The 57,671-nt window shown below is 26.6% G+C and carries 60 protein-coding genes (1 of these 60 running past the window's edge); 6 read left to right on the forward strand and 54 right to left on the reverse strand.

Features of this window, described 5'->3' with window-relative positions:
* Positions 1 to 445 precede the first annotated feature (445 nt).
* The 13 genes from efp to ACYUE0_RS06065 all read right to left on the reverse strand — a co-directional run bounded on the left by efp (position 446) and on the right by ACYUE0_RS06065 (position 9,420).
* Positions 446 to 1,003: an elongation factor P gene (efp, locus tag ACYUE0_RS06005; protein WP_061994837.1), complete on the reverse strand. Its 558-nt coding sequence runs from the start codon at positions 1,001 to 1,003 to the stop codon at positions 446 to 448.
* An 85-nt stretch (positions 1,004 to 1,088) separates the two neighbouring features.
* Complete coding sequence (locus tag ACYUE0_RS06010) at positions 1,089 to 2,156, reverse strand: M24 family metallopeptidase (RefSeq protein ID WP_199868886.1); 1,068 nt, start codon at positions 2,154 to 2,156, stop codon at positions 1,089 to 1,091.
* 70 nt (positions 2,157 to 2,226) lie between these two features.
* A complete protein-coding gene (aroQ, locus tag ACYUE0_RS06015; protein ID WP_061994839.1) occupies positions 2,227 to 2,676 on the reverse strand; it encodes a type II 3-dehydroquinate dehydratase in 450 nt (149 codons plus the stop codon).
* A gap of 142 nt (positions 2,677 to 2,818) precedes the next feature.
* Positions 2,819 to 3,319: a shikimate kinase gene (locus tag ACYUE0_RS06020; protein ID WP_460269872.1), complete on the reverse strand. Its 501-nt coding sequence runs from the start codon at positions 3,317 to 3,319 to the stop codon at positions 2,819 to 2,821.
* Positions 3,320 to 3,384: 65 nt separating this feature from the next.
* Positions 3,385 to 3,759 carry a hypothetical protein gene (locus tag ACYUE0_RS06025; RefSeq protein WP_199868884.1) on the reverse strand — a complete coding sequence of 125 codons (375 nt, stop codon included), beginning with the start codon at positions 3,757 to 3,759 and terminating at the stop codon, positions 3,385 to 3,387.
* Positions 3,759 to 4,196, reverse strand: coding sequence for a hypothetical protein (locus ACYUE0_RS06030; protein ID WP_460269873.1), 438 nt, complete (start codon positions 4,194 to 4,196; stop codon positions 3,759 to 3,761). Before ACYUE0_RS06030 ends, ACYUE0_RS06025 begins: the two co-directional genes overlap by 1 nt.
* A gap of 9 nt (positions 4,197 to 4,205) precedes the next feature.
* Positions 4,206 to 4,901, reverse strand: coding sequence for a hypothetical protein (locus ACYUE0_RS06035; protein WP_061994843.1), 696 nt, complete (start codon positions 4,899 to 4,901; stop codon positions 4,206 to 4,208).
* Between the two features lie 5 nt (positions 4,902 to 4,906).
* Positions 4,907 to 5,314 carry a hypothetical protein gene (locus tag ACYUE0_RS06040; protein ID WP_061994844.1) on the reverse strand — a complete coding sequence of 136 codons (408 nt, stop codon included), beginning with the start codon at positions 5,312 to 5,314 and terminating at the stop codon, positions 4,907 to 4,909.
* Positions 5,293 to 5,748, reverse strand: a complete 456-nt coding sequence (locus ACYUE0_RS06045) for a type II secretion system protein (protein WP_162266734.1) — start codon at positions 5,746 to 5,748, stop codon at positions 5,293 to 5,295. Before ACYUE0_RS06045 ends, ACYUE0_RS06040 begins: the two co-directional genes overlap by 22 nt.
* On the reverse strand, positions 5,738 to 6,154 hold the full coding sequence (locus ACYUE0_RS06050; protein ID WP_061994846.1) for a type II secretion system protein: 417 nt from the start codon (positions 6,152 to 6,154) through the stop codon (positions 5,738 to 5,740). The genes ACYUE0_RS06045 and ACYUE0_RS06050 overlap by 11 nt, the downstream gene beginning before the upstream one ends.
* On the reverse strand, positions 6,135 to 6,563 hold the full coding sequence (locus tag ACYUE0_RS06055; protein WP_460269874.1) for a pilus assembly FimT family protein: 429 nt from the start codon (positions 6,561 to 6,563) through the stop codon (positions 6,135 to 6,137). Before ACYUE0_RS06055 ends, ACYUE0_RS06050 begins: the two co-directional genes overlap by 20 nt.
* Before the next feature lie 147 nt (positions 6,564 to 6,710).
* Positions 6,711 to 7,910, reverse strand: coding sequence for a type II secretion system F family protein (locus ACYUE0_RS06060; RefSeq protein ID WP_460269875.1), 1,200 nt, complete (start codon positions 7,908 to 7,910; stop codon positions 6,711 to 6,713).
* Entirely contained in the window at positions 7,900 to 9,420 is a 1,521-nt protein-coding gene (locus ACYUE0_RS06065) for a GspE/PulE family protein (RefSeq protein WP_460269877.1), read from the reverse strand. Before ACYUE0_RS06065 ends, ACYUE0_RS06060 begins: the two co-directional genes overlap by 11 nt.
* 225 nt (positions 9,421 to 9,645) lie before the next feature.
* On the opposite strand from ACYUE0_RS06065, the gene ACYUE0_RS06070 reads away from it, so the two are divergent.
* The gene (locus ACYUE0_RS06070; protein WP_061994850.1) at positions 9,646 to 9,918 is read left to right on the forward strand and encodes an autorepressor SdpR family transcription factor; all 273 of its coding nucleotides are present in this window, start codon (positions 9,646 to 9,648) and stop codon (positions 9,916 to 9,918) included.
* Positions 9,919 to 9,920: 2 nt separating this feature from the next.
* Entirely contained in the window at positions 9,921 to 10,565 is a 645-nt protein-coding gene (locus tag ACYUE0_RS06075) for an SdpI family protein (RefSeq protein ID WP_061994851.1), read from the forward strand.
* A gap of 26 nt (positions 10,566 to 10,591) precedes the next feature.
* Here the strand turns inward: ACYUE0_RS06075 and dapF are convergent, their stop codons facing one another.
* Entirely contained in the window at positions 10,592 to 11,413 is an 822-nt protein-coding gene (dapF, locus tag ACYUE0_RS06080; RefSeq protein WP_061995079.1) for a diaminopimelate epimerase, read from the reverse strand.
* A gap of 456 nt (positions 11,414 to 11,869) precedes the next feature.
* Between dapF and ACYUE0_RS06085 the strand changes: the two genes are divergently transcribed.
* Positions 11,870 to 13,609: an Rqc2 family fibronectin-binding protein gene (locus ACYUE0_RS06085; protein WP_460269878.1), complete on the forward strand. Its 1,740-nt coding sequence runs from the start codon at positions 11,870 to 11,872 to the stop codon at positions 13,607 to 13,609.
* A 48-nt stretch (positions 13,610 to 13,657) separates the two neighbouring features.
* Here ACYUE0_RS06085 and ACYUE0_RS06090 read toward each other — a convergent pair whose 3' ends face one another.
* The 26 genes from ACYUE0_RS06090 to ACYUE0_RS06215 all read right to left on the reverse strand — a co-directional run bounded on the left by ACYUE0_RS06090 (position 13,658) and on the right by ACYUE0_RS06215 (position 37,927).
* A complete protein-coding gene (locus tag ACYUE0_RS06090) occupies positions 13,658 to 14,776 on the reverse strand; it encodes a THUMP domain-containing class I SAM-dependent RNA methyltransferase (RefSeq protein ID WP_460269879.1) in 1,119 nt (372 codons plus the stop codon).
* A gap of 22 nt (positions 14,777 to 14,798) precedes the next feature.
* A complete protein-coding gene (gene pyrR, locus ACYUE0_RS06095; RefSeq protein ID WP_061994854.1) occupies positions 14,799 to 15,335 on the reverse strand; it encodes a bifunctional pyr operon transcriptional regulator/uracil phosphoribosyltransferase PyrR in 537 nt (178 codons plus the stop codon).
* Positions 15,336 to 15,348: 13 nt separating this feature from the next.
* Positions 15,349 to 16,269, reverse strand: a complete 921-nt coding sequence (locus tag ACYUE0_RS06100) for an RluA family pseudouridine synthase (protein ID WP_061994855.1) — start codon at positions 16,267 to 16,269, stop codon at positions 15,349 to 15,351.
* A complete protein-coding gene (gene lspA, locus ACYUE0_RS06105) occupies positions 16,269 to 16,721 on the reverse strand; it encodes a signal peptidase II (protein ID WP_061994856.1) in 453 nt (150 codons plus the stop codon). Before lspA ends, ACYUE0_RS06100 begins: the two co-directional genes overlap by 1 nt.
* A 110-nt stretch (positions 16,722 to 16,831) precedes the next feature.
* Positions 16,832 to 17,440, reverse strand: a complete 609-nt coding sequence (locus tag ACYUE0_RS06110; protein ID WP_460269880.1) for a TraR/DksA C4-type zinc finger protein — start codon at positions 17,438 to 17,440, stop codon at positions 16,832 to 16,834.
* Positions 17,441 to 17,518: 78 nt separating this feature from the next.
* Entirely contained in the window at positions 17,519 to 18,832 is a 1,314-nt protein-coding gene (gene aroA / locus ACYUE0_RS06115) for a 3-phosphoshikimate 1-carboxyvinyltransferase (protein WP_460269882.1), read from the reverse strand.
* A gap of 12 nt (positions 18,833 to 18,844) precedes the next feature.
* Positions 18,845 to 19,639 carry a 3-deoxy-7-phosphoheptulonate synthase gene (aroF, locus tag ACYUE0_RS06120; RefSeq protein WP_061994859.1) on the reverse strand — a complete coding sequence of 265 codons (795 nt, stop codon included), beginning with the start codon at positions 19,637 to 19,639 and terminating at the stop codon, positions 18,845 to 18,847.
* 10 nt (positions 19,640 to 19,649) lie between these two features.
* On the reverse strand, positions 19,650 to 20,342 hold the full coding sequence (locus ACYUE0_RS06125) for a 5'-methylthioadenosine/adenosylhomocysteine nucleosidase (protein ID WP_460269883.1): 693 nt from the start codon (positions 20,340 to 20,342) through the stop codon (positions 19,650 to 19,652).
* Position 20,343: 1 nt separating this feature from the next.
* On the reverse strand, positions 20,344 to 21,432 hold the full coding sequence (gene aroB, locus ACYUE0_RS06130; protein ID WP_460269884.1) for a 3-dehydroquinate synthase: 1,089 nt from the start codon (positions 21,430 to 21,432) through the stop codon (positions 20,344 to 20,346).
* 179 nt (positions 21,433 to 21,611) lie between these two features.
* Positions 21,612 to 22,211, reverse strand: a complete 600-nt coding sequence (locus tag ACYUE0_RS06135; RefSeq protein ID WP_061994862.1) for a DivIVA domain-containing protein — start codon at positions 22,209 to 22,211, stop codon at positions 21,612 to 21,614.
* An 18-nt stretch (positions 22,212 to 22,229) separates the two neighbouring features.
* On the reverse strand, positions 22,230 to 23,006 hold the full coding sequence (locus tag ACYUE0_RS06140; protein WP_460269885.1) for a YlmH family RNA-binding protein: 777 nt from the start codon (positions 23,004 to 23,006) through the stop codon (positions 22,230 to 22,232).
* A 3-nt stretch (positions 23,007 to 23,009) separates the two neighbouring features.
* Positions 23,010 to 23,279 (reverse strand): YggT family protein, encoded by a 270-nt coding sequence (locus ACYUE0_RS06145; protein WP_061994864.1) that lies wholly within the window; start codon positions 23,277 to 23,279, stop codon positions 23,010 to 23,012.
* Between the two features lie 15 nt (positions 23,280 to 23,294).
* The gene (locus ACYUE0_RS06150) at positions 23,295 to 23,762 is read right to left on the reverse strand and encodes a cell division protein SepF (protein ID WP_010292327.1); all 468 of its coding nucleotides are present in this window, start codon (positions 23,760 to 23,762) and stop codon (positions 23,295 to 23,297) included.
* A 29-nt stretch (positions 23,763 to 23,791) separates the two neighbouring features.
* A complete protein-coding gene (locus tag ACYUE0_RS06155; RefSeq protein WP_460269886.1) occupies positions 23,792 to 24,457 on the reverse strand; it encodes a YggS family pyridoxal phosphate-dependent enzyme in 666 nt (221 codons plus the stop codon).
* A 380-nt stretch (positions 24,458 to 24,837) separates the two neighbouring features.
* Positions 24,838 to 25,554 (reverse strand): DUF881 domain-containing protein, encoded by a 717-nt coding sequence (locus ACYUE0_RS06160; protein ID WP_061994866.1) that lies wholly within the window; start codon positions 25,552 to 25,554, stop codon positions 24,838 to 24,840.
* 10 nt (positions 25,555 to 25,564) lie between these two features.
* Positions 25,565 to 25,906 carry a small basic family protein gene (locus ACYUE0_RS06165; RefSeq protein ID WP_061994867.1) on the reverse strand — a complete coding sequence of 114 codons (342 nt, stop codon included), beginning with the start codon at positions 25,904 to 25,906 and terminating at the stop codon, positions 25,565 to 25,567.
* A gap of 11 nt (positions 25,907 to 25,917) precedes the next feature.
* Positions 25,918 to 26,640: a DUF881 domain-containing protein gene (locus ACYUE0_RS06170; protein ID WP_460269887.1), complete on the reverse strand. Its 723-nt coding sequence runs from the start codon at positions 26,638 to 26,640 to the stop codon at positions 25,918 to 25,920.
* 15 nt (positions 26,641 to 26,655) lie between these two features.
* Positions 26,656 to 27,450, reverse strand: coding sequence for a cell division protein FtsQ/DivIB (locus ACYUE0_RS06175; protein ID WP_061994869.1), 795 nt, complete (start codon positions 27,448 to 27,450; stop codon positions 26,656 to 26,658).
* Positions 27,451 to 27,673: 223 nt separating this feature from the next.
* Positions 27,674 to 28,783, reverse strand: coding sequence for a stage V sporulation protein E (gene spoVE, locus ACYUE0_RS06180; protein ID WP_460269888.1), 1,110 nt, complete (start codon positions 28,781 to 28,783; stop codon positions 27,674 to 27,676).
* A gap of 23 nt (positions 28,784 to 28,806) precedes the next feature.
* Entirely contained in the window at positions 28,807 to 29,760 is a 954-nt protein-coding gene (mraY, locus tag ACYUE0_RS06185) for a phospho-N-acetylmuramoyl-pentapeptide-transferase (RefSeq protein ID WP_460269889.1), read from the reverse strand.
* Positions 29,761 to 31,149 carry a UDP-N-acetylmuramoyl-tripeptide--D-alanyl-D-alanine ligase gene (locus ACYUE0_RS06190; protein ID WP_460269890.1) on the reverse strand — a complete coding sequence of 463 codons (1,389 nt, stop codon included), beginning with the start codon at positions 31,147 to 31,149 and terminating at the stop codon, positions 29,761 to 29,763.
* A 3-nt stretch (positions 31,150 to 31,152) separates the two neighbouring features.
* Positions 31,153 to 32,598, reverse strand: coding sequence for a UDP-N-acetylmuramoyl-L-alanyl-D-glutamate--2,6-diaminopimelate ligase (locus ACYUE0_RS06195; protein WP_460269891.1), 1,446 nt, complete (start codon positions 32,596 to 32,598; stop codon positions 31,153 to 31,155).
* A 392-nt stretch (positions 32,599 to 32,990) separates the two neighbouring features.
* Entirely contained in the window at positions 32,991 to 35,180 is a 2,190-nt protein-coding gene (locus ACYUE0_RS06200; RefSeq protein WP_460269893.1) for a stage V sporulation protein D, read from the reverse strand.
* A 384-nt stretch (positions 35,181 to 35,564) separates the two neighbouring features.
* Positions 35,565 to 36,056 carry a septum formation initiator family protein gene (locus tag ACYUE0_RS06205; RefSeq protein ID WP_061994875.1) on the reverse strand — a complete coding sequence of 164 codons (492 nt, stop codon included), beginning with the start codon at positions 36,054 to 36,056 and terminating at the stop codon, positions 35,565 to 35,567.
* Positions 36,057 to 36,083: 27 nt separating this feature from the next.
* Positions 36,084 to 37,007 (reverse strand): 16S rRNA (cytosine(1402)-N(4))-methyltransferase RsmH, encoded by a 924-nt coding sequence (rsmH, locus tag ACYUE0_RS06210; RefSeq protein WP_061994876.1) that lies wholly within the window; start codon positions 37,005 to 37,007, stop codon positions 36,084 to 36,086.
* Between the two features lie 701 nt (positions 37,008 to 37,708).
* Positions 37,709 to 37,927, reverse strand: a complete 219-nt coding sequence (locus ACYUE0_RS06215; protein WP_460269894.1) for a hypothetical protein — start codon at positions 37,925 to 37,927, stop codon at positions 37,709 to 37,711.
* A gap of 562 nt (positions 37,928 to 38,489) precedes the next feature.
* On the opposite strand from ACYUE0_RS06215, the gene ychF reads away from it, so the two are divergent.
* Positions 38,490 to 39,587: a redox-regulated ATPase YchF gene (gene ychF, locus ACYUE0_RS06220; RefSeq protein WP_061994878.1), complete on the forward strand. Its 1,098-nt coding sequence runs from the start codon at positions 38,490 to 38,492 to the stop codon at positions 39,585 to 39,587.
* Between the two features lie 68 nt (positions 39,588 to 39,655).
* Here ychF and ACYUE0_RS06225 read toward each other — a convergent pair whose 3' ends face one another.
* Both ACYUE0_RS06225 and ACYUE0_RS06230 read right to left on the reverse strand, forming a co-directional pair.
* A complete protein-coding gene (locus ACYUE0_RS06225; RefSeq protein WP_157450845.1) occupies positions 39,656 to 39,832 on the reverse strand; it encodes a hypothetical protein in 177 nt (58 codons plus the stop codon).
* On the reverse strand, positions 39,819 to 42,113 hold the full coding sequence (locus tag ACYUE0_RS06230; RefSeq protein WP_061994879.1) for an AAA family ATPase: 2,295 nt from the start codon (positions 42,111 to 42,113) through the stop codon (positions 39,819 to 39,821). The genes ACYUE0_RS06225 and ACYUE0_RS06230 overlap by 14 nt, the downstream gene beginning before the upstream one ends.
* A 256-nt stretch (positions 42,114 to 42,369) precedes the next feature.
* Between ACYUE0_RS06230 and ACYUE0_RS06235 the strand changes: the two genes are divergently transcribed.
* Positions 42,370 to 42,798, forward strand: a complete 429-nt coding sequence (locus ACYUE0_RS06235) for a hypothetical protein (RefSeq protein ID WP_061994880.1) — start codon at positions 42,370 to 42,372, stop codon at positions 42,796 to 42,798.
* A 48-nt stretch (positions 42,799 to 42,846) separates the two neighbouring features.
* Here ACYUE0_RS06235 and ACYUE0_RS06240 read toward each other — a convergent pair whose 3' ends face one another.
* Positions 42,847 to 45,378 carry a cation-translocating P-type ATPase gene (locus ACYUE0_RS06240; protein WP_460269944.1) on the reverse strand — a complete coding sequence of 844 codons (2,532 nt, stop codon included), beginning with the start codon at positions 45,376 to 45,378 and terminating at the stop codon, positions 42,847 to 42,849.
* 729 nt (positions 45,379 to 46,107) lie between these two features.
* On the opposite strand from ACYUE0_RS06240, the gene ACYUE0_RS06245 reads away from it, so the two are divergent.
* Complete coding sequence (locus tag ACYUE0_RS06245; protein ID WP_061994881.1) at positions 46,108 to 47,748, forward strand: putative manganese-dependent inorganic diphosphatase; 1,641 nt, start codon at positions 46,108 to 46,110, stop codon at positions 47,746 to 47,748.
* 65 nt (positions 47,749 to 47,813) lie between these two features.
* Here the strand turns inward: ACYUE0_RS06245 and ACYUE0_RS06250 are convergent, their stop codons facing one another.
* From ACYUE0_RS06250 to fliQ, 11 genes are all read right to left on the reverse strand, one after another.
* Positions 47,814 to 48,599, reverse strand: a complete 786-nt coding sequence (locus ACYUE0_RS06250) for a flagellar hook-basal body complex protein (RefSeq protein WP_061994882.1) — start codon at positions 48,597 to 48,599, stop codon at positions 47,814 to 47,816.
* Between the two features lie 23 nt (positions 48,600 to 48,622).
* Complete coding sequence (locus tag ACYUE0_RS06255) at positions 48,623 to 49,396, reverse strand: flagellar hook-basal body complex protein (protein ID WP_199868865.1); 774 nt, start codon at positions 49,394 to 49,396, stop codon at positions 48,623 to 48,625.
* Positions 49,393 to 49,518: a hypothetical protein gene (locus tag ACYUE0_RS06260; protein WP_268869834.1), complete on the reverse strand. Its 126-nt coding sequence runs from the start codon at positions 49,516 to 49,518 to the stop codon at positions 49,393 to 49,395. Before ACYUE0_RS06260 ends, ACYUE0_RS06255 begins: the two co-directional genes overlap by 4 nt.
* 77 nt (positions 49,519 to 49,595) lie before the next feature.
* Positions 49,596 to 50,084, reverse strand: a complete 489-nt coding sequence (locus ACYUE0_RS06265; RefSeq protein ID WP_199868864.1) for a DUF6115 domain-containing protein — start codon at positions 50,082 to 50,084, stop codon at positions 49,596 to 49,598.
* A gap of 11 nt (positions 50,085 to 50,095) precedes the next feature.
* On the reverse strand, positions 50,096 to 50,827 hold the full coding sequence (locus tag ACYUE0_RS06270) for a FliA/WhiG family RNA polymerase sigma factor (RefSeq protein ID WP_199868863.1): 732 nt from the start codon (positions 50,825 to 50,827) through the stop codon (positions 50,096 to 50,098).
* Positions 50,811 to 51,476, reverse strand: a complete 666-nt coding sequence (locus tag ACYUE0_RS06275; protein WP_460269895.1) for a flagellar brake protein — start codon at positions 51,474 to 51,476, stop codon at positions 50,811 to 50,813. The genes ACYUE0_RS06270 and ACYUE0_RS06275 overlap by 17 nt, the downstream gene beginning before the upstream one ends.
* Before the next feature lie 10 nt (positions 51,477 to 51,486).
* The gene (locus tag ACYUE0_RS06280) at positions 51,487 to 52,356 is read right to left on the reverse strand and encodes a MinD/ParA family protein (RefSeq protein ID WP_460269896.1); all 870 of its coding nucleotides are present in this window, start codon (positions 52,354 to 52,356) and stop codon (positions 51,487 to 51,489) included.
* Positions 52,350 to 53,486, reverse strand: coding sequence for a flagellar biosynthesis protein FlhF (flhF, locus tag ACYUE0_RS06285; RefSeq protein WP_199868860.1), 1,137 nt, complete (start codon positions 53,484 to 53,486; stop codon positions 52,350 to 52,352). Before flhF ends, ACYUE0_RS06280 begins: the two co-directional genes overlap by 7 nt.
* Positions 53,486 to 55,549: a flagellar biosynthesis protein FlhA gene (gene flhA / locus ACYUE0_RS06290; RefSeq protein ID WP_460269897.1), complete on the reverse strand. Its 2,064-nt coding sequence runs from the start codon at positions 55,547 to 55,549 to the stop codon at positions 53,486 to 53,488. Before flhA ends, flhF begins: the two co-directional genes overlap by 1 nt.
* Before the next feature lie 131 nt (positions 55,550 to 55,680).
* Positions 55,681 to 57,522, reverse strand: coding sequence for a fused FliR family export protein/FlhB family type III secretion system protein (locus ACYUE0_RS06295; RefSeq protein WP_460269898.1), 1,842 nt, complete (start codon positions 57,520 to 57,522; stop codon positions 55,681 to 55,683).
* An 18-nt stretch (positions 57,523 to 57,540) separates the two neighbouring features.
* On the reverse strand, positions 57,541 to 57,671 hold the final stretch of the coding sequence (gene fliQ / locus ACYUE0_RS06300; protein WP_010292382.1) for a flagellar biosynthesis protein FliQ. It continues 133 nt past the right edge of the window; the window shows 131 of its 264 coding nt (coding positions 134–264); its start codon lies off the right edge, out of view; the stop codon is at positions 57,541 to 57,543.

Genomic DNA, 57,671 nt, shown 5'->3' on the forward strand with positions numbered 1-57,671 from the left:
AGGAACGAAGTAAATAGTAATAACCACAACTGTTCACTATTCACTCTTAACTTTTAACTAAAATAATCTGTTAGTTATTGATAAAATATTAATTTGAGTTTTCTCATTTGATAAATGAATAAATTTAAAACTTAACTTGGAACCCTATATATAGAAAAACAACCTCAAAGGTCAACTTATACATTAAAATTTAAAACTAAAATAGAATCAGGTTATAAAATTGAAAAATGTTAGTGGGAAGTTAAGGATGGATATGCTTGTTAGTTTTTAATTATATGTAATTTATTTTGCATATTTTAGTAGTATAGAATGGAATACTAACATGTATTTTGTCTAAATTAAAAAGCTATAACTTGATAAAATATAAATTAAAATTCTAGACTTTAATCTTATATTTGGACAAAGAAAAAAAACTACCCATAGCGGGTAGTTTTTAATATATGAATTAAACTCTTTCCATATATTCTCCAGATCTTGTATCTACTCTTATTGTTTCTCCTTCATTTACGAATAGAGGAACTTGAACAACTGCTCCAGTTTCAACTGTTGCTGGTTTTAATACGTTTGTAGCAGTGTTTCCTTTTACTGCTGGTTCTGTATGAGTTATAGCTAATTCAACAAAGTTTGGAGCTTCAACTGAGAAAGCCTCTCCTTTGTAAAACTTAATTACAGCAAACATATTTTCTTTTAAGAACTTTATAGCTCCTTCAACTTTTTCATAGTTTAAAGGAATTTGCTCAAAAGTTTCTTGATCCATGAAGTAGTATAACTCTCCATCAGAATATAAGTATTGCATTTCTTTTCTTTCTATAACTGCTTCTTGTAATTTAGCTGTTGGATTGTATGTTGTTTCAGTTACTCCTCCAGTTATAACGTTCCTTATTTTTGTTCTAACGAACGCAGCTCCCTTTCCAGGTTTAACGTGTAAAAACTCTATAACTGTGTAAACTTGTCCATTCTCTTCAAAAGTAGTTCCTTTTCTTAAATCTCCAGCTGATATCATTGGTGTTACCTCCTAATATATAAATGTTACATCTATAAGCATATTTATTATACCCATAGATAAATAAATTAATACTACCTAGTAACTATATGCAAATTAAGTTTTTTGGTGATTTCGATAAAACTTCACAACCATCTTCTGTAACTAATATTAAGTCTTCTATTCTAACGCCACCAAAATTAGGAACATATATTCCAGGCTCATCTGTTATTACCATTCCTGGCTCTAATATTTCATTACTTCTAAAGCTAACCATTGGTGCTTCATGAATTAATCTACCAACGCCATGACCTAATCCATGACCGAAATATTCTCCGTAGCCAGCATCTTTTATTATGTCTCTAGCTATTTTATCTAAATCAAAGCATGACATTCCTGGTTTAACAGCTTTTAATGCAGCCTCTTGTGCATTTAGTACTATGTTATATATTTCTTTCATTTTATCATTTGGTTCTCCTATAACTATAGTTCTAGTCATATCAGAACAATATCCATCATACACTGCACCAAAGTCTAATGTCAAGAAGTCTCCTCTTTCAACTACTTTTTCCGTAGCTGTACCGTGTGGTAATGAAGATCTAACTCCAGATGCAACTATTGATGGAAATGATAAGCCACTTGCACCTAATTTTCTCATATAGAATTCAAGTTCTAACCCAATTTCTTTTTCAGTCATACCAGGTTTTATGAATTCTAACATATGGTCAAAAGCAGAATCTGCTATTTGTTGAGCTTTTTTTATTGCATGTACCTCATCTTTTGATTTTATTAATCTTAATTTTTCAACCATACCATTTAATGGCACTAATTCACAGTTAACAGCATTTTTATAGGATTCATATAAATCAAAAGTTAATACATTTTCCTCAAATCCTAATTTTTTAATATTAAGTTCTTTAACCATCTTATCTAAAAACGTTTCAAATGGTCTTTGATACTCATGTATTTCATAATTTTCAACTTGCTGATTTGCTTGTTCAGTGAATCTAAAATCAGTTACGAAAATTGCTCTATCATTTGTTATTATAGAATAACTTTCATCTCCTCTAAAACCACTCATATAGTTTCTGTTAATGTCCCCTTGTAATAGTACTCCATCTAGACCATTTTCACTCATGGTCTTTCTTAAAGTTTCTAATCTTTTAGTATACATAACAAATTCACCTACCCCTTTATATTTTGAAGAATATTTTATGGATAAGTCTATTAAGACAAAAAAATATTTAGCATTTTTGTCTATTTAATAATGTATGCAATATAGACTCAATAGCTAAAATGTAACCATAATATCCTAAACCACTTATAACTCCATAACATCCTTCACTTATAACACTTTTTCTTCTATACTCTTCTCTTTTATAAATATTACTGATATGAACCTCTATAGTTATAATGTTATATGCTTTTATGGCATCTAAAATAGCAATGCTATAATGTGAATAGGCTCCAGGATTTATAACTACACCATCATATATCCCTACAGCACTATGTAATTTAGAGATTATATCCCCCTCATAATTACTTTGGTAAAAATCAATTTGTAAATCTTTTATATCTAAAAATTTTTTTGTTATAATTTCATTTATTTGGTCTAATGTCCTATCTCCATATATATTAGTTTCTCTATTTCCTAATAAATTAAGATTAGGACCATTTATAACTAAAATTTTCATATGTAAAACCACCTTACCATTTTTATAGCCTACAACAATAATATTTTATCAAAAATACCTTGCCTTTGCAATTAAATTATCCCATATATTATCTAATATTTTTTAATTTTATACATTTTTTTACATACAATTTCAATAAATTTTATCCTAATCTTAGTTTGTTTATTAATTCATTTAAATTTTCATCAATATTTTCTCCTAAATTAACTATTATGTCTGCTTTGTTATATATATTTTTTCTTTGATTATACAATTTATGCATTTTTTCTTTATAATCCCCTCTTAACAATGGTCTATCTTTTGTATGTTTTGCTCGGGATAATAACAGATCAATAGGAACATTTAGAAAAACCACTTTCCCTTTTTCCTTAAGCTTATATAAATTATTATTATATATAGGCATTCCTCCACCTGTACTTATTAATAAGCTTTGATTTTTAGGTATTTTATTTATAAACTCACTTTCTAACCTTCTAAAATAATTTTCTCCTTTTATTTTAAAAATATCTTCTATTGTCATATTTTCATTTTTTGATATAGCCTTATCAGTGTCTAAAAATCTGTAACCTATTCTTTCAGCAACTTTAAAACCTAATGTGCTTTTCCCACTTAAACTCATTCCAATTAAAATTACATTTTTCATAAAACATTCCTCTTTAAAACTTAATTTTAATTTAATTATAGTATTTTATAATTAAATTTGTACAGTTATTTGTTTTTTATTGTATTTAGTGTAAATGTAATTTTTTCGTTATCTAGTATAGTTATATCATTTAATTCCAATACTTCTTCTGAATTTATTAAATATTTTGCAATTGGCATAAACTCTTTGTAAGTTCCTAAAAACTCCACTTCATATTTTGTTCCATTATCTATTGGCTCTATTTGTTTTATTTCTAGATCTTCATAAGCAAATATTAGCTCTAATGTGTCTACAAACCCATAATTTTTTTCCACTGTTGCTAAGGTTTCTTTGCTCTCATCTTCTACACTATTATATTTTACATATGTAAAAAGATTTGCAGACGTAAAAGCTATTACAAAAATTATAAACAATTTTAATTTCCAATTATAATTTTTCATTAAATCATCACCTTTATGAATTTTTCATTATTTTCTTCTATTATTGGTGAAATCGTTTTTATACTATATATTTCTTCTATTACTCTTACTGACTCCATATATTCTTTTTTATTATTAATTAATATTGTAAGTTCTATCTCATCACTATTTATTTTTATATTTTTTATATTTAAACTTTCTAATATAAAATTTGAATCTAAATCTTCTAAATTTTCTATAGTGTCAACATTCTTTTTAGGTAAATCACTATTTTCATTAAGTTCATTAACTTCATTAATATTTATTTGATTATCTTTAAATGAACATATATTATCTTTTATTAAGAATATATTTATTAATAATACTATAATCATAAAAATTTTTAATTTTTTAAATGTAATAGATTTAATATCTTTATTTCTTTTTTTATATACACTTGGAATAAATTCATTTTTCATAATATTATTTCACCTTGCTATTGCAAATTTTATCACTTGGTCTACTGTGAGAGGCAATAGTTCTACTACATTTTTTCCTTTTGTTAATTTTTCAATATTGTTTGAATTAAAATGATATATAGTTTTATTATCCTTAATAAATTCATCTAATAATTTATTAATTTTTTCAGTATCAGTAATTTTCATCACCTTATTAAATAATAAATTTTCCTTATTAACTTTAATAAAATAAATAAAATTTTTATATTGAAAAATCATTTTATACTTTTCTTCCTGTATATATTTTGAATAGTACTTTAAAACATAATTTTGTAAAAACTCCACTTTAAGATTTCTTGAATATCCTATCCTTTTGTCATTTAACAAACTATATTTTTTTTCATGAAAACAATATAAAATAATTTTAAATATATTATCCTTCTCTTCTAATACACTATATTTAAACATAACTTTATCTCCATATCTTAAAGTTACCTCATTTTTAACGAGAGATGATATTTGGTTTTTTTTAACCTTAGGGATAGATATAACCTTAATAAATAATTCTTCCCCCTCTACAAGTACGTTTATATTTTTATTTTTTAAATTTATAGAAAATATTTTATCAAAAGAATATTCTTCTTCTACTTTAAATTTATTAAATATATTTTTCTTAATTTTTACAGCTTTCGTATCATTTTCATTACCATAAAACACTATATTCATATATCTTAGCCCCTCTCTAATTGATCCTTAACAAAAATGAACTTAACTTTATTTTTATTAAGTTGTGGTCTATAATAAGTTTTTTTAATAGTTCCTATATCATATGGTCTAATTAATACTAATAATTCTTCATCTTTATCATACTTTATACTAGCATTATCATACGTAAATTTTAGTTTTTCTAAATTTTCTTTCGAATTTAACATATATTTATTAGCTTTTCCTAATAATACCTCTCTTTGTTTTTCCTCTTGAGATTGAGTTCCTAAATATTCATTATTAACAGAATAATATTTAGATAAAAATTCATTTTCACATATCATATATGAAGCTATTGTAATTACTAATCCGGTTATTATAATAACTGATATCATTGCAAACCCATTCTTTTTCACTTTATAATTGGATGCCATTTTTCACTCCTTTTCCCGTCGTCAGTTTCAATTTTAAAATAAACTAAATTTTCAATCTTTTCCGCTTCAAACTTTTTTACTCCTTTCAAAATATAATTTTTATAACCGTAATCATTGGGAATTTCTTTATTATCGCTGTTTAAAATAAATAGATTATTATTTATACATTTTATTTTTTTGGTTTTTCCATCTTTAAATATTAAAACAATACTGTCATCAAAAACCTTAACTTCACAAGGTCTTCTTTCAAGTTCATATTCAATAAAATATATAGCTTCTTCCAATTCTTGATTTTTTCTATTAGATTTAATATTCTTAAAAAACATATTGTTACTACTTATAAAAAGAGAACATAACACAGTAAGAATTATTACTAATATAAGTGATGATGTTAAAACTTCTATCAAAGTAAATCCTTTATTCTTATTTTTCATAAATTCCCTTAACAAAGGTATATTCCTTATTTTTTTCATATTCACCAATTCCTATTATTTTAGCTTTTACAAAACCATTATCTTCAGTAAAACTAATTTTAATATCACCTTTATCAGATATAATACTACCTATCTTTTCTCCATGATATTTTTCTAAATCATCAAAAGTTATATATATTTCTTTATTTGAAATTTTTTCAAGTTCATCTATAGATGTGTTATATACAATTATTTTTTCAATAGTATCTACTGATTTATGAAACTTTTTATCTTTTTCAAGCTTATTAGCTATACTTCTATTTACAACCATACTTTGTAAAATTAAAGTAACAGCTATTAAAATTATGCTCATAGCTATAACCAACTCTAACATCATAAATCCTTTTTTATTCTTTAATATGGACATAGTTAGTACCTACCATTATACTTATTTCTTTTTTTAATCCTGATTTACTTTTTAATCTTATAGTGCAAGCATCACTTACATATCCACCATTTTTTATATTTAATACATTATTATTGAATTGAGTTATGCTTACATGTTCTGGCAACTTTAAAGTTTCAATAATTTTTGATTTATTTCCTAATATTAAAACATTCTGACCTTGTAAAAATATATAGCTTGTTGATTTAAACCTTCTACTATAACTTTTACCATAATTTATAAAATTAACTATGTCATTAGCAGCGTATTCTAATGCTATTTTTTCTTCATATTTTTCAAAGCTTCTATTTGCAAAAGAAGAAATCATTAAAATAGATAAAATTATTGAAAGAGTAACCAAAACCTCTATAAGCATTAGTCCTTTTTTCATAATTTAAATTCACTCTCCAAAGCTCTTAAATTTTATAGTGTTCTAAACTTATTTTTAAAATTATTTTTCATAATTCAGATTATTTTGCATAAAAATATTTTAAAACTATTGAATAAGTTTAAATTAGAGCTTGTTTCCCTATATAACTTACATATTAATAAATTCAATCATATTTAGCATAGGCATTAACATTGCTACTATTAGTGTAGTAATTAAAATACCTACAATTATTATTGTCAATGGTTGTGTTATAACTATTGTCTTATCTAAAAACTCTTCTAATTCTTCACCTAATATGTCTTCTAATGTTTTAAAACTTTCATTTAATGTACCCGATGCTTCACCAATAGCTATAACTTCAATAAAAAACTGTGGAAAAAAACTTGTCTCCATTAATGATTGTGCACAATTATTTCCTTGGAAAATCTTTAACATAGCCAAATTCATTTTCTCTTTCAAATATATATTTCCGATGTTATCAATCGTATATTCTAAGCTTTCTACTACATTTAAACCACTTCTCATAAGCAAATTCATGTTTGAACTAAAGTTTTCTCTAAATGTTTTCATCATTAGATTCCCTACAACAGGTATTTTGAATAAATTTTTAGAAACTTTTTTATTTACATATATTTTATTTTTTAAAATGTACATAACAAACATAATCATAAATAAAACTATTATAACTTTTACTTTATTAACCTTTAAATATTTACTTATTACTATATAAAACTTAGTTATATTAGGAAGAGACCCTTTATCTAAATTAAATTGGTTTATAAATGTAGGTAATATAGATGTCATGAAAAATATTTGTATAACCAACCCTAATGATAAAACTATTATTGGATATATTAATGAGGATACAAATTTTCTTTTCAGTTTATATTTACTTTCATAATACTTTTCCATATTTTCAAAAACTTTTTCTAAGTTTCCTGTTTCCTCACCTAGTTTTATCATATTTACTAATAATTTAGGATATAAGTTAGAAAACTTTTTCATAGCTTTGTTAAAACTTTCTCCACTTTCCACTTCATTTTTTATAATAGTTAAGCTTTTTTTTATTTGTTTATTATTTATTCTATATATAACCAAATTTATAATTTCCACAAAATTCATTCCTGATTTTAAAGATATGCTCATATACTTACAAAACATAGATATATCTTTATATGAAACTTTGCAAAATATTTTTTTTAATTTACTATCCTTAATCTTATAAAATTTTATGCAATATAAATTATTTTTCTTTAAATATTTTAATAGCTCTATACTGTTTTCTGCAGTTTCATATCCACTTATATTATTTCTGTTTTTATCTACAGCAAAATACTTATACTTCATTTACTTCATCCTTACTTATACAATTCAATTGTAAGTTTGCTATATATTCATCATAAGATGTTAATCCTAATAAAACTAAATTCTTAAGTTTTTGAGATAAAGAATTTTCTTTGTTATTAAAAGTATATTTTCTTAGTTCATTTATATCTTCATAATTCATTATTAATTGTTTATGTTTATCTTCTAAAAGCACCATTTCATAAACCATTTTTCTACCTACATATCCAGTATAATTACAACATTCACACCCATCTGGTTTAAATATGTTTTTAGGCTCATCTAAATTTAAATCTATCATCTCTTCTTTTGTTGTTGTATGGATTTTTTTACAATTATCACAAAGAGTTTTTACTAATCGTTGTGAAATAATAAGTACCAATGAATCTATAACTAGATACTTTGGAACTTTCATATCTATTAATCTTATAATTGATGATGGCGCATCATTGCAATGCATAGTAGATAATATCAAATGTCCTGTTAATGACGCTGTTATAGCTATTTGAGCAGCTTTCTCATCAATTATTTCGCCTACCATTATCACATCTGGGTCTTGTCTTAATATGCTACTTAAACTTCTTGTAAAATTTAATCCTACATTAGGGTTTATATTCACTTGATTAGCTTTTTCTATTTCATACTCAACTGGATTTTCCACAGTTACAATATTTTTTCTTTCCCTATCCATACTCATAACCATTGCATATAATGTAGTAGTTTTTCCGCTTCCTGTTGGTCCTGTTAATAAAATCATTCCATTTTGAGATTTAAGAAGCTTTTTTATTAATTTCTTATCTTGCTTTAAAAATTCTAATTCATCTAAAGAATATAAATTAGAATTAGCATATAATATTCTTATTACTATTTTCTCTCCATAAATTGTTGGAAGTGAAGATACTCTTAAATCTAACTCCTTATCCTCATATATAAATTTCATTTTTCCATCTTGTGGTTTTAATTTTTGGCTGATATCTAACGAAGATAATATTTTAATTCTATATATAATGTTTTCATATATCTCTAGTGGAAACTCCTCTACCTTTACTAAGTCTCCATTTATTCTAATTCGTATACCTACAGTATTTTTTCTAGGCTCTATGTGTATATCACTAGCTTTTTTCTCTATAGCTTCTTTTATAACAGCATCTAAAATTAATACTGCTGGAGATTTGTCTTCTTCATTTGCTGTAAGTATTTGACTCTTATCTTCTTCCTTATGTTTTTCACTTTCTAATTTCTTTATGTTATATTTTAATTTTTCTTTTTCATAATGTCTGTTTATGAGATATAATATTGTTTTCTTATCTAAGATGTTTTGCTTTACATTTCTTAGAGAAACAAATTCTATTTCTTCTACTGTCTCTTCATCTAAAAAGTTAGATACAAACAAATATATATTGTCATTATCTAATTTATAAGGCATCATTATATAATTTAATGCTGTTTCCTTGGAAATAACTTTCATTCCAGAATCTTCAACATCTATATTTTCTGCGAATTTTTTCTCCAATGTTATCACCCCTATATTTGAAGTTATTTCCAAGTAAAATATGTATATTCTTCTTCTTTGTAAATTTTTTGTAAATTATATTTGTTCATTAATATAAGAAAGTTTATTTCATACTTCCACTATAGACAAATTTAATAAGTATTATATAATTGAAGTTAGTTAAATAGTTTCCTAATTATCTAATTATTACAATGATGTCTATTTTTTAAGAAAGGAGAAGTTTCTTTGTTTAATGATGTTTTCAAAGCACTGTCTGATCCTACACGAAGAAAAATTCTTGATTTACTCAAAAATAGCGATATGACTGCTGGTGAAATTTCAGATTCTTTTAACATATCCAAACCTAGCATATCTCACCATCTTTCATTATTAAAACAAGCAGATTTAGTTTCTGATGAAAGGAAAGGCCAATACATATATTATTCTTTAAACACTTCAGTGTTTGAGGATTTGATGAAATGGTTTATAGATTTGAGTAAAAGTAGTAAGGAGAAATAAATATGAAGAAAAAAAATATATTTATATTAACGTTAATAATTTTATCATTTATAATTTCTTTTATGTTCTATAACAAACTTCCTAATAATATTCCTATACATTGGGGGATTAATGGTGAAATAGATAGATATGGTCCAAAATATTACATATTTTTAGAACCAATTATTTTAGTTTTTTCATACTTATTATTTAAATTTTTGCCTAAAATAGATCCGCGAAAACATAACTATAAAAAATATGAAAAATCTTATGAAAACTCAATTTTTGCCTTTGTATTGTTTTTCTTTTCAATGTTTATATTAACATTGCTTGCTTCTTTAGGATATAATGTTCCAATAAGCAAATTTGTTCCCTTCTTTGTTGGAGTTCTATTTATTATTCTAGGTAACTATTTACCTAAATCTAGAAGCAACTTTTATTTTGGAATAAAAACTCCATGGACGCTTAGTGATGATACTGTATGGAGAAAAACTCATAGGCTTGGCGGAAAGCTCTTTACCATTACAGGTGTACTAACTTTAATTTCAACCCTATTATTCAATGGAACTACTTTATTTTCTATATTAATTACTTGTTTATTAATCTCTTCATTATTACCTTCAATAATGAGCTATGTCTATTTTAAAAATATTGAGAATAAAAAATAGAAGTCATTAAATATGACTTCTATTTTTTATAATATATAAGTATCTCCAGCACATATATTTTCTGCTGGTCCTGTCATCATTACTCCACTATCTGTTATTTCTATAAAAAGTCTTCCACCTGGTGCATCAACAGTAACACTTTTTTTAACAAATCCAAGTTTATTAGTAGCAACTACAGATGCACAACAACCAGTTCCACAAGCTAATGTTGGACCGGCTCCTCTTTCCCAAGTTTTCACTTCTATATGGCTATCATTTTTAATTTTACAAAAATTAACATTAGTTCCTTCTACGAATAGTTCATGTTTTTCAATTTTAGAACCTTCATTTACATTAAAATTATCACCATCATCTATTATAACAGTATGTGGAACACCCATAAGTAACGATGTTAATATATATTCTTTACCACCAACATTAAATCTTTTATTTATTATATTTTCATTATAATTAGCTTTAAAGTCTTTACAATCAAAAGATGGTTTACCCATATTTATTTTTACTCCTTGGATATCACCTTTACTAAAAATCAAATCAGCAATTTTTATTCCATCACCAGTTTGTATCTTCATAGTCTCTTTGCTTACATAGCCTTGTTCATAAACAAACTTTGCAAAACATCTTATTCCATTGCCACACATAGCTGCATAAGATCCATCTGCATTTATTATTATCATCTCTATATCAGCAACTTGACTTTTTCTTGCAACTAATATTCCATCTGCACCTATTCCAAATCTCCTATTACATAATTTCTTAGCTATCATTGATAAATCATTATATTGATTTTTAAAATCTTCAAAAACTATAAAATCATTACCTGCACCATGCATCTTGATAAAATTTATAGTCATAATCATTTCCCCCTATTCATTTTAATTTCTTAATAAATATAGTAAATTAAATTTTTATTTAAAATATCTGCTTATACGCACATACCTTTTTATGTTTGAAATTTAATTGTTTAATATAGGGTTCCAAGTTGACTTTTAAAATTATCCATTCCAAAACTTGAATACCTAAAATAGTGAGACATGCTTCGAATCACTTAAAATTCAACACTGTATCTTGTGTGAAAGTATTTTAAAGTTATTGAATAAATTTAAATTGGAGCTTGTTTCCCTATATATTTTAATATATTAATTATATAATAACACGATTCATTTACAAATTTCAAAAATCTTACCATAGTTATCTTTGTTAATGGTATACTATAAATATATTTTTATAAAAAATTTAAATAACTTTTATTTATAATAGTTATTTATTTCATATATTAAATTCCATAAGAAAGGATGATTCACATGGCATTAGATGGAATTTTTCTGCATAGTATAGTAAATGCATTAAAAGAAGATTTTTTAAATAGTAGAGTTGAAAAGATTAATCAACCGGAGAAAGATGAAATAATATTAACATTTAAAAAAAATAGAAAAACTCAAAAGTTACTTATTAGTGCTAGTTCTAATTTTGCTAGAATTAACATAACCAATAATAATAAAGAAAATCCATTAAAAGCACCAATGTTTTGTATGGTTCTTAGAAAATATCTAAATACAGCTACTTTAATAAATATAACTCAAATTGATAGTGACAGACTTATAGTATTGGATTTTGAAAGTAGTGATGAATTAGGTTTTAATAGTGTTTATTCTCTTATTGTGGAAATAATGGGTAGACATAGTAATATTTCTTTAGTTAGACAAAGAGATAATATAGTTATGGATAGCATAAAACATATAACTGCGGATATAAATACTTATAGGGTTTTATACTCTGGTGTAGAATATAAATATCCACCAGCTTCACCAAAACTTAATTCTTTTAATTTTTCCAAAGAAGATTTTAAAAATAGAGTTGTTGAATTATATAGTGAAAAAGCTATAGACAATAAATTCTTTACATCGATGTTCACAGGAGTTAGTAGTAACTTATCTAAAGAATTAATTTTTAGGCTTACTAAAAAAAATATTGATTTAAATTTAGATAATATAGAAAAAATCTATGATTTTTGTTTAGACATATTTTCAAAGATAAAAGAAAATGATTTTTTCTTTGCATCTTATTCAAATAATGGCATATTAAAAGATTTTCATTGTATAGAATTAACTTCTCTTGAAAATTTTCATTGTAAATCCTATGAAAACCCTTCAACATTAATAGAAGAATTTTATTTTGAAAAAGATAAACATGATAGATTAAATAATCGTAGCCATGATTTACAAAAAATTGTTAATAATAATATAGATAGAGTGAAGAAAAAAATTAGAATTTTACAAAATACATTAAAAGAATGTGAAGAAAAACAAAATATAAATCTGTACGGTGAGTTATTAACTTCTAACATATATTCTATAAAAAAAGGTGATAAATCTATAGATGTATTAAATTACTATAGTGAAAAAGAAGAATATATAACTATACCTTTAAATGAATTTAAAACACCTTCTGAAAATGTTCAAATTTACTATAAAAAATATACCAAATTAAAAAAAGCAGAAGAAAATGCAGTTGTTCAATTAAAAATTGCAAAAGATGAGCTTAATTATCTTGAATCAGTTATGGCTAATATAGTTAATGCAGATAACTATACTGAAATTGAAGACATTAAAAATGAATTAATAGAAACTGGATATATTGCTTTTAAAAAATCTAAAAAGAATTCTAAAAAGAAACCTTCTAAACCAATGCATTTTATATCTAGTGATAATATCGATATTTATGTAGGAAAAAATAATATTCAAAATGATTATTTAACATTAAAATTTGCTCATAAGAATGATATATGGCTTCATACAAAAAATATTCCTGGCTCTCATGTTATAATAAAATGTAACGGCGAAGTTCCTGAAAATACATTGCTTGAAGCTGCAAATCTAGCTGGTTATTACAGTAAAAGTAAAACATCCTCTAATGTTCCAGTGGATTATACAGAAGTCAAACATGTTAAGAAACCTTCTGGTTCTAAACCAGGAATGGTTATATATTACACTAATAAGACAATTTATATTACGCCAGAAATTCCTAAAGTCTCTCAAATATAAATTATAAATATAAAAAGGGTTAATTCAAACTAGAATTAACCCTTTTTACTATTTCTTTATATTATATTGATAATAATAACATTGTATTCTTCCGTTATATAATTTTCTATTCTTATCTGCTTTTTTACCAAAACATTTTTGAAAATCGTCAAAAGATGTTAGCGTGTAACATGACCAATCATTCAAATTGTTATACATATTGGCAAACTCTTTATATAATACTTTTACTTCATTTTCATCTAGTAATCTTTCCCCATATGGTGGATTTGTTATTATAAGTCCATTTTTCTTTCTTGAACGTACACTTTGCATTGGAAGTTTTTGAAATTTTATAATATCATCTACACCAGCTTTTCTAGCATTATCCATAGCAGTTCTTAGTACTCTACCATCTATATCTGAAGCCAATACTTCTATTTGTTTATTATTTTCTGCCCTCTTAGCACCGTCTCTAACTTGCGCCCACATTTCTTTTGACATATTAGGCCAAGTTTCACTTTCAAAAGTTCTATTTATTCCTGGAGCAATATTTCTCGCTATCATAGCCCCTTCTATTGCTATAGTTCCTGATCCACAGAATGGATCTAAAAGAATTCTTGAACCATCATATTTTGTAATTAATACCATTGCTGCTGCTAAAGTTTCCTTTAAAGGAGCATTTCCTGCATTTTCTCTATATCCTCTTTTATGAAGTCCAACACCAGATGTATCTATAGCTAAAGTTACAACATCTTTTAATATTGAAACTTCGATTTTATATACTGGACCGTCTTCATCAAACCAACTTGTATTATATTTTTCTTTCATTCTTTCTACTACTGCTTTTTTTACTATACTTTGGCAGTCTGGAACACTATGTAATGTTGATTTTACTGATTTTCCTATTACATGCATTTTTCCATCTCTAGGAATATGAAATCCCCAATTTACTGCTTTAGTTCCTTGAAATAATTCTTCAAAAGTTTTAGCAGTAAACTCTGCCATTTTTATAAATACTCTTTCTGCTGTTCTAAGATGTATGTTACATATTGCTATGTCCATCTCATCTCCTTCAAACATAACTCTTCCATTTTCAACTTTTAAATCTTCATATCCTAATTCTTTTAATTCCTTAGCTGTTATAGCTTCTAATCCAAATGTGGTAGTAGCAATAATTTCGTACATCATACTTTTAATCTCCTAGTTTTATTTAATCTTCTAATATATTGACTAAGTCTTCGCCGTCAGTTTCTTTTATTTTTACAAATATTATTTCTTTCTTTGATGTTGGTATATTTTTACCTACATAATCAGCTCTTATAGGAAGCTCTCTATGACCTCTATCTACTAATACAGCTAATTGTATCATTTTAGGTCTTCCTACATCTATTATAGCATCTAATGCTGCCCTTGCCGTTCTTCCTGTGTATAATACATCATCTACTAAAATTATCTTTTTGTTTTCAATTTCTATATCTATATGTGTATTTCCTACCTTAGGTTGTGCTGAAACTTCAGTTAAATCATCTCTATAAAGAGTAACATCAACACTACCTACTGGAACCTTTACTCCTTCAAATTTTTCTATCAATTCAGCTATTCTATTTGCTATTGGAACTCCTCTAGTTTTTATTCCTACTAAAATTACATCTTCTACACCTTTATTTTTTTCTATTATCTCATGTGAAATTCTTGTTAAAGTTCTTTTTATACCTGTATCATCTAATATTATTGATTTAACTTCCAAGACTTAAACCTCCCTATATCTTACTAATATTTCTTAAATTATCCAACAGCTTTTCAAAATACTGTGGTAATTGCGATGAAAATTCAACATATTCACCTTTTGTTGGATGTATAAAACCTAAATCTTTCGCATGTAAAGCTTGACCTTGCAATTTAAATTTTTGTTTTTTGAATCCATATACTTCATCACCTAGTAAAGGATGACCTATATGACTCATGTGAACTCTAATTTGATGGGTTCTACCTGTTTCAAGGTTACATTTAACAAGGGTATAACCTTTAAATCTTTCTATAACTTCATAATGAGTAACTGCATGCTTTCCATTTTTTACAACAGCCATTTTTATTCTTTCTACTGGATGCCTTCCTATAGGAGCATCTATTATTCCACTATCTGTTTTGATAACACCTTCAACTAATGCATAATAAGTTCTTGTTATGCTATGATCTTTAAATTGTTCTGCTAACCTATTATGAGCATTATCATTTTTAGCTATAACTAATATGCCTGAGGTATCTTTATCTATCCTATGAACTATACCAGGTCTTGCAACACCATTTATACCAGACAAATCTTTGCAATGATATAATAATGCATTTACCAAAGTTCCATTATAATTTCCTGGTGCTGGATGAACAACCATGTCCTTATCTTTATTAACAATAATAACATCACTATCTTCATATACTATATCCAATGGTATATCTTCAGCCTCTATTTCAAGTTCTCTAGGCTGTGGTACTTCTATATTTATTACATCTTCTAATTTTAATTTATAATTGCTTTTTTTTATTTTTTCATTTACTACTACTTTTTCATCTTCTATTAGTCCTTGAACATACGATCTAGACTTTCCCTCTAACTTTTCACTTATAAATAAGTCTAATCTTTTATTAATATTATCTTCATCTACTTTTAAAAGTATTTTTTCCATTAAATCTCGTCCTTTATTATACAAATTATTATAGCTACTGTACCTAAACTCACTAATATGTCTGCTACATTAAATGTTGGAAAATAATATACATCTTTATAATGTATACAAATAAAATCTACAACAAACTTATAAACTAATCTATCATAAAAATTTCCTAAAGCTCCTGCTATAATCATTGAAAATGCTATTCTTGTAAGCCTAAATGTTGGTTTTGCCTTTAATAAATAAAATATAATTCCACCAACTACAATAGTAGTTATTAAAACTAAAAACCATATCTTATCTTCTAATATTCCAAAAGCTGCGCCTCTATTTTCTAAATAATCCAATTTAAAAATATTATTTATTATTGTTATTCCATCTGTTCCTTTTAAATAACCTAATGCCCATAATTTAGTTACTCTATCAGCAAAAAATCCTATAATTATTATTAATAACTCTAAAATCATAAAACCCACCCCCTAAAAATAGACTTTAAGTATTTACTGTTAAAATTTCATTCTATTTTTTATATTAAGGTGTATATCTAGCTTTAGATATACACCTTAATATTACTAATCTAATATGGTAATTGATTCTTATATTGTGTATTACTGATACTTTCTATTGGGTCAACATAATAGTTATCATCATAATAATTATCATATTCTCCATCTATATCTATAAAACCATTAATACTTTCATACCCATTATTAAATTTATAAACAGAACTATCTGTTGCCTTATATGAATAATATGACGGCCTTTCACTATTTCTTAAATTCTTCATAGTTTCAATAGAATTATCTTTTACTTTAATTTCCTCATTAACCTTGTTTTCACACTCTATACAATTCTCAGCATATGGAATAAAACTTAGTCTTTCCTGTGATATTAATTTACCACATAAATTACATTTACCATAATCACCACTATCTATTTTATTAATTGCATTATCTATTTTATTAAGTATAGTCTTTTCATTATTTTCAAGTGCTATATCCCTCGTCATGTCAAATAATGCTCCTGCACTATCTCCTGTATGATCATCATATACAGATATCTCACTTGCCATTTCAGCATTAGTATTTATTGATTTTTTAGGTTTCAATTCTTCTATAACTTCGTTTATCTTTTGTTTTTCTCTTATAAGTCTATTTTTAAAATAATTAAGATCATTTTTATTCATAATACATCACTCCTTAAAAGTTAATGTGTAATCTTAATTATTGTTTGTTTATAAGAGAATTTTATTATACTATTTTTATTACATTTTTTCTATTTTTAATACATCTTTAAAATAATTTAGCGATTTTGGAAAAGATATATCAGTGCATTCATAATTTTTTATTATAGTTTTTCCATGATTCTTGATTGCTGCAACTAGAAATGCTAATGCAATTCTATGATCATTATAGGAATCTATTTCTATATTTTTTTCTATTAAATTATTTATTGGTTTAATCTTTAAATTATATTTTCCATCTATAGTAGATTCAATTCCCATGTTTTGTAAATTTTTAATTATAGCTTCTACTCTATCACATTCTTTATACTTTAATTCTTCTACATTTTCAAACAAAGTATTTCCTTTAGCAAAAGCTGCTAAAACGCTTAAAATTGGAATTTCATCTATTATATTAGGAATTTCATCACTTTTCACTGTAACCCCATTCAAATTAGAACTCTCCACATATATATCTCCTATAAGTTCCTCATTTAAAAAGCCAGTTTTGTTTATAGATATATTAGCCCCCATTCGTTTTAATATATCTACATATTTAAGCCTTCCATCATTTAATAAAACATTATTTAATTTTATTTTAGATTTTTCAGATAAAATAGTAGACCCTATTAAAAATGCTGCACTTGACGGATCGCCAGGAACAAATATATCTTTGCTCTCTATATTTGAATTTTCAATAGAAATTTTATTATTATTAATATTTATATTAGCATTTAAATACTTAAACAATTTTTCAGTATGATTTCTTGTTTTGTGAAATTCAGTAACTATAGTTTTTTCACTGGCTAAAAAACCAGCTATTAGTATTGATGATTTAACTTGTGCTGATGGAACTGTCATATTATATTCTATGCCCTTCAACCCGTCATTCTTATTTATTAGTAATGGAAGTTTTCCATTTTTAGATTCTATATGTCCATTCATAAGCGTTAATGGCTCAATAATTCTTTTCATTGGTCTATTTTGTAATGAATCATCACCAACTAATATAGCTCTAATATTTGCTCCACATAACAATCCAGAAATCAACCTTATTGTAGTACCTGAATTATTACAATTTACAGTACCAATATCTTTATTAAAATTAGCATAACCTGGAGAATCAACATATAAAACTCTCTTATTATCTACAATCTTCTCAATTACTATAACTCCAAGTTTTTTTATTATTTCTAAAGTCGTTAAACAATCTTTACTAAAAGAAAAGTTTTCTATTTTATATTTACCTTTAGGTATGCATCCAATAATAAGTGATCTATGTCCTATAGATTTATCACCTGGTATAGTTAAAGATATATCCCAATTTTTCTTGCTACCATATACACATATATCCATATTTATACTCTCCTAAAATAAATTTTCTATTTTTTTTATATTAGAAATTATTTCACTTAAGTTTTCTATTGATATTGTTTGTTTGGCATCGGATATAGCTTTATCAGGATTTATATGACTTTCTATTATAACGCCATCTCCTCCTGCTACAATTCCTGCTAAAGACATTTTCCCTACAAGTTCTCTTCGCCCTGTACCATGACTTGGATCAACTATTATTGGTATGTTATAATTTTCTTTTATTGCAGCAACTAAGTTTAAATCTAATGTATTTCTTGTATAAGTTTCAAAAGTTCTTATACCTCTTTCACAAAGAACAACATCTGGATTTCCACTACTTATTATGTATTCTGCTGCATTTAGCCATTCTGTAAGAGTAGCACTCATTCCTCTTTTTAAAAGTATTGGTATATTATAATTTCCAAGTTCTTTTAAAAGAGTATAGTTATACATGTTTCTAGATCCTACTTGTATCATATCCAAATGCTCTGCACAAGATTCTAAATCTCTTGCATCCATAATTTCAGTAACTATTGGCATATCAAATTCTTTTCCTACTTCATGAAGTATTTTAACACCTTCATGTTTTAGTCCTTGGAAATCATATGGAGAAGTTCTTGGTTTAAATGCCCCACCTCTTAAAATTTGCACACCACATTTTTTTAATCCACTAGTTATTTTTCTCATAGTTTCATAATCTTCTACTGAACATGGTCCAGATATTATAACTTTTTCTGGTCCACCTATAACTATATCTCTTACTCTTACATTTTTCTGTTTTTTAGACTTTTTATCTTCCAATAACATTAAGTATCACCTACATTGACTTTAACATATATCTTAATATGTTATTTGAATTCTCTACTGCTATATCCTTAAATTTTTCATAATCTATGTGAGCTCCATTATTAGCATTATCTGATATAGATCTTATTACTACAAATGGAACATGATTTAAATATGCAGCATGTGCTATACTAGCACCTTCCATTTCACATGCTAATGCATTAAATTCTGAATTTAACCATTTTATTTTTTCAACATTACCAATAAATTGATCGCCTGAAACTATTCTTCCAACAAAGCTTTTATGATTTTTCAATTGATTGCATGCTTCTTTGCATAGTTTTACTAATTTTTCATCACATTTAAAATCAAAAACATCTAATCTCGGTATTTGACCAATTTTATCTCCAAATGCAGAAGTATCCATGTCATGTTGTACTAAATCTGAACCTATAACTATATCTCCAGGATATATTTCCATACCTATTCCACCAGCTATTCCAACATTAATAACTTTATCTACATAATAATCATCGCATAAAATTTGAGTGCAAATTGCAGCATTAACTTTACCTATTCCACATCTTACAATAACAACATTTTTACCGTATAATGTTCCTTTGTTAAACTCCATCATTGCTTTATTTTTTTTGCTTTCTATGTCCATTTCATCTATAAGACCTTTTACTTCTTCGTCCATTGCTCCTATAATTCCTATTACCATTTTAAAAATTCCTCCCTATACTTTTATCAATTGCTTTTAAAATTTCTTCTTCATCAACCTCTATTTTAGTTAAACATTTATTAATGTCCTCTAAAAGGGTAAATTTGATTTTATTATTTTCCATTTTCTTATCATGATTTATAGAATACAAAAATCCTTTTCTATTGTCAACTTTATATGTTGTAGGAATATTTATTTTTTTATAAAGAGTTTCTAATTCTTCATAAAAACTTTCATTTAAATTCAATTTATCTTCGGATATTTTTATTGCAACTAGCATACCAAGTGCTACTGCTATTCCGTGACTTACTTTATGATTAGAGTCAATTTCAATTCCATGACCTACTGTATGACCAAAATTTAATATATTTCTATATCCTAAATCATTATAATCACTTTCAACTACTTCCGATTTTATTTTTATACATTCCTTAACTATATGTAATAATTTATCATTTTCAAGTTCTAATATACCTTTTAAATTATCAGTAATATATTTTAAGATCTCTTGTTTTTTTATGACTCCATACTTGATAACTTCACATAATCCATTTATAAATTCTTTTTCTTCTAATGTTTTTAAAAAATTTACAGATATGAAAACAAAAGTTGGGTCATAAAAAGTGCCTATAACATTCTTTACATTGTTTAAGTTATATGCAACCTTTCCACCTACTGAACTATCTACTTGAGACAAAAGCGTAGTGGGAATGCTTACATATCTTATACCTCTCATATAAGTAGCAGCTACATAGCCTGTTATATCTCCAACTATTCCTCCACCTAAGGCAAATAAAACTGTATTCCTATCGCAATTATTTTCAATAAGAAATTTATATATTCTATCTATTGTTTTATAACTTTTATTTTCTTCACCTTCATCCATGACAAAAATATCATAATGAAACTTTCTCATAAAAGATTTAATATTTTTCTTATATATAGAGTTTACTTTACTATCAGTTATAATAATAAATTTGTCTGTATTTTTGATTTTATTTTCACTCAAAGCTAAATATAGTTTATTTAAGTCGTTGTCCATATATACTTTATAAGGTCTAATATTGCTTTTCACAGTGATTTCTTTCACACCTATCACCTCTCATATAAATCTTATAAATTAAATTTTTTACAAATTATTACTTATTCATTTAAAATATATGTATATTATATCATATTAAAAAACCATATAATAAAATTATTTACATATTTAAACTTTAAATAACAAAAAGACTTCTAAAGTAATTCTACCCTAAAAGTCTTATTTTTTTATTCATTTACAAAAAAACTTTTTATTTCATCTAATTCCTTAGCATCGTAAGCAATTTCTTGTGTATTAGAATCTATTTCCTTAATATTTTCTATTGCAACTTCTTGTAAAACTTCATCTACAGCACTAGAAATGTTATAATTTTTATCAAAATCTTTTTCTAATGTTTCAAACATTTCTATTTGACTTGTCATAAAGTTTCTAAATTTAGTTCTAAATTTTAAAAATTCTTGTTTTGTTTTATCAAAATCATCATTTATTTGAAGTACATCGTTATGTGATTTATCTAAAATCCTCTTTGCTGTTTCATTTGCATTTTTAACAATTAAAGTTGCCTCATTCTCTGCAGTTACTTTTGCTTGCTCAGCAGCATTTTGAGCTAGCAATAAGGTACTTTGTATAGTACTTTCTATTTTGCTATAATGTTCCAACTTATCCTGGAAAACTGTTATTTTTTCCTTTAATGTTGTATTTTCTTTATATATAGCTTCATAGTCCTCTGCAATTTTTTCTAAAAATTCCTCTACTTCTTCTGTACTATAACCTCTCATAACTTTTTTAAATTCTTTATTGTTAATGTCCATTGCAGTTAACTTCATAATTTAACTCACCCCTAATTAATTGTACTTTTTTATGGAAATTTTAAATCTATCACTATTAGTTTTCCCTATAACTTCTCCTATTTTAAATTTTCCATAAGTTCTAATAGTTACTATATCCTCTTTAATTATAATTTTATCTTTTCTAGTTTCTTCTACGTAATTTATTAAAACTCTACCACATTGTATTAAATCTAACGCCTTACTTCTAGATATATTACAAATACCACTTATAATATTATCTAATCTTAAAGAAGTAACTATTATAATTTTTTCTTCAAAGTTTATTTTAGGTATGTTTAAAACATTATCCTGTAGTTCAATAACTTCACAAGGACATTTTCCTATAGAATTAAGATTTAACATTAAGAAATCTACAATTTCTTCTACTACGGGAACATAGGCACTATTATCTTGAACTATCAGATCCCCTAAAAGTTCTCTTTTTATTCCTTGAGCCATTATAGATCCTAAATAATCTTTATGGCTTAAATTCTTAAATTTTGACTTATTTACTATTTTTAATAATACCATAGGATAATAACTCGGTATTTCATAACTACTTATAGAAATCATTACTCTTTCACATTCTTCAAATATTCCATTGCAATATATTTTTATATCAATGCTTTTTTCTATGGATTTGAGTTTATTATAAATCCCTCTATATATAAAAAATCTTGAATAGACTACTTTATTAGTTTTATCCGCTAATAAAAGCTTATCATATAGTTTATATATAATATTTTCATCATATCCACTGAAATGATTCAAAAATTCTTTTTTATTCATCATATATTATAGTATTACCATTAATAGCCTTAATATTATACTTTCTATAATATAAATTAAAAAATATGCAATGATTGGCGAAAAATCTAAAAGAAATCCTTTAAAAAGTTTATCATTGATTTTCTCGCACGGAACCATTATTGGCTCAGTAATTGTTCGAACTATAGTCCCTATTTTCCCATAACGAGCATTCGGCACCCAGGATAATAAACATTCTACAAGTATTGCTACCTTTATTACCTCAAAAAACATACTTACTATTCTTATTATAAGCACTAGTTTAACCCTCCATTATCTTTGCAAACCAAAAAGCCCCTTGCTTGACAACTCATTTTTTAAATCATTAGTTACCTCAACATTTGAGGGACACAAAATAAATACACCTTTTTCAACTTGTTGAAGATCTCCTTCTAGCGAATATACTGCACCTATTAAAAAATCTAATATTCTTTGTCCAACTTTTTGCTCTATACCATTTATATTTACTAAAACTATTTTTCTACTTTTTAAATTATCTACAATTGATTTAGCCTCATCATAATTTTGTGGTTTTATTATTACGACTTTTGCTGAAGTAGCTGTGTGTATATTTACTATTTTATTTTGCTTTTTATTTGTTCCAAAGTTCTCAATATCTAATTCATTTTCTTCAAAAATTTCTTCACTTGTTGCTGAAACTTCTTCTTCCCCTTCTTCTAAATCATCTTGAACCCCTATTCCTATTGCATTGGCAAATTTATCCCAAATCTTTCCTTCCATTAATATGTCTCCTCCCACTTTAAATAAATTTAATTTAAATCATAATTTCTTTTTCCAAATAAAGCTGAGCCTATTCTAATCATATTGCTACCTTCTTCAATAGCATATTTATAGTCTCCACTCATTCCAATAGATAAATATTCCATAGATACATTTTTTAATTTCTTTTCTTTTAAATTATCAAATATATTTTTCATATCTGAAAAATACTTTCTACAACTTTTTTCATCACCTTTAGGTATAGTTGCCATAATTCCTCTTACCTTTACATATTCACATTTTTCAACTTCTTGTAAAAGTTCATCTAGATGCTCTAACATTATACCTGTCTTACTTTCTTCCCTGCCTATGTTAATTTGAATCAACGTATTTGCTATAACATTTGATTTTGAAAATTGTTTTTCTATTTCCTGTAATAATCTTACACTATCTAATGAATGTATAAGTTTTACTTTGTTAATTAAATATTTTACTTTATTTCTTTGTAAATGACCTATTAAATGCCAACTAATATCTTTTGGAAGCTCTTCATATTTTTCAATAAGTTCTTGAACCTTATTTTCTCCAAATTCTCTGCAACCAGCATCATATATCTCTTTTATGTCTTCTACAGGTTTTGTTTTAGAAACCGCTACAAGGACAATGTCCTTCGACAATTCACTAACTACATTTTTATAATTTTCCTTTATCGTCATTATAATATCCTCCTTAAACAAGCATATTATTCTATTTTAAGCCATTTTATAAATTAAATTTAATTATATATTATATTTCGAATAAAATTCATAAAGTTTAAGCTATTATTTTTATTTTTCTCAATTAATATTAGTATTTTAGAAAATTTATCTATTTTTCTTATTATAATGCTATTCTTTTTAGCATTCAATAATTCTAGCTTAAATTCAATTAAATTTATTACTAATATTAATTCTATAAATATAAGTAATTAAATTATTTGCACTAAATATTTTACGTAAAAATATAAATTTGTTAAAAAATCTCAATCTTTATCAATATATTTATTATATTCTTCATTTTAAACAAAAACTCCTTCAAAATACGTAAATATTTGATACTATTTTTCCATATTTTCAGTTAAATAATTATTTTTTATAATACCACTATAAGCTGGGATTTCCAAAGATGACAAAGTCTCGATGTCAACATAACACTCTCTTCTTTTTAATGCCTTAACATGATTTTCTTGAGTTGTTAAATAGTTTTCCATAACATCTTTATTACCTATTGCAGTTATATAAAATGGAGCTACTACTTTTATTCCTCCTACATTTATGTTAGAACCTGCACAAAATCCATAACTGCTCGATACAACCCTATAATCATTAACAGCAATAGCTTCTGCCCCTGCATTTCTTAATTCATTTATTACTTTAATAATATCTTTATCATGTATCAACATGTCTGATGTATACTTTTGTCCAAAAGCAACTTGTGGAGCATCATTTAATGTTATTTTTATTCCTTCTCCTTTTACCTTTGATGTTCCTAGTAATAGTTTATTGTCATTAAGTTCTTTATCTATTTCTTGCATTACCTCAGATGTATAATAAGAACTTTCTTCATATTTCTTTATCTTATTTTCTAAGAAATTTAATTGATCTTGTAATGATATAATATCTCTTTGCAAATTTGCTTTTTCATTGTACGCTTCTTCATATTGATCCATATCAAGATATCTAGTATTATCCCCTATTTCTATATTCATCGAAATTAAAACGCCAACAATTATTGATGCTATAAATACAAATAGAGTGGCTTCATTGTTTCGCACTTACATCACCTCAATTATGGAACTTAGTTTTGTCTAAAAACAACCTTCTTACTATAGCGAAGTTGTTAAATATTCTTCCTGCAAATACTATTATTGCAGCCAAATATACCGGTATGCCTAATTTTTCTCCTAAATACACCATTGCTGCTGCTAGCAATGCATTTCCAAAGAACCCTGATATAAACACATCAGCTCTAAAATTTTTATTAACCATAGCTCTTATTGCTCCAAAAACCGAATCTATACAAGCAAATATAGCCACTGATATGTAAGGTGAGAATTTCACTGGAATATTTATATTAAAAACAACACCAAGTATTATTCCTAAAACCAAACCTATAAATATTATCATTTAATCACCCCTTATTCATTGTCAACTTGTTTTACATATTGAAACTGTTGAGTTTCATTAGTTTTTTTAACCAAAATATCATCTTTCATTTCATAAGTCACATCACAGGTCTTTTGAAGTTTTGATGGGATATTACCTGGAAAATTAATAGCACCTTCTAAAAGCTTTTTATTTCCTATTGCTTTTATTACCACCCTGGCTGTAGGTGAGATTCTTTCATTATTTATAACAATAGTATTACTGCCTGCACTTCTTATTCCACTTCTACTTGTAAGTCTTATATCATTTATAGAAATAGCTTCTGCATCTGCAGCATTTAACTCATTCACAATTGATAACAAATCCAAATCGCTAATGGGAGTAACTTCTATACTGTTATTAAACAAATTACTTTTAGGGGTTATATATATTGTTATACCTGGACCTTTAACATCTACATTTCCACTTTGTAACCTGCTTTGTTGCAACTCATCTAACAATAAAGTACTTTCCTCTGTCCTACCAGCTGCTGCACTTTCAAATTCTTTAGATTTTGATGTCAATTCATCTATCTTTTTTTGAAGATCTTCTTTTTCTTTCTTTAAATGCTCATTTTCTACTAAGATTTCACTGTTATTGGTTGTATCATCTTTTCCAGCAATCTGTTTGTTTAAAGTTTTTATTTGTACTGTTACTAAAAAACCTAAAACTAAAAATATGCTACCTACTATAAGTTGGTTAGTTACCTTCTTCAATTTTAAGCCCTCCTATTAATTTCTATATATAACTGGATTACCATCAAAACTTACATCTACATACCCTTTTATTCCCTGCAACTGTTCATTTTTTAATATATTGATAGCTTTAGTAAGTTTTTCATTTAGATTTTCTTCTGTTCCAATATTTATATACAAGTCACCATCGCAATATAATTTTATATCTACAAAATTATTTAATCCTATAGTATTTATTTTTCTCTTCTCATTTTTATTATATTCATAAATTGTATTACATAAATTATTTATTGTTGATATTCGTTCTGGATTTTTAAGTTCTATTTTACCACCTAATTCTACATTTTTAAACTCTAAATCATTTATATAAATTAGATTGTTATTCTCTATTTTTTTTACTTTTTCTAAAACTATACCATCTTTATCAATAATAAAAAATTCCTCTTTTGATTTAATATAAAAGCTTGCTTGTCTTTCAGTAACTACAATATTTATTTTATTAGGGAATTTAGTTTTTATTTTAACATTTGTGGCATATGGATTATTTTTTATATTTGATATTGCTTCATTTTTTTTGGTTAAAAATATGTTTCTACCAACGGCAATTTTAGAGGCTTCTATTATATATTCAGTCCTTAAATTTTGATTTCCTTCAACCTCTATTGAAGCTATATTAAAATAAGGTAACTTTAAACATAAAGTTATAAGGATACTAATAAGAATTATTAAAAAAGTTGCGGTTCTTTTAATTCTTTTAATTTTTTTCTTTTTCTTTAATAGTTCTTCCTTATTCTCTAAAATAGATTTTTTTTTATTTTTTACAGTCAGCATATCTTCTTCACCTATTTTTCACAAATTTACATTTTATTGATTTATAGTTAATTATATACCATTTATACATTTTTTTAAATATTCACAGAACACCACTTATATGATAACACTATTTTAAATTAAATTCATTATAAAAATCAATTTAATAGCATTATTAAAAGTTCAATAAAAACAAATAAAATTGACACAAACCATGTCAATTTTATTTTTAAATCATATTATTTTATAAGCTTTTATAATTATTCTGCCTTGTAATATTTAATAATATCCCCATTGCTGTCATATTTATAACTAAGGATGAACCCCCATAACTTATAAAAGGAAGGGGAACCCCTGTTGTAGGCATTGAAACTGTAACAACTGCTATATTTATAATAGCCTGCAATGTTATTATAGCAACTATTCCTGTTGCAAGCATTGTGCCATAAATATCTTTAGATTTTAAAATTGCAATTAATCCTCTCCATAAAAATAGTATAAAAAGAATTACTACAAATGCACATCCTATAAACCCTAACTCTTCTCCTACAATGGCAAATATAAAATCTGTATGTGGTTCTGGTATATAGAAACATTTTTGTCTTGACTGTCCTATACCAACTCCTGTAAGTCCACCAGACCCTAGCGCAAGTAAAGATTGTATAAGTTGGTATCCATCTCCTTGAGCATCTTTCCACGGATCCATAAATCCAGTTACTCTTCTTAATCTATAAGGCTCAAATATTATAGCTACTACGCCAAGTGCAACAATTGGCAAAAATATCTTTGCGAATTTTTTCATCTCCACACCTGATATTAAAAGCATAACAAGTGCTACCATCATTGTTATAGCTGTGATACTTAAGTTCTTTTCCGCTAATATTAAACCTGCATAAACCCCAGCTACAGCTAAGCAAGGAACTATTCCTTCTTTAAAACTTTTTATTTTTTCACCTTTTCTATCTATGAACATTGCTATAAATAGTACAACAACATATTTTGCTATTTCAGATGGCTGAAAACCTAGTGGTCCAAGACTTATCCATCTTCTAGCACCATTAACTGGTGGAAAAACAAATACTAATAATAATAATACTATTGTTATTATCATTAATTTACCTGTATATCTTTTATATTTATGATAATCTACGTTCATAGTAACTATCATACTTATAACCCCTAAAGAAGCCCACATTAATTGCTTCCAAAGATAAAATTCTGCATTATTATTTTTAAATGCTGCAGAATATGAACTAGCACTATAAACCATAAGCACGCCAAAACATACTAAAGTCAAAATTATAGCAAAAAGTATAAAATCAATTTCCCCTAGTTTTTTTTTGGTTTTCTTCATATTTCATTTCCCCCAATACTATTTTAAGGTGTAATTGATAAGAAACCTATTAAACAAAGAACTACTGTAATTATGGAAAATACAGCAACTATTTTACTTTCATGCCATCCTGATAATTCAAAGTGATGATGTATTGGACTCATCTTAAATACTCTTTTCCCTGTTAGTTTAAAGGATATTACCTGTATTATAACGGATAAAACTTCTAAAACATAAATTCCTCCAACTATCAAAATCAAAATTTCTAATTTTAGCACCATAGCTACTGCAGCTATTGCACCACCTAACGCTAGAGAACCAGTATCCCCCATAAAAATTTGTGCTGGATAAGAGTTATATCTTAAAAATCCTAATAACGCTCCTGCTACAACTCCGCAGAAAATTGCTAAATTATAATATCCCATACCAAAACTAACCAATGCAAAAAATGTCATTACTAATAATGAAACAGAACTTGCAAGTCCATCTAATCCGTCAGTTAAGTTAACGGCATTTGTTGTTGCTGCAAAATAAAATACTATAAATGGAATAAAGAAAGACCTTAAATCTATAGTTCTATTTATAAACGGAATTATTATATCTGTACCCATTCTTTGTGATGAATAATATCCTAAGAAAATAGCTAAAGCAACTAATAATATCATCTTTTGATAAGATTTTAATCCTTCATTATGCTTGTGTATTATCTTTAAAGAATCATCAATAACACCTATAATACCAAAACCAACTAATGAAATAAGAGCAATCATTGCCTCTGGTTTAACATCTCTTAATATTATAACCATAGTTATAACTGTAGCTAAAATAAATATTATACCGCCCATTGTAGGTGTACCAGCCTTCTTTAAATGGCTTTTGGGACCTTCTTCTCTAATACTTTGACCAAATTTAAATTTGGTAAGTAAAGGAATCATAACTGGTGATAAAATTAAAGTAACTATTAAAGCTATTAAAACTGAATATATAACTTTACTCATTTATATCACCCCCTTAGCATCAAACTCTTTCATTGCATCTACAATAATCTCAAATTTCATTGATCTAGATGCTTTTACAAGTAATACATCTTCATCTTGAATATTGTTTTTCAAAAAGTTTATAGCCTCTTCCTTAGAAGTAAATATATTAAAATTATTATCCCCAAATCCTTCTTCAAAAGCATTTGAATACTCACTTATTACTAGTAACATATCTACGCTATTATTTTTTGCATATTTAGCAACATCCATATGGGCTTTATATGATTCATCACCTAACTCTTTCATAGATCCTAAAACTGCTATTTTTCTTTTTCCATTTAAATTTTTAAGTACATCTATTGCAGCTTCCATTGAATCTGGACTAGCATTATAAGCATCATTAACTATTGTGAATTTATTGCATTTTTCGATATCTAGTCTCATAGATGTAGCTTCTAAATTTTCAAACCCTTTGTTTATATCACTGTATTTTACATCAAACTTTCTTGCTACAGCAATTGCAAGCAATGAGTTTAATACATTGTGTTTTCCTAATACATTAATTTTAAATTTCTCATCAATTAAAGAATTATTTTCTAACACATTAAATTTTATATTTTCTTCACCTATAATTATGTCACAAGCTTTAAAATTATAATCACTTTCTATACCAATTTTTTCAACAATAAAATCATTAGAAGTTACTATTGATAATAAATCATTATCACCATTTACAATTAAAACATTACCTTTTTCAAAAAAGTCTACTATCTCCATTTTTGCTTTTAAGATATTTTCTCTAGTTTTTAAATTTTCGATATGAGAAATTCCCACATTTGTTATAACTGCAATATCTGGTCTTGCTATCTTTGTTAATCTATGAATTTCATTTAAATTGCTCATACCAAGCTCTAAAACAGCTATATCATAAGAATTATCTATGTCAAATACCATAAGAGGTAGTCCAACTTCATTATTAAAATTTCCTTTAGTTTTAAAAACCTTATATTTTTCTGATAAAGCGGCTGCAACTAAATCTTTTGTAGAAGTTTTACCTGTAGACCCAGTTATTCCAACAACTTTTATATTTATTTTTTTTCTATAGTATTCTGCTAAATCCCTTAATGCTTTTCTTGTATCTTCTACCAGAATCACCGATGTATATTCTTTTATATCTATTTTTTTAAAATTCTCATCATGAACAATTAATATTCCAGCTCCATTTTCAGAACACTGTTTTAAATAATTATGTCCATCAAAATTTTCTCCCTTTAAAGCAAAGAATATATCACCTTTTCTTACTTTTCTACTATCTATAGATACAGATTTAAAATTTTCTATATTTCCATTTAAAATTAATTTACCATTAAGTGCATTAACAATTTCATTAATTGATAAATATTCCATGACCTAATACAGCTCCTTTATAATGTCTTCTATTACTTCTCTTTCGTCAAAATGAATTGTTTTATTCTTTAGTACTTGATAATCCTCATGACCTTTTCCTGCTATAACTATAATATCATTTTTCTTTGCCATTTTCATAGCTTCTTTTATAGCTTCTCTTCTATTTTCTATAACAATATAATTATCACTTTTTATACCTTTTTTTATATCCTCAATTATTTTAAAAGGATCTTCTGTTCTTGGATTATCTGAAGTTATTATTGCTATATCACTTAATATTGCGCCTATCTCCCCCATTATTGGTCGTTTTACGCTATCTCTATCTCCTCCACACCCAAATACAGATATAAGTCTTCCTGTAGTAAATTCCTTAACAGATTTTAGAATTTTTTCTAATCCATCAGGAGTGTGTGCATAATCTATTATAACATCATAACCTAAATTATGATTTAACGTTACTATTTCACATCTTCCAGGCACTGTTATAGATTTTAGTCCTTCTTTTATGCTTTCTATAGTTGCTCCTTCATTTAAAGCCGCAACTATACATCCTAATGCATTATAAACATTATATTTTCCTGGTATACTAAGATTAATAACTTCAGCTTTGTTTTTATAATTTATTTTGAATTCTATACCTCTTGAATGAAGATTTAAATCATATGCCTTTAAATCTGACTCTTCATCAATAGAATAAGTTATAATTTCATTATGTGCTATATTTTTAATTTGTTTTCCATAACTGTCATCTATATTAATTACTGACATTTCACTTGCTAAAAATAATTTTAATTTTGCATTAAAGTAATTTTCAAAAGTTTTATGGAAGTCTAGGTGATCTTGTGTTAAATTTGTAAAAATACTTTCTTTAAATTTAACTCCATATACTCTATAAAGATCTAATGAGTGAGAAGACACTTCCATAACGCAATGAGTAACCCCATTATCTACCATGTTTTTAAACAACTCTTGTAATTCTAAGCATTCTGGTGTTGTTCTTTCACTTTTCAATTTTTCATTTCCTATGTAATTTGCAATTGTTCCTATTAATCCTACTTTATAACCACACTTTTCTAGTATAGATTTAATCATAAAAGTTGATGTAGTTTTACCATTAGTTCCTGTAATGCCTATAACATTTAATTTTTCACTTGGATTATCATAGTAATTTCCAGCTGCTATTGCAAGAGTTTTTCTGCTATTTTCAACTAAAATAACAGTAACATCTTCACTAATTTCTACATTTCTTTGTACTATAATAACTTTTGCTCCCTTTTCTATAGCAGCTTTTATATAATCATGTCCATCAACAACAAAGCCTTCTATACAAAAAAAAGCATCTCCATATTGTATTTTTCTAGAGTCATATTGAATAGCATTTATATTAATATCACTATTCCCTCTTATAACTTTATACTCTATATTATTTAAAAGTTTAGATAGCTTCATATTTCCACTCCTTTATATAAACTACTTATCTTTTTATTTTAATTACCTTAATTATAGATATACATCTTAAACTTTAATCTATTGCTATTTCATAAACTTAATTTCTAGTTAAAACAATTCATTCATAACTATCATGTAAATTAGTCTTAATATAAGGTTTGAACACCATATTTTTACTTATACAAAAATTATTACATCTTTAATTGTTTATCTATAACAAGGGAATAGGTAGCATACCTTATGCATGCTACCATATAAATTTATCAATATATATAGTTATACACCATATTTTAAATGTTATCAATAAAATTCCATTACTTTATCCCAATCTAATCAAACTGCAGTTATATAAGTTGTATGAAAAATTATACCTGCCTCATAAAATTACTAGGTTAATCATCAAGTATTGATAAATGTGCTGTTATTACCGTTCCTTTAGAAACTATTTGATTTTTAGCTATACTTTGTTCTATTACAAGTCCCTCACCTTGGAATTCAAATTCTAATCCTATTTCCTTTAATATACTCTCAGCCTTTTCAGGTGTTAACCCAGTAATGTCTGGAACTAAAACTTTTTCATCATCTTCCTCTCCATTGCCTACATATACTAATAATTCTGTTTCCTCTTTTACAGAAATACCTGGTTTAGGATTTATATCAACTATAAATTCTCCTTCACCTTCAACTCTATATTTTAATCCTAAATCTTTAAGAATTTTAACACCATCTTGTTTTTTAACGCCTCTAATTTCAGGTATGTTTACATCCTTTAATTTTCCTTTATCAGAGTCTTCACTATATTCAGGCTTAACCCCTAAATAATTAGCTATATCTGTAAATATCATTTTTCCTACTGGTGCTGCTATCTGTCCTGCATAATACATTGATGGATCTGGTTCATCTATTGATACAAAAACTGTGACCTTAGGGTTATCTGCTGGAAACATTCCCGCAAATGAAGATACATATTTTCCCTGTCCATATACACCATTAACAACCTTTTGAGCTGTACCTGTCTTTCCTCCTATTTTATATCCTTCTATATAACATTTAGAACCTCCACCAGATGAAATTGTTGCTTCCAGATTCTCTCTCATTTGCTTCATAGTTTCTTCTTTAAAATTTCCTTCTATAATTTTAGTTTCATAGGTATTATCAATAACTTTTTCGCCACTTGGCTCATAGTGGATTATTTCCTTCATAACATGCGGAGTAATAAGTTTTCCTCCATTTGCTATAGAATTAAATGCTTGCATATATTGCATTATAGATAAAGTATTACTTTGTCCAAATGATATAGTTGCAAGGTCTACTGTTGTAATTTTATCCACAGGTTTTATTATACCAGAAGCCTCTCCTGGTAAATCTACACCAGTTTTTTTACCAAACCCAAACTTTTCAATATATTGAGAAAGATTTTCTTTTCCCATCCTCTCTGCTAAAGTCATAAAACCAACGTTACATGAATTTTTTATTATTTCTTGAAAAGTTAGAGTGCCATGTCCTATTCTTTTCCAACAGTGTATATTCCTTCCTCCAACTGTCATGCTACCACTACACACAAAGCTATCATTTTCTTTAACATTACCAGTTTCTATAGCTGCTGTAGCTGTAACAACTTTAAAAATAGATCCCGGTTCAAATGTATCACTTATGCACCTATTTCTCCAAATTTTTTGAGTTTCATCATTACTAAGACCTTCTTGCCAAGGAGAATTAGGATTATAATCTGGCTTATTAGCCATTGCTAATATTTCACCATTATTAGGATCCATAATTACAACTGATACTGCTTTTGCACTATTATCTTCTAAAGCTTGCGAAGCAGCCTTATCTGCAAAAGATTGCATATTCTTATCTACAGTTAACACTACATCTTTTCCATCAACAGGCTTAGTATAATTAGATATACTGTTTGAAATGCTCTCATCTTTAGTATCTAGCTCATCAATTTTAATTCCAGGTACACCTGATAAATACTTATTATAATATAATTCTACACCGGTTAATCCATCACCATCTGAATTTGTATGCCCTAGTACATGAGATGCAAAATTATTATTAGGATAATAACGTTTTGTATCTGGAGTTATTACAAAACCTATTATATCTTTTTTTTGTTGATATGCATTAATTTTATCTACAGCTTCTTTTTCAACTCTTCTCTTTAATATAGCACTTCCCATTAACTTTCCATTAGGTAACCTTTTCGTCATTATTTTTAAAGCTTTCTTAGGTTCCATGTCTAATATTTCAGCTACATCTGGTGCAATATCTTCCATGGTTAAATTTTGACTTTCCAAAGAATCTCTAAGAGCATTAAGGTCTAAATCTACTCTATATACATTGGCACTTACCGCAAGTTCATTTTCATCTCGATCTAAGATTCTTCCACGCTTAGCACTTACTCTTACATCATTTGTCCACTGAACTATTGCCCTATTCTTATAATCATCGCCTTTTACAATCATTATGTAACTAAGCCTAATAATCAAAGTAATAAATATTACAAATGCTAAACTAATTAACCCTATTACTCTTCTTTTTATTTTTATCTTATCTCTTAACTCTGATTTAGCCACACACATTCCCCCAAAACATTACTTTTGCTAAAACATTTTTAGTTTAAAACTTTTCACCAAAAGCACTCCTGGATATTAAGTGTATTTCAAATTTATTTGTATATTATTGAATATTTGTTAATATTTTACATTAAAAAATTATAAGATACCCTTATATAACTTTTAAATATTAATACACTTAATATAAAAATTTAATGTAATAAATATTTATTACATTAAATTTTCTATACCAATTTTATTTTTAGTTTATTAATCAAAGTTACAACTGAATATAGAAATTTCTTACGTTATAAACTAACAATTTAAAATTATGTTAAAAATTTTTATTATATAATCTACATTCTTTTCACCTAAATATAACAAGTAACTTTATAGTAAAAAGTCTTAAAATAATAATTTCTTAAGTTTTTCAAAAATTTTCTTTGTAGAAGAATCGGATAAATCTTTACTAGCATTATCATTTTTAGTTGAGACTTCTTTAGCTTCCAAATTCATATATAGTGCTTTAGATGCTTCTGGTTTTTGCATATCTAATTTATTTACAGCAACATCTTCTATATAGCTCAAATTATTAAATTTAATAAGTTGTACTTTTATTGATTCATTATCAGCTTTTAATTTAGAAATCTCATCTTTTTTATCGTTTATTTGTATTTGTGTATTATATATCGCTGAATATCTGGACAAAATAAACACTCCTACTACAAATGAGCATGCTACATTTCTTATAAATCCAAGTCTCTTTTTTATAATCTTTTGCTTGTCTACTTTTACCCCAGTTCTTTTTTGTTTCTCAACTTTTTTACGTTCTACGGCAACAGTTGTTTTTAATGCATTGCTTCCATTTACAATTGTTTTGTCCTTTTCTACTACCATTTTACTCCCCCCACACTAATTTTAGAACTAAATTTTTCTAGCTACTCTTAATTTAGAGCTTCTACTTCTAGAGTTATTTTCTTGTTCTTCCTTTGATGGCTCAATTGGTTTTCTACTAACTAAATTTACTATTGGTTTTTTATTGCACACACAAAATGGTAACTCTTTAGGGCAATTACATGGGTCGTTTAATTCTTTAAATTTATTTTTAACTATTCTATCCTCTAAAGAATGGAAAGTTATTATAGCAATTCTACCATCACTATTTAAAGCTTCCACAGAATCTTCTATGGCTTTGTTAAGTATCATAAGTTCCTTATTAACTTCAATTCTTATTGCTTGAAAAGTTCTCTTGGCCGGATGCCCTCCATCTTTTTTAAATTTACCTGGAATTGCAGCCATTACAATATCTGCAAGTTGTAATGTTGTTTCGATAGGTCTTCTATTTACAATAAAATTTGAAATTCTCTTTGCAAATCTTTCTTCTCCAAAACTTTTTATTACATCTGCAAGTTCCTCTTCACTATAATCATTAACTACATTATATGCAGATAATGAATTTTCTCTGTCCATTCTCATATCTAAAGGTGCATCTTTCATATAACTAAAACCTCTATCAGCATTATCTAACTGGTATGAAGATACGCCTAAGTCCATAAGTATACCATCCACTTTTTCTATATTAAGATTTTCTAAAATTTCCTTTATATTATAAAAGTTATTATGAACAAATGTTGTATTTTTGTATTCCTTTAATCTTTCACTTGCTGCCTTTAAAGCATCTTTGTCTTGGTCAATACCTATTAGTCTACCTTTTTCAGATAATTTTTTTAATATTTCACTTGAATGACCTCCACCGCCTAAAGTACAGTCTACATATATTCCATCTTCTTTAATATTAAGTGCTTCTATACATTCATCTAGTAACACTGATACATGTTTAAAATCCATTGCTATATCTCCTTAAATGTTAGTTCTTTTTTATTTAATATAATAATATAATAATACAATAAAAACTATAAAAGATTTATAAATAAAAATTTTAAAAAATTAATTCTTTAACTATTTATTTTTTAGTTTTGATATAAATTTATCATTTAAAATATTTGCTTTAATGATCATAAAATTATTTAAAGTATATATAATAATTTTATATTCATCAATAAAAACAAATTTTTCATATAAATAAATTTTAAATTGTTTTATTTCATTAATATATATGATTATAAATTAGTTTCAAATTTTAAAACTTTGTATTCTATAGTATTAGATACTTGTTTTTAAAATATCCCTATATAATATAATACTACATATGCATTAAAAATTTAAACTTTATTAAATATTTATATCATAAAATATTCTATCACTATATTAAAATTCCTTTAAAATATCCTAGTTTATTTCTTGTTTTTTCCTTTATATATATATATATTTCGTATATTTTTTGTCGAAATATAGTATTCTTTTTATTAAGTGTTTATTTTTCTGTAAATATCTTTTTAATTTTACATTTTTTTATTTATTATATGTATTTAAATTTTTATTTATTATTTAGATTATAGTTTTAAATACTTAGAATTCAACACTACATTCTGCATAAAAATATTTTTAAATTATTGAATAAATTTTAATGTAAGGTTGTTTGCCTATAATTATTTATCTTTTAATTTATTAATATCAGATATTATTTCCTCTAACTTATCCAAAATAATATATGTACACATAATCATCATTCCCCCTATAATCACTAAACATAAAATCACAAATTCTTCATGTACAGGAAAACTTTCCATCCAAAACAATTTAGCTGTCACAATAAAAAATAAAAAAGTAATAATTTCCCCTAAAACTAAATGTTTAATTTTTCTCATTTATATAATCCCCTTATCTTTAAATAGTATTTTTAGTTATATTCTTTGTATCCTATATTTATTTTCTAATTATTATGTATAAACTCCTTTTTATTTTGATTTTTTCTTATTATAATTAACTCCACATTAAAACACTTAAGGAAATTACAAGTTTTCTTGAAATTAAATTTGTTCTAGAGTATAATTTTAAAAGAGTTTTATAGTTTATATTTAGAAATTAATACAGTGATATAAGTTAAAGTTTTAATTATTAAATTAGAGCTTTAATATTATTATAGGGAAACAAGCTCAAATTTAAATTTATTCAATAACCTTAAAATATTTTTATGCACGATACAATGTTGAATTCTAAATGATTCGGAGCATATATCACTATTTTAGGTATCCAAGTTTTGGAATGAGTAATTTTAAAAGTCAACTTGAAACCCTACATTGTCGCTTTGTTACAAATCAAAAGCTTACATATAGTTGTTTAAACCGTATAATTTTTAAACTCTATAATAAAAGCAAATATAAATTTTTATAATTTGAATATTTTTTATGGAAAGGAACGAATTTACATATGAAACTAGGAATAGTAGGATTACCTAATGTAGGAAAGAGTACTCTTTTCAACGCTATAACTAAAGCTGGAGCAGAATCTGCTAATTACCCATTTTGTACTATTGAACCAAACGTAGGAGTTGTTAGTGTTCCAGATAAGAGACTAGATGTACTTGAGAAAATGTATAATACAAAAAGAAAAATTCATACTGCAATAGAATTTTATGATATAGCCGGTCTTGTTAGAGGTGCTAGTAAAGGTGAAGGCCTTGGAAATAAGTTTTTATCTCATATAAGAGAGGTTGCATCTATAGTGCATGTTGTAAGATGCTTTGAAGATGAAAACATAGTACACGTTGATGGATCTGTTGATCCAATTAGAGATATTGAAACTATAAGTCTAGAATTAATTTTTTCTGACTTAGAAGTTTTAGATAGAAGAATGGAAAAATCTTTAAAACTAGTTAGATCTGGGGATAAAACAGCAAAATCTGAATATGAATTAATGGAAAGAATAAAAAAACATTTAGAAGCAAGCAAACCTGTAAGAACTCTTGAGGTTACAGAAGACGAGGATGAATTTGTAAAAGGATTATTCTTAATAACTTCTAAACCAGTTTTATACGCTTGTAATATAAGCGAAGATGATTTAATGAACGGAAATCTTGAAAATGATTTAGTAAAAAGAGTTAAAGAGTATGCTAGTAATGAAAATTCTGAAGCTATGGTTATTTGTGCAAGATTAGAAGAAGAACTTTCAACTCTTGATGAAGAAGAAAAACTTTCAATGCTTGAAGAATATGGTCTTAAAGAATCAGGTCTTGATAAATTAATAGGAGCTAGTTATAAATTATTAGGACTTATTAGTTATTTAACTGCCGGTGTTCAAGAAGTTAGAGCCTGGACTATAAAAAATGGAACTAAAGCACCTGCTGCCGCTGGTAAAATCCATAGCGATATAGAACGAGGTTTTATCAGAGCTGAAGTAGTTTCTTATGATAAATTAGTTGAGTGTGGTTCTGAAGCTTCTGCTAAAGAAAATGGCCATTTTAGACTTGAAGGAAAAGAATATGTAATGCAAGATGGAGACGTTGTTAATTTTAGATTTAACGTTTAGTATAATTAAATAACGGCTTATTAAATAAAAAAACACAACAAAATTAATTTTTGTTGTGTTTTTTATCTTTATTTACTTAATAATTTTCTTGCTATACTTAAATTTTTTATCTTCCATAAATTAAAATTATACTTCTTATTTCTTTGTAAATCCTTAACTATTATTTTTGGTTTTTTCCCTAAATAGGTTTTTATTTTAAAATTATTTAACCTTACTGTAATATCAAGGTTTTTATTTTTTTTCATTGTAATTTAAGAGCTCCTTATCTATTATTTTTCTTATTCTTTCTAAATTCAAATTTCTTTTGTCCATTAATACCTTTATTGCATCTTCTATATTTTCCATAGTATATATGGAAAATATCCCTTCTTTAATTGCTTCTTCTACTTCTTCACAAAGGACTAAGTCATCTTTATTAGACTTTGGTATTAATACACATTTGTTTTCTACTACATCTACGCTTTTACATACTTTGAAAAATCCCTCGATTTTTTCATTCACTCCACCAATTGGTTGAACATCACCAAACTGATTTATAGAACCAGTAACAGCTATATTCTGCTTTATAGGAATTTTAGTTAAAGATGATAACATACAAATAACTTCTGCTACTGATGCACTATCTCCATTGACTACACCATAAACTTGTTCAAAACTTAGATGAAAATCTACTGGTAATTTTTTATACCCTCCATTTAACGCATTCATATAACCTTTTAATATGCTTATAGCCTTATTGTGTATCTGACCACTTAAATTTGCATCTCTTTGGGAGTCTATAATGTTTCCATCACCTTTATAACAGCTACAAGTTATCTTTAATGGCCGACCAAAACTTACATATCCAGTACCTACTACTGATAATCCATTTATTTGTCCAACCTTGCTTCCATTAACTTGTATTAAGTTTCTTTTTTCTTTATATCCTTCAAGAAATTCTAATTCTATCAATTCATCTTCATAAGCAACAGATAAAATATCTTCCTTGTCTATTATGTCTTTATCATTTTCTTTTGCATAATTATTAGCTAATAATATAAGACTTCCAACATCATCATTTTCAAAATATAACTTATTCTTACTTTCAGCTTTTCTACATAAATATTTAGCTACTTCTTTTATAGCCTCTTCAGTCAATTCTCTAGTATTATTATTTTTACAAAACATTTTTATTTGCCCTATAAGTGCTTTTTTAGAATTTTTATTTATTTTTATAATGGGATTATATTCTGCTCTTATTTTAAATATTTTTTTAAAATCTTCATCATTTCTATAAAGCACATCATAAAATTCATAATCTCCTACTAAAATAACCTTTGGTGATATTTTTATTGGCTCTGGTTTTAGTCCACTTAATGCTAGTAATTCTAAATAGCCCTTATTATAATCTAAATCTACCTTCTCGTTTAATAAAACTTTTTTTAGATAATAATATGATTGTGGATTATTAAGAAGATTATTTAGCCTTATTATTAAACAACCGCCATTTGCCTTTATTATGCTACCTGCTTTTATTAAAGAAGGGTCTGATATATATATACCATTATGATTTTCATATTCTATACTACCTATTAAATTATTTAAGCTTGGGTCTTCTTCAAATATTACTGGTGGCTTTTTATTATTAGAATTATCTACTACTACATTTACAATATATTTAAAAATTATTTCATTAATTTTTTCTTCATCATCTTCATAATTTACGGTATAATTTTCAAGTAACTCTGTTAATATTTTATTTGATACAAATTTTAAATATTCTTTGACTTGAACATCTGATTCTAACAACTTAGAATATTTTTTTTCTTCCTTTTCTATTATATTTAAAAGATATTCCCTCATTATTTCTTTTATTTTTTCAAGTTCTTTTATTTCCATATCTCTAAGTTCCTCTATTATCTCTTTGGTTTTTATTTTTAAATTATTTACTCTTGATAACATATCTTCTTTAGTTTCCTCATCTAAATTTTCATATTCATCTTCTGTCATTTCTTTTTCTTCATTTAAAGGTATAAATGTAAATCCCCCTTCGCTAGATCTTATATCGAACCCATTTTCCTTAGATACCGTTACTAGAGCAGAAATCATTTCACTTCTTTTTTTCTGTATTTTCTCTACAAGGTTTTCTTTCTCCTTACTTATAGAGTTTGTGTAGAATTCAAAGGTTTTATTTGCTATTAAATCCTGTAGTTTCTCCAAAGTATTTTTGAATAAATTTCCATGTCCATTTCTGACAAACATAGGTACAGGTTTTTTTATGTCATCTTCAACCACATAACATATATCATCTGGAGCATCGTAATTTTTAAATATTTCTTTTACATAATTTATTATATTATCCATTTTATCCTTAGAGTAATCATCCACTAAGTAAACATTATATCCTTCTTTTTCTATTTCAATTGCTGCTTTTATTTTCTTATATGCTTTTTCATATTGTGGAATCATAGACATATTATTTTTGAAGGGAATCTTATTCACCTCAAATTTAAACACAACCTCTTTTGGAGTTAATTTCTTTTTCATGGCTCCCCTCCCGTTAGTAATCACTTATTATATTAATATTCTAACAATGATGTTTTTGGAACAAATTTATCAATTTTAAAATAAAATCTATAAATTTCATAAAAATACACATAATAAAATATATATTTAACACTATTCTATTGCATAATCTTCGTTTTCAATTTAAACTTGTTAATTAGTACGACTTAATATATAATAAATTTATTCGTAATTATTAGATAAAGCTATATATTATTACTGAAAAGGAGTTATTTATATGGGATTTAAAGATAAGTTATCTCAAAGTTATACTAGCGCTTACTTAAATAGATATGGGGATAGACTAACTCAATTACAAGGAAGAATTTTATCTATTAAAGTAGAACAAAAAAGCTTTTTAGGTATTATAAATACAATTACTGCCACTTTAGTTATTAAAGCAATGGCTTCAAGTGGAGTTAATACTTGTTATTACAAAAAGAGACGATGGTTTAAAAAGCCTGCTTTTATGAACATATCTCAAGGTCATTCTGTCATTATTCAAGGTTTAAAACCTGATAAAAAGAAAAAAAGAAAGAAAAAGCAAGATGAATTTATTTCTATAATTAATATTGTAAATATGACCAATAAAAGTGAACTTGTGCCATCTAATGGTGAAATACCTAAAAAAGTACAGCGTGTTAAAGCTGATAGACGATATAAATAAAAGGAGATTTTAAATCTCCTTTTATTTATTTAAATTAAATTTTAAATTTCATTTTTTATTTTTGTGACTCAAAAATATATATAAGCTATTTATAAAGGCTATTGTTCCTGAAAAGAACAGAATTATTAACCATTGTCCTAAGTCTAATGATACTGTTTTAAATATTTTTTGAAATATTGGCATATAAACAATCGCAATTAAAGATAATAAAGATAATCCTACAGCACCTATTAAATACATATTAGTAAAAGGATTTATCTCAAATAAAGAATACCTTTCAGATCTACATTCAAAAACATGTATAAGTTGAGACATTATTAATGTTCCTAGTGCTAAAGTTCTACATGTTTCTAAGCTCATTCCATAATATTTTCCAGCAATAAATGCCATAACTGTACAAATACCTATTAAACTGCCTCTTAAAATAATTTTTTCTTTTAATCCTCTTGCAAATATACTCTCATTTTTTTCTCTTGGTTTTTGCATCATAATATCTTTATCCCCTGGGTCTACGCCTAAAGCTATAGCTGGTAATCCATCCGTTACTAGATTTACAAAAAGAATTTGTATTGGAAGTAACGGAGTCTCTAAATAAAATAATGAAGCTAAGAACATAGTAAGTACTTCACCTAAATTACAGGATAAAAGATATCTTATAAATTTTCTTATATTGTCATATATCTTTCTTCCCTCTTCTACGGCAGCTACAATTGTAGAATAATTATCATCTAATAAAATCATAGATGCAGCTTCTTTTGTTACATCTGTTCCAGATATACCCATAGCAACCCCTATATCCGCTTCTTTTACCGCAGGAGCGTCATTTACACCATCACCACTCATAGCTACAATTTTACCTTTTGATTTAAAAGTTTTAACTATCCTTAATTTATGTTTTGGATTAACCCTTGCAAAAACTCTATAACTATCTATATTATCTTTTAATTGTTTATCAGAAAATCTATCTAATTCTTCTCCAGTTATAACTTGTTCTAATGAATTGCAAATTTCTAATTGTTTTCCTATGGCATAAGCTGTATTTTTATGATCTCCAGTTATCATTATAGGTTTTATACCTGCCATTTTACATTCAATTACAGAATCTTTTGCTTCTTTTCTTGGAGGGTCTATTATACCTGCTATACCTGCAAAAATTAAGTTGCATTCTAAATCATTTTCTTTTTTTATTATATTCTCAACTTTATAAGCACCTGCAATACATCTTAAAGCATCGTAAGACATATCATCTATAGCCTTTTCAACTGATTTTTTATAAGTATAAGTAAAAGGTTCTATATTGCCATTTACTAATATATGTGTACATTTATTAAGTAACATTTCCGGTGCACCTTTTACATAACATGTCTCCTTGCCATCTTCATTTACAACTACAGACATCATTTTTTTTGTGGAATTAAATGGAATTTCGAATTCTCTTCTAACTTTTGAAATAAACTTTTGCAATTCTTTTGGAGATTTGAAAAATGCTTTTATTAATGCAGTTTCTGTTGGATCTCCAAAAAGACATTTATCTATGTTTAAACCTTGAAAATTATAATCACAGTTATTACAATATACAAATATTTTTTTTAGTATTTCATTTTGATTTTTACTTTCGTCATATATATTACCATCAAAATAAAATTTTTTTACAACCATTTTATTTTCTGTAAGAGTTCCAGTTTTATCTGTACAGATAATTGAAGTGCATCCTAATGTTTCTACTGCTGGAAGCTTTCTTACTAAAGCTTGTCTATCAAGCATCCTTGAAACACCCAGCGCTAGTGCAACTGTAACTATTGCAGCTAATCCTTCTGGTATTGCGGCAACTGCTAAAGTTACTCCTGATAAAAACATAGTATATGGATCTTGACCTCTTACAATTCCTAGAACAGTTACTATAGTGCAAATTACTAGACACATTACAACTAAGATTTTACCAAGAGCATCTAATTTTTCTCTTAATACAGATTTTTCAGTATCTATGCTATTTAGCATATGGGCTATTTTTCCCATTTCTGTATTCATCCCTGTAAGTAATACCTTCGCTATACCTTTTCCTGTTAATACAGTAGTTCCCATATAAACTGCATTGGACTTGTTTTCCTTTGAATCCTTATAAACTCCCACAGATTCTCCAGTAAGCAAAGATTCATCTACCATAAAAGAATTGTCCTCTAAAAGAATTGCATCAGCTTGTACCTTATCTCCACTTTCTAATATTAAGAGGTCTCCCGGCACTAAGTACATAGAATTAACTATCTCAACCTTTCCATTTCTTATTACTTTAGCTGTTGGTGCTGCCATTTCTTTTAAAGCTTCTAATGATTTTTCAGTTTTAAATTCTTGAACAAATCCAAGTATTGCATTCATAAAAACTATTATAAGTATTGTTATGGCATCTGCTAAATCTCCCATTATTCCTGAAATTATAGTAGCACCAATTAATACCCATATTATAAAATCATTAAATTGACTTAAAAATATTTTTAGTGCTGATATTTTCTCTTTACTTTGAAGAACATTTAAGCCAAACTGTTTAATCTTTTTTTCTACTTCATCCTTTGTAAGTCCTCTCATTTCCTTATCATACAATTTTATCCCCCCTTTATATTCTTTTGCATAACTATGGTTATGACTTATATAGGACTTGAATTAAAATTCTATCCTATATAGTGAAACAAGCTTCAAATCTTAAGCTACTCAAGAATTTTAAAAGAAATTTTCTTTTTAAATATTCTTGCTCTAATTAAGCTATTTTAAAGCTTGCGTTGACTTTTTTAGATATCCAAAATTTTTAACGTATAAATTTAAGTGTTACTTTGGAATCCTATATAATGAAACAAGCCCATTTAAATTTTCTATGAGTTTAAAAAGAATTTTATTCTAAATATTTTTATATAATTAATTTATTTGGGGCTTGCATTCATTTTCTTTTTGTATCCAAAATTTGCGTTGTATAAATTAAACCATAATTTTGGAACCCTATATTAAGAATGAACTTAAAAGAATAACTTTTATACTTTAAATACTTTTTATAATTGAATCTTTAATATATAATTTAAATGAATATTATTTTATATATATATCATACTAATTTGTTATATGGTGATAAAAACATATTCTCAAATTAGAGTTTAAAAGTACTTATCATTCTTCTATTGCTAAATATATGTATGTTCTTTTGATTATATGAAATGTATTAAAAAAAATATTCATAGAAATTTATACTTTACATTAATAAATTATCCCTTTACAATTACATATGTACTGTTAAATTTATAAAATATTTTTAAGGAGGTAATAATATTGAAAAATAGTATTTATATTACAGGACATAAAAACCCTGATTCTGACTCAATTTGTTCTGCTCTTGCCTATGCAGAGTTTAAAAATAAAACTCAAAAAACTCCTGCAACTGCAATAAGATTAGGCGAAGTAAATAATGAAACAAAATTTATTCTTGACTATTTTAAAGTAGAACAACCAAAACTTATTACGACCGTAAAAACTGAAATAGCTGATTTAGAAATAGATACAGTAGCACCTATTTCTCCTGATATTTCCTTAAAAATGGCGTGGTCAATAATGAAAAAAATTAATTGTAATACACTGCCTGTAGTTGATGAAAATGAAAGATTAATAGGTATAACATCTGTGTCTAACTTAACTTCTAGTTATTTAGATATTTGGGACAATTACATACTTGCTAAAAGCAATACAAAGCTTGATAACATATTAGATACATTATCTGCAAGAGTTGAATACCTTAGCGATGAAAATTTACAACTTAAAGGTAAAATTGCCGTTGCTAATATGTCTCCAAATGATGAAAAAACTATAATAGAAGAAAATGATATAGTTATATGTGGTGACAGAGAAGATATACAAAATTTTGTTGTTAGTAAAAAGGTAGATTTAATGATTATAACGGGGAACAGAGAACCATTACCTGGAATAATAGAAAAAGCCAAAGAAGCTAACTGTACAATAATCGTTACTCCGTATGATACATTTACTACATCAAGACTTATAACTCAAAGCATACCTGTAAGTTATGTTATGACAAAAAACAATTTAATAAGCTTTGAGATTAATGATTTCATTGATGAAATTAAAGATATTATGCTTGAAACAAGATATAGATGCTATCCTGTTACAGACAGTAATGGTAAAGTTATAGGCACTATTTCTCGTTATCATTTAATTAATCAAAGAAAGAAAAAAGTAATTTTAATGGACCACAACGAAAAGTCTCAATCTGTGGATGGAATAGATGATGCTGAAGTTGTTGAAATAATAGATCACCATAGAATTGCAGACATTCAAACAGGACTTCCTATATATTTTAGGAACGAGCCTGTTGGAAGCACTTCTACCATAGTAGCTTCTATTTATTTTGAAAATGGCATAAGACCAAGCAGACAAATTGCTGGAATATTATGTGGCGCTATAATTTCTGATACATTATTACTTAAATCACCAACTTCTACATTAGTAGATGAAATAGTATTAAAAAGACTTGCTCAAATTGCTGATATAAACATTGAAGATTTTGCTAATGAAATGTTCAAAGCAGCTACTTCTCTTGAAGGAAAATCAGCGAAAGACCTTTTAAACCAAGACTATAAAACATTTACGATAGGTGAAACTAAAATAGGAGTAGGCCAAGTTACTACAACTTATATTGAAGGATTTAAAGATATAAAAAATGACCTTCTTGAGTTAATGGAAACTGTTGCTTCTGAAAGTAATCTTGAAATGATAACATTAATGATAACAGATATCTTTAATGGTGGCTCTTTATTCTTAGTATGTGGAAATAAAGATCTATTTATTAGTGCATTTAATACTACACTTGAAGATAATGCCGTATATCTAGATGGAGTTGTTTCTAGAAAGAAACAAGTTATTCCACCATTAAATGAAGCTATAGATAAAATGAACTAAAAAAAGTGCCTCTTAAAATGAACTATCATTTTGAGGCACTTTTCTTATTTTAATATAAAAATTATTTATCTTACGCTATTAATCATTCCCCACATCTCATCTGCAGTTTTAAGTGCAGTAGAACCTAAAGAAAATGCTCTTTGAGTTAAAATCATATCACTCATCTCTTCACCAACATTTACATTAGAATTTTCTAAATATCCCTGTAAAATATTTTTATCTGTGGTTTCATACATATTACTACCTTCTAAAGGAATATATAAATTTTCTCCTATTGACATTAAAGACGTATCTCCCACTACACCATAAGTTTTTATTTGACCTAACTTCACAAAATTTCCATTTATGTTTTTTAAAACTCCACCATCTTTATCTATAGTGAAATCACTTCCATTTAGCTTTATTGGACCACCAGGATAATTAACTTCATTTCCTCTTTCATCAACTATACTTACCCTGTTGCCATTTCCATCAGCTAAATTACCATTAGCATCAACTGCAAAGCTTCCAGCTCTTGTATATGCTTCTTTTCCATCAGCAGTATATATTTTAAACAATCCATTTCCATCTATAGCTAAATGTGATGCTGTGCCTGTATTTTGAAGGGCTCCTTGTTGAAATTGTCGTACAACTTTTCCAGATTTCACACCAGTTCCATATGTTAAGTCATTTTTCCCATCAGTGATTGGATATCCATTTCTATTTAACGAATCTTGATACAAATCCTCAAATTGAACATCTAGTCTTTTATAACCAGAAGTATTAACATTGTTTATATTATTAGATAATATATCTAATTTATTCTGCTGAGCCATCATAGCACTTTTATTTGTAGATAACAATGTAAACATTTATAGTTCACCACCTTTAAATTTTATCTTCTTGCTATATCGTTAACTGCTTTTCCTAAAGTTTCATCTAAAACCTTCAACGTTTTAATATTACTTTCAAATCCTCTCATTGTAGACATCATATCTGACATTTCTACAACTGTATTAACATTTGATTGTTCTAGTCCCTTTTGTCTTATAAATGCATTAGATCTTGTTCCAGGCTCCGTTGTAGAATATATATTGTGACCAATCTTAGTTAAATTTTCATAATTTTGAAAATCAGTAACTTCAAACTGATATTTTAAATTTCCATCTACCCTAATATTGCCTAACTTATCACAGTTCAAATCACCTTTTCCTATATTCATAGGTTCTAAATTTCCTGTAGCGGAATTTCTTCCCAAAACAACATCTCCACTTTGATTTACCAAATATCCATTTCCATCTATTGAAAAATGTCCATCTCTAGTATATGCTACTTCATTATTTTCTCTTTGACGTACCATAAAAAATCCAGTACCTTCTATTGCAAAATCCGTTGGGCTACTTGTATCCTTAACAAATCCTTGTTCAAAATAAGTAACCTTGTCATTTATTTCTGCGCCATTACTTAATGCTCCAATGTCACTTTTATAATTTTTTCCTGCTACTAATTTATCTTTATTAGAAATCATAACTTCATCAAAGGATTTTATTGCTAATTTTTCTGCCTTATATCCAGGTGTATTAACATTTGCCATATTATTCATTATTGCATTTTGTTTTGCTTCACTAGTTATTAATCCAGATGCTACTGTATATAGACCTCTTATCATTTTTTCACCTCATCCTTATTAATCATAACTTTCACTTCATCAGGATACTTCATACCTAATTTTCTCGCTCTCATTTCTACTTGAGAATCACTTAATGAATATGTAACTTGTGATATAGTCATACAAAAGGCTCCTATTAATATACCAATACCTATACCTAATAATATTTTTTTATCAGATAAAAACTTAAATGTATTTTTTATTTTAGATATAATTCTTCTATTAATAGTACTTCCCCCTTTCCAAGTTTTAGCTTGTCCGCTATTTCTTCTACAGAAAAGTTTTGACTATAAAGCGCTTTTATTTGTTCAACTTTCACACTATTTTCACTTAAACTAACTGTACAATTATTACTATTAGTTTCTATGTTAAGTTCAGTATTTTTCATATTTTTGTTAGTTGAATAAATCTTATTTTTAGTAATATATTCATCTTTTATTTTATCGTATCTAATACCATCTTCTTTACTACTATCTTTTTCAACAATATTTTTTAAATCTTCAATTTCTAATTGAAGGTTTAATATTGTTTCACTAAATTCTCTTCTTAATTTTCCTATTTTTACATCTATATCATCCAAAGAATCTTCAGTTTCATTTAATATTTGAGAGAAATTTTTATTCTTTTTTAAATCCTTTACACTGAAAATTATAATTATACTTGCTATGAAAACTAAAATTATTAGCATTTTTTACTCCCTTAATAAATTTCATATTTCAATTTTTTTAGTGCTTTTCTTAAATTAATTATAGCCTTGCTATGCAATTGACAAACTCTTGATTCTGATACTTCTAATATTTTTCCTATTTCTTTTAATGTAAGTTTTTCATAATAATATAATGTAATTATAAGTCTATCTTTATCTCTTAATAAGTCTACTGCTTTTCCTAGATACTCTATTAATTCACTTTGTTCTAAAGACTTCTCTGGTCCTATTATTTTTTTATCTTCAATTGTCCCTATTAAAGATATGTCATCATCATCATTAAACATTAAACTTTCTAAAGAAACAATCGATATATAATTTATATAGTTTTCTATTTTAGTAAGATCACTTAAGGATATATCCATTTCTTTTGCAATTTCTTGACTATTTGGTTCTCTTAAAAATCTGTTTTGTAAATTTTCTACAGCTTCATTATATTTATTTAGTTTATCCATAGCCCCTTTAGATATGGGGCTATTTTTCCTTAACTCATCTATCATTGATCCTTTTATCCTTATAGCTGCATAGGTAGAAAACTTCATACCTTTACTCTCATCGAACTTATTCAATGCGTCCATAAGTCCTATCATTCCATAGCTTACCAAATCTTCATATTCTACATATTTTGTTTTACCCATAATAATTCTTGATGCAATATACTTTACTAACGGAATATATTGTTCAACTACATGGTTTTTTTCAGTTTGGTTATTCAAAATTGTCACCTCCCGAAGTCTTAAGCATTCTTCTCATTTCCATAAATATATATCTAATAACTTTTTCTCTTTCCTGTTCTTCTATCTCTAAAAAATCTACTCCGCAAACATATTTATTCTCATAGTCCTGTTCTATTCTTACAATTTGCCCTAAAACTATAATTTCTTCCGTTACATTTAAATGCATTATAATGTAATCTTTCAATTGTGGCTTTTCTGCTATTCTAATTTTCAATCCACCACCACTTAAATCTACTGTGTATCCAACTTTAAAATCTAAAATATCATAACTATTAAGTTTATTTTTAGGATAATTCTTAGTTATATAATAGTTTACTATACCTGTATGGCTAATTCTTACATATTTTCGTCTTTGTATTTTTCTAATATCATATGGTTGTCCTAATATCACCAGTGGAACTTCATCATACTTTCTTCCAACAACATTAACTTTAAATTTATAAACTTTACCCTTTCTATCATTATAAATAACTTCATATTTTTCATTTGGTCTCATAGTTAAATAAGTATTGTTTATAGTTGGTATAAATATTGCTATTGTATCTTTTTCAACTTCTTGAATTGTAGTTTTAGCATAACCTTCCTCAGTTAAAACTTCTAGTATGGTATTTGGATGAAATTTTATATTGATGCTCATTTTTTTCCCCCTATGATATAATATTAAAAATTTTTTTAAAGAATTTTTGGATACCTGAATTGTTTTCTCTAATAAGAAGTCCTTCCATTTTCCTTGCTATATTCTCTATGTCTTTACTAACATATGAATTAGGATATCCTATATATACTGGTTTTTGCATTCTTACAGATTTTAACAGTTTGCTATCTTCATAAACTTTACCTAAAAAGTTTAGTTTTATATCTAAAAATTTTTCTGCTGCGCCCTGTAGTTTTAAAAATGTATTTTCACCTTCTATACTATCTAATACCCTATTTACAATAATATTGCCATTATCTTTAATGTTAAAATGTCTTACTGCTTTTATAAGGCTATAAGCATCTGTTAAAGATGTTGGCTCTGGTGTAGTTACCACTATAAAATCATCACTACAGGATATAAAAGATAAAACACTTTTATTAATCCCAGCACCTGTATCCATTAATATATAATCATATCCTCTTAACCCTTCTAAATTTTTCAAAAACTTTTGTCGTTGTATATCTGTTAAATCATCCATTCTTCCAAGACCTGATCCTCCAGATATCAAATTTACTCCCAATGGACCTTCTACTATAATTTCAGTAATATCCTTTTCATTGAATATAATATCAAATATGTTATACTTTGGAAAGCACCCCATTAAAATATCATCATTTCCCATACCTATATCTGCATCAAATATTAAAACTTTTTTACCCATTTTTTGTAGACATATAGCTAAATTTACCACTATGTTACTTTTTCCAACTCCACCTTTACCTGATGTAACTGTTATTATTTTTGTTGATAGATTTTTATCATTTTTTATTTTAATACTCTCATTTGCTAATTCTCTAAGTTTAGATGCTTGATCTAACATATGCTATTCTCTCCCATTATTAAACTTAAAAGCTCCTCCTTACTTGGAAATTTTATATCTTCTGGAACATTTTGACCTGTAGTTATAAAACTTAAAGGTACATTAACTTCTTTTAATATATTTAATATAGACCCATAAGTTGATGTTTCGTCTAATTTTGTTATTACTACTCTATTAACACCTAAATTTTTATAGGAATCACCTATTACTTTTATATCTGTATTTTTCACACTAGAACTTAAAACTAAATTAATATTTTTAGAATTTGATTTTTCCACATAAGCTCTTAGTTCAGATAATTGCATTGTATTTTTGCTGCTCCTTCCAGTAGTATCAATTAATATAACATCACAATTTTCCATAGACTTTATTGCACTTTCCATATCTTTCAAATTAAATACTACATTAAAGGGAATGTTCATTATTTCTGCATATGTTTTTAATTGCTCAACGGCACCTATTCTATAAGTGTCTATTGTTATTAGACCTACACTTTTCTTTTCTAAAAGAGCTAATTTACCTGCTAACTTTGCTATTGTTGTTGTTTTTCCAACACCAGTAGGTCCTACAAATACCATAATTTTATCTAAATAGTTTTCTTCTAATATTATTTCCTCTTTTATTAACTCTTTTATTTTATTTAGTTTTTCTTTCTCATCAATGTTTTTTACCTTTAGCAACAAGTTTTCTATTATTTCCTTTGATATATCTTGTTTTTCTAAGTATTCTTCTGTTTTATCTGTAAAACTCTCTTCTTTATTCAAAACTAAAGTATTTATCATATTTTTTATCTGTTCCATCTCACTTAATAATTCACTATTATCTGCCTTATCATTAGTTTCATATTTTTCTTTAGTATTGGCTCTTTCTGCCAGTGCTTCTAATAAATCATTCTGTATATCATCTGATACATTTAAGTTTTTTTTACTTATATCCTCTTTAATATATTTTTTATTATCCTGCGATTCTACTGCAGCAGTTATTTCTACTATTTTCTTAGAAAACAATCCATTAAGTCCAGGCTTTCTCATTTTTTTTTGACTAATTATCACTGCATCTTTGCCAAGTTCTTGCCTTATCTTTCCTAAAGCCTCATTTACATTGTTTGCTGTATATTTTTTTATTATCATTACAATGAAACAACTCCTTCTGCTTTTATTTCTACATCATTAGGGATTTCATTTAAAGACAATACCATAATTTGAGGAAACACCATCTCTATAAGTTTTCTAAGTGCTGGTCTTATTTTAGGAGAAACTAACATTACTGGTATATTATTATTGAAATACGTACTATCTAACACTAATTTAATTGCACCAAAGATTTTTGTTGTAATGTCTGGATTTAATGCTGGGAAAGAACCTTGTGGTGACTTTTGAATACTATTAGCTATAATGTTTTCCAACTCTGAATCTACTGTTGCCACAGTTATAGACTTTCTTTCATCAACAAGTTCACTACATATACTTCTTGAAAGTGCAAATCTTACATATTCAGTTAGTATCTCTATATCTTGAGTATTTCTAGCATTGTCAGCTAATGACTCTAATATAGTTACCATATCCTTTACTGATACTCTTTCTTTTAAAAGGTTTTGAAGGATTTTTTGCACCTCACCTATAGTCATTAAATCTGGTATTAACTCTTCTACTACTGTAGAATATTTTTCTTTAACCGAATCTAAAATCATTTTTGTTTCTTGTCGTCCTAAAAGTTCATGACAATGAGCTTTTATAGTTTCTGTTAAATGAGTTATCATAACTGTTGTCGGATCTACAACTGTTAGTCCCTTAATTTCTGCATCTTCTCGTTGGTCTTTGTTAATCCATACTGCTGGTATTCCAAAGGTAGGTTCTATAGTGTTTATTCCAGCCATATCTATACTTTCACTAGTTGGATCCATACATAAAAACATATTAGGCATAATCTCTGCCTTTTCTATAACTGTTCCTCTTATTTTTATTACATACTCATTGCTTTTTAATCTTAGATTATCTCTTATTCTTATAGGTTGTACAACTATTCCCATCTCTATAGCACACTGCCTTCTTACAGAAGATATCCTTTGAACTAAATCTCCACCAGCGGCATCATCTGCTAAAGGAATTAATCCATAACCTATTTCTATTTCTAAAGGTTCAACAGAAATTAAATTCATAACATTTTCTGGTTCCTTTTTTTCTGTTTCTATTATTTCTTGTTCTTCCATTTCAATTTCTTTTATAGTCTTTTCTTTTTCATCTTTAAATAAAAGATATGAACTATACGCTGTACCTGCTGCTAATAAAAGAAATACTATAGCTGGCATTCCTGGTATTAATGCTAAAATAAAAAGTACTACTGATGCCATTCCTATAACCATTGGGAATGCTGTGATTTGTCCACTTAATTGCTTACCAAAGTTTTCATCACTACCGGAACGAGTTACTAGTATACCTGATGAAGTTGAAATTAATAGTGCTGGTATTTGAGATACTAGACCATCTCCAACAGTTAATATTACATATTTACTTGCTGCCTCTGATGCAGTAAGTCCGTTCATCAATACACCTATTATTATTCCTGCAACAATATTTATTATTGTTATTATAATACCTGCTATTGCATCACCTTTTACGAACTTAGATGCACCATCCATAGCTCCGTAAAAATCAGCTTCTTTTTGAAGATTTGATCTTCTTACTCTTGCTTCTTCCTCTGATATCATGCCTGCATTTAAATCGGCATCTATACTCATTTGCTTACCTGGCATAGCATCCAGAGTAAATCTTGCTGATACTTCTGATACCCTACCTGCACCATTTGTAATAACAACAAATTGAATAATTACTATTATTAAAAACATTATGATACCTACAAAATAGTTTCCTCTAACAACAAATTGTCCAAAGGTCTCAATAATATTTCCTGCATATCCCTCACCTAATATAAGCCTTGTTGAGGACATATTCAGTGCTAATCTAAACAATGTTGTTACCAATAACAATGTTGGAAATACTGAAAGCTGTAATATACTAGTAGTAAACATTGTAATTAGTATAATAATAACAGATAAAGTAATATTTATTGCTAAAAGCATATCAAGTATTGGTGGTGGTAATGGAATTATAATCATAAGAACAATTCCTATAACACCAAAAGCTATAATAATATCTATATTCTTTTTTAAATCAAAATTCTTTAAAGCCTCCATGCCATCATCCTCTACCTCAATCTAAACATTATGAAACTCTCTTAATGTTTAATATAATTTTAATAATCTATAGGGTTATAAATTAACTTTTAAATTTACGCACTTATCAAATGAGAAAATTTAATATCTTTTTACTTTTTCATTTTATAAACAACAGCTAAAATTTCTGCTACTGCTTGATACATGTTATATGGAATTTCCAATCCTAAATCTACTTCTTTATATATAAGTCGTGCTAAAGGTTTATTCTCAATAATTGGGATATCATTGTTTTTTGCAATTTCTTTTATTTTTATTGCTATATTATCTGCTCCTTTGCCTATGACCTTAGGAGCAACTCCACTATTCTCCTCATATTTTAATGCTATTGCTATATGAGTTGGATTAGTTATTACCACTGTAGCATCCGGTATATCTTGCATCATTCTTCGCATAGCCATTTCTCTTTGCTTTTGCCTTCTTTTCCCCTTAACAATAGGATCTCCTTCTTGTTGTTTGAATTCTTCTTTTACTTCTTGCTTTGTCATTCTTAAATCTTTTTTAAACTTATATTTTTGATACCCATAATCTGCTATTCCAATTACAATCATTACTAAACTTACTTTTTTCAAAATATCTACTATAAGGTCCCCTAATGCATAAGTCATTGCTACAAATCTTAAATTAGTAAAATTTAATATACGATAATAATTTGACTCTATAAACTTATATCCAACATATCCGATAATAATTATGATAATTATGTTTTTTAATAAATCTATAATAGCTTTTATTGAAAACATATTCTTTAATCCCTTTATAGGATTTATTTTTTCAAATTTTGGCTTTAGCGGTTCTTTAGTAAACATTTTACCTACTTGAGCAATGTTTGCAATTACTCCCATAACCATTATTGGTAATGCTACTGGCAAGAATATAATAAACATCTTTATAATTACAATTTTCACAATTTCACTTACATTGTTTAAAGTAAGCTCCATATTGGTATACTGAGAAAAAAACATTATAAGTATTTCTTTAAGTCCATTTAAGACTCCCTCAAGAAAAAACATAGCTACTGCGGTAACCCCTAAAAGTCCTATGGCAGAAGTAAACTCTTTACTCTTTGCTACTTGGCCCTTTTTTCTTGCATCACTTTTCTTTTTAGGAGTTGCATCTTCTGTCTTTTCTCCACCTTCACTGGCAAAAAACACTAATACACATGGTAATACATCTAATAGTCCTTTAATAGCCTGAGACATCTGATCTAAATTATTAATTATCATTTTCATTAATACCGGTACTGATAAGGATACTGTAAGTAATCCAAGCATTATTTTTATAGGAATACCTAGCATCATTATATTTAACTGTGGCATTACCCTTGCAACCAAGCCTAAAGTGAAATCTGTAATTATTATTATAAAAATTATAGGTACTGCCATTTTAAATCCTATATAAAAAAACTCTATAATAACATGTACCATATATGTAAAAATCTCTGGTTTAAAACTTAATGTTCCAATTCCTACTAAGTTAAAACTTTCTGCCAATGAAGCTATAACTAAATGATGTCCATCTATTAATATAAATACAATCATGCATAGCATATAAAAAAATCTTCCTAATATTGTCGCTGTCTCATTTGACAATGGGTCAAACACTGCTGACATAGAAAAGGAAACTTGAAAATCTAAAAATTGACCTGCCATTTGTACAATCTGAAAAACTATAGTAGTTATAAACCCTAACAATAATCCAATTGATATCTCTTTACAGATTAGAACTATAAAATACAAATTATTGTTAACTTCAGGTGCTGTTTTTCCGATTATAGGGACCATTATAAATGTTAGTAATAAAGATAAAACTACCTTATATCTTTGTGGAACACCACTTGGAAAAAATAATGGCACATAAAATATAAAAGATGTTAACCTTGTAAATACTAGTATAAATATTAAAAGTTCTTGTAAATTCACTGATTCTATCAAAATTTATCCCACCTAAGGCTATATATTAGAAATTACCGAAAAAATATATTTAGTAAAAGATATCATAGTATTTCCCATAAATCCTGCTGTTAATAATCCAACCAATGCAACTGCAACTATCTTAGGTACAAAGGTTAAAGTTTGCTCTT

It is taken from the genome of Clostridium sp. CTA-19, from assembly GCF_054767855.1.

What these genes read in the sequence shown, in the direction of transcription:
- ACYUE0_RS06110 (WP_460269880.1), bottom strand. Translation starts at nt 17,440, where the DNA reads ATGAATAAAAATGATCTTAATTATTTTAAAAATAGACTTATAAGAGAA.
- ACYUE0_RS06280 (WP_460269896.1), bottom strand. Translation starts at nt 52,356, where the DNA reads ATGTTAGATCAAGCATCTAAACTTAGAGAATTAGCAAATGAGAGTATT.
- ACYUE0_RS06155 (WP_460269886.1), bottom strand. Translation starts at nt 24,457, where the DNA reads ATGACGATAAAGGAAAATTATAAAAATGTAGTTAGTGAATTGTCGAAG.
- ACYUE0_RS06040 (WP_061994844.1), bottom strand. Translation starts at nt 5,314, where the DNA reads ATGGCATCCAATTATAAAGTGAAAAAGAATGGGTTTGCAATGATATCA.
- ACYUE0_RS06010 (WP_199868886.1), bottom strand. Translation starts at nt 2,156, where the DNA reads ATGTATACTAAAAGATTAGAAACTTTAAGAAAGACCATGAGTGAAAAT.
- ACYUE0_RS06050 (WP_061994846.1), bottom strand. Translation starts at nt 6,154, where the DNA reads ATGTCCATATTAAAGAATAAAAAAGGATTTATGATGTTAGAGTTGGTT.
- flhF (WP_199868860.1), bottom strand. Translation starts at nt 53,486, where the DNA reads ATGATAATAAAAAAATATACAGCAAACAATGTAAATGAGGCTTTAGGA.
- spoVE (WP_460269888.1), bottom strand. Translation starts at nt 28,783, where the DNA reads ATGAAGAAAACCAAAAAAAAACTAGGGGAAATTGATTTTATACTTTTT.
- ACYUE0_RS06275 (WP_460269895.1), bottom strand. Translation starts at nt 51,476, where the DNA reads ATGAGCATCAATATAAAATTTCATCCAAATACCATACTAGAAGTTTTA.
- ACYUE0_RS06215 (WP_460269894.1), bottom strand. Translation starts at nt 37,927, where the DNA reads ATGAGAAAAATTAAACATTTAGTTTTAGGGGAAATTATTACTTTTTTA.
- ACYUE0_RS06090 (WP_460269879.1), bottom strand. Translation starts at nt 14,776, where the DNA reads ATGATGTACGAAATTATTGCTACTACCACATTTGGATTAGAAGCTATA.
- efp (WP_061994837.1), bottom strand. Translation starts at nt 1,003, where the DNA reads ATGATATCAGCTGGAGATTTAAGAAAAGGAACTACTTTTGAAGAGAAT.
- flhA (WP_460269897.1), bottom strand. Translation starts at nt 55,549, where the DNA reads ATGGAGGCTTTAAAGAATTTTGATTTAAAAAAGAATATAGATATTATT.
- aroF (WP_061994859.1), bottom strand. Translation starts at nt 19,639, where the DNA reads ATGTTATTGGAAGATAAAAAGTCTAAAAAACAGAAAAATGTAAGAGTA.
- ACYUE0_RS06085 (WP_460269878.1), top strand. Translation starts at nt 11,870, where the DNA reads ATGGCATTAGATGGAATTTTTCTGCATAGTATAGTAAATGCATTAAAA.
- ACYUE0_RS06230 (WP_061994879.1), bottom strand. Translation starts at nt 42,113, where the DNA reads ATGAAAAAGAAATTAACTCCAAAAGAGGTTGTGTTTAAATTTGAGGTG.
- ACYUE0_RS06205 (WP_061994875.1), bottom strand. Translation starts at nt 36,056, where the DNA reads ATGGTAGTAGAAAAGGACAAAACAATTGTAAATGGAAGCAATGCATTA.
- ACYUE0_RS06150 (WP_010292327.1), bottom strand. Translation starts at nt 23,762, where the DNA reads ATGGAAGGAAAGATTTGGGATAAATTTGCCAATGCAATAGGAATAGGG.
- ACYUE0_RS06055 (WP_460269874.1), bottom strand. Translation starts at nt 6,563, where the DNA reads ATGAAAAAAGGACTAATGCTTATAGAGGTTTTGGTTACTCTTTCAATA.
- ACYUE0_RS06020 (WP_460269872.1), bottom strand. Translation starts at nt 3,319, where the DNA reads ATGAAAAATGTAATTTTAATTGGAATGAGTTTAAGTGGGAAAAGCACA.
- ACYUE0_RS06125 (WP_460269883.1), bottom strand. Translation starts at nt 20,342, where the DNA reads ATGGTAATAGGAATTATAGGAGCAATGGACGAAGAAGTAAAAGGTCTT.
- ACYUE0_RS06175 (WP_061994869.1), bottom strand. Translation starts at nt 27,450, where the DNA reads ATGCTGACTGTAAAAAATAAAAAAAAATCTATTTTAGAGAATAAGGAA.
- ACYUE0_RS06140 (WP_460269885.1), bottom strand. Translation starts at nt 23,006, where the DNA reads ATGATGAATAAAAAAGAATTTTTGAATCATTTCAGTGGATATGATGAA.
- ACYUE0_RS06190 (WP_460269890.1), bottom strand. Translation starts at nt 31,149, where the DNA reads ATGGAATATTTATCAATTAATGAAATTGTTAATGCACTTAATGGTAAA.
- ACYUE0_RS06075 (WP_061994851.1), top strand. Translation starts at nt 9,921, where the DNA reads ATGAAGAAAAAAAATATATTTATATTAACGTTAATAATTTTATCATTT.
- ychF (WP_061994878.1), top strand. Translation starts at nt 38,490, where the DNA reads ATGAAACTAGGAATAGTAGGATTACCTAATGTAGGAAAGAGTACTCTT.
- ACYUE0_RS06265 (WP_199868864.1), bottom strand. Translation starts at nt 50,084, where the DNA reads ATGCTAATAATTTTAGTTTTCATAGCAAGTATAATTATAATTTTCAGT.
- ACYUE0_RS06250 (WP_061994882.1), bottom strand. Translation starts at nt 48,599, where the DNA reads ATGTTTACATTGTTATCTACAAATAAAAGTGCTATGATGGCTCAGCAG.
- ACYUE0_RS06025 (WP_199868884.1), bottom strand. Translation starts at nt 3,759, where the DNA reads ATGAAAAATTATAATTGGAAATTAAAATTGTTTATAATTTTTGTAATA.
- ACYUE0_RS06100 (WP_061994855.1), bottom strand. Translation starts at nt 16,269, where the DNA reads ATGGAAAAAATACTTTTAAAAGTAGATGAAGATAATATTAATAAAAGA.
- ACYUE0_RS06195 (WP_460269891.1), bottom strand. Translation starts at nt 32,598, where the DNA reads ATGAAGCTATCTAAACTTTTAAATAATATAGAGTATAAAGTTATAAGA.
- ACYUE0_RS06235 (WP_061994880.1), top strand. Translation starts at nt 42,370, where the DNA reads ATGGGATTTAAAGATAAGTTATCTCAAAGTTATACTAGCGCTTACTTA.
- ACYUE0_RS06035 (WP_061994843.1), bottom strand. Translation starts at nt 4,901, where the DNA reads ATGAATATAGTGTTTTATGGTAATGAAAATGATACGAAAGCTGTAAAA.
- ACYUE0_RS06045 (WP_162266734.1), bottom strand. Translation starts at nt 5,748, where the DNA reads ATGAAAAATAAGAATAAAGGATTTACTTTGATAGAAGTTTTAACATCA.
- lspA (WP_061994856.1), bottom strand. Translation starts at nt 16,721, where the DNA reads ATGATTTTAGAGTTATTAATAATAATTATAGGATTTTTTGCTGATAGA.
- aroA (WP_460269882.1), bottom strand. Translation starts at nt 18,832, where the DNA reads ATGGATATATGTGTATATGGTAGCAAGAAAAATTGGGATATATCTTTA.
- ACYUE0_RS06135 (WP_061994862.1), bottom strand. Translation starts at nt 22,211, where the DNA reads ATGAAGTTAACTGCAATGGACATTAACAATAAAGAATTTAAAAAAGTT.
- mraY (WP_460269889.1), bottom strand. Translation starts at nt 29,760, where the DNA reads ATGAGTAAAGTTATATATTCAGTTTTAATAGCTTTAATAGTTACTTTA.
- ACYUE0_RS06060 (WP_460269875.1), bottom strand. Translation starts at nt 7,910, where the DNA reads ATGAAGTATAAGTATTTTGCTGTAGATAAAAACAGAAATAATATAAGT.
- ACYUE0_RS06225 (WP_157450845.1), bottom strand. Translation starts at nt 39,832, where the DNA reads ATGAAAAAAAATAAAAACCTTGATATTACAGTAAGGTTAAATAATTTT.
- ACYUE0_RS06165 (WP_061994867.1), bottom strand. Translation starts at nt 25,906, where the DNA reads ATGATAATATTTATAGGTTTGGTTTTAGGAATAATACTTGGTGTTGTT.
- ACYUE0_RS06255 (WP_199868865.1), bottom strand. Translation starts at nt 49,396, where the DNA reads ATGATAAGAGGTCTATATACAGTAGCATCTGGATTAATAACTAGTGAA.
- ACYUE0_RS06240 (WP_460269944.1), bottom strand. Translation starts at nt 45,378, where the DNA reads ATGAGAGGACTTACAAAGGATGAAGTAGAAAAAAAGATTAAACAGTTT.
- rsmH (WP_061994876.1), bottom strand. Translation starts at nt 37,007, where the DNA reads ATGGATTTTAAACATGTATCAGTGTTACTAGATGAATGTATAGAAGCA.
- aroQ (WP_061994839.1), bottom strand. Translation starts at nt 2,676, where the DNA reads ATGAAAATTTTAGTTATAAATGGTCCTAATCTTAATTTATTAGGAAAT.
- ACYUE0_RS06260 (WP_268869834.1), bottom strand. Translation starts at nt 49,518, where the DNA reads ATGACTATATCACAAGTTACATATTCATTAAGTGATTCTCAAGTAGAA.
- ACYUE0_RS06030 (WP_460269873.1), bottom strand. Translation starts at nt 4,196, where the DNA reads ATGAAAAATGAATTTATTCCAAGTGTATATAAAAAAAGAAATAAAGAT.